At 75.8% G+C, this 55,767-nt stretch carries 49 protein-coding genes and 1 pseudogene (2 of these 50 only partly in view); 31 read left to right on the top strand and 19 right to left on the bottom strand.

What is annotated here, in order from left to right:
* Positions 1-40 carry the 3' portion of a glutamine--fructose-6-phosphate transaminase (isomerizing) gene (gene glmS / locus IPO09_12980; protein MBK9518236.1) on the top strand. 1,796 nt of this gene lie to the left of the window's left edge, so 40 of the gene's 1,836 nt are visible here — the last part of the coding sequence; its start codon lies off the left edge, out of view; it ends in the stop codon at positions 38-40.
* Between the two features lie 53 nt (positions 41-93).
* Here the strand turns inward: glmS and IPO09_12985 are convergent, their stop codons facing one another.
* Positions 94-1,281, bottom strand: coding sequence for a HAMP domain-containing protein (locus IPO09_12985; GenBank protein ID MBK9518237.1), 1,188 nt, complete (start codon positions 1,279-1,281; stop codon positions 94-96).
* A gap of 22 nt (positions 1,282-1,303) precedes the next feature.
* On the bottom strand, positions 1,304-1,846 hold the full coding sequence (locus tag IPO09_12990) for a hypothetical protein (GenBank protein ID MBK9518238.1): 543 nt from the start codon (positions 1,844-1,846) through the stop codon (positions 1,304-1,306).
* Positions 1,847-2,029: 183 nt separating this feature from the next.
* On the opposite strand from IPO09_12990, the gene IPO09_12995 reads away from it, so the two are divergent.
* The 6 genes from IPO09_12995 to IPO09_13020 all read left to right on the top strand — a co-directional run bounded on the left by IPO09_12995 (position 2,030) and on the right by IPO09_13020 (position 8,064).
* Positions 2,030-2,629, top strand: coding sequence for a YqgE/AlgH family protein (locus IPO09_12995; GenBank protein MBK9518239.1), 600 nt, complete (start codon positions 2,030-2,032; stop codon positions 2,627-2,629).
* 31 nt (positions 2,630-2,660) lie between these two features.
* Positions 2,661-4,337, top strand: coding sequence for a urocanate hydratase (hutU, locus tag IPO09_13000; GenBank protein ID MBK9518240.1), 1,677 nt, complete (start codon positions 2,661-2,663; stop codon positions 4,335-4,337).
* Between the two features lie 5 nt (positions 4,338-4,342).
* Positions 4,343-5,566 carry an imidazolonepropionase gene (locus IPO09_13005; protein ID MBK9518241.1) on the top strand — a complete coding sequence of 408 codons (1,224 nt, stop codon included), beginning with the start codon at positions 4,343-4,345 and terminating at the stop codon, positions 5,564-5,566.
* The gene (gene hutG, locus IPO09_13010; protein MBK9518242.1) at positions 5,550-6,476 is read left to right on the top strand and encodes a formimidoylglutamase; all 927 of its coding nucleotides are present in this window, start codon (positions 5,550-5,552) and stop codon (positions 6,474-6,476) included. Before IPO09_13005 ends, hutG begins: the two co-directional genes overlap by 17 nt.
* A gap of 15 nt (positions 6,477-6,491) precedes the next feature.
* Entirely contained in the window at positions 6,492-7,169 is a 678-nt protein-coding gene (locus tag IPO09_13015; GenBank protein ID MBK9518243.1) for a cysteine hydrolase, read from the top strand.
* A gap of 103 nt (positions 7,170-7,272) precedes the next feature.
* Positions 7,273-8,064 (top strand): hypothetical protein, encoded by a 792-nt coding sequence (locus IPO09_13020; GenBank protein ID MBK9518244.1) that lies wholly within the window; start codon positions 7,273-7,275, stop codon positions 8,062-8,064.
* A 13-nt stretch (positions 8,065-8,077) separates the two neighbouring features.
* On the opposite strand, the gene IPO09_13025 is transcribed toward IPO09_13020, so the two are convergent.
* Both IPO09_13025 and IPO09_13030 read right to left on the bottom strand, forming a co-directional pair.
* Positions 8,078-9,172, bottom strand: a complete 1,095-nt coding sequence (locus IPO09_13025; protein MBK9518245.1) for a hypothetical protein — start codon at positions 9,170-9,172, stop codon at positions 8,078-8,080.
* Between the two features lie 147 nt (positions 9,173-9,319).
* Positions 9,320-9,898, bottom strand: a complete 579-nt coding sequence (locus tag IPO09_13030) for a DUF2378 family protein (protein ID MBK9518246.1) — start codon at positions 9,896-9,898, stop codon at positions 9,320-9,322.
* A gap of 278 nt (positions 9,899-10,176) precedes the next feature.
* Here IPO09_13030 and recA point away from each other — a divergent pair, with 278 nt between their 5' ends.
* The 3 genes from recA to IPO09_13045 all read left to right on the top strand — a co-directional run bounded on the left by recA (position 10,177) and on the right by IPO09_13045 (position 13,554).
* Positions 10,177-11,250, top strand: a complete 1,074-nt coding sequence (gene recA, locus IPO09_13035; protein ID MBK9518247.1) for a recombinase RecA — start codon at positions 10,177-10,179, stop codon at positions 11,248-11,250.
* A 124-nt stretch (positions 11,251-11,374) separates the two neighbouring features.
* Positions 11,375-11,869 (top strand): ferritin, encoded by a 495-nt coding sequence (locus tag IPO09_13040; protein MBK9518248.1) that lies wholly within the window; start codon positions 11,375-11,377, stop codon positions 11,867-11,869.
* Positions 11,870-12,117: 248 nt separating this feature from the next.
* Positions 12,118-13,554, top strand: coding sequence for a hypothetical protein (locus IPO09_13045; protein MBK9518249.1), 1,437 nt, complete (start codon positions 12,118-12,120; stop codon positions 13,552-13,554).
* 75 nt (positions 13,555-13,629) lie between these two features.
* Here the strand turns inward: IPO09_13045 and IPO09_13050 are convergent, their stop codons facing one another.
* On the bottom strand, positions 13,630-15,219 hold the full coding sequence (locus IPO09_13050) for a HEAT repeat domain-containing protein (GenBank protein ID MBK9518250.1): 1,590 nt from the start codon (positions 15,217-15,219) through the stop codon (positions 13,630-13,632).
* 42 nt (positions 15,220-15,261) lie between these two features.
* The gene (locus tag IPO09_13055) at positions 15,262-15,885 is read right to left on the bottom strand and encodes a hypothetical protein (protein ID MBK9518251.1); all 624 of its coding nucleotides are present in this window, start codon (positions 15,883-15,885) and stop codon (positions 15,262-15,264) included.
* Between the two features lie 92 nt (positions 15,886-15,977).
* On the opposite strand from IPO09_13055, the gene IPO09_13060 reads away from it, so the two are divergent.
* The 3 genes and pseudogenes from IPO09_13060 (at position 15,978) to IPO09_13070 (ending at position 19,628) form a co-directional block, all read left to right on the top strand.
* Positions 15,978-17,297, top strand: a complete 1,320-nt coding sequence (locus IPO09_13060) for a DUF4147 domain-containing protein (protein ID MBK9518252.1) — start codon at positions 15,978-15,980, stop codon at positions 17,295-17,297.
* A 20-nt stretch (positions 17,298-17,317) separates the two neighbouring features.
* Positions 17,318-18,256, top strand: coding sequence for a methionyl-tRNA formyltransferase (locus tag IPO09_13065; protein ID MBK9518253.1), 939 nt, complete (start codon positions 17,318-17,320; stop codon positions 18,254-18,256).
* A pseudogene (locus IPO09_13070) lies at positions 18,253-19,628 on the top strand (methyltransferase domain-containing protein). Before IPO09_13065 ends, IPO09_13070 begins: the two are co-directional and overlap by 4 nt.
* Before the next feature lie 95 nt (positions 19,629-19,723).
* Here the strand turns inward: IPO09_13070 and IPO09_13075 are convergent.
* A complete protein-coding gene (locus IPO09_13075; protein ID MBK9518254.1) occupies positions 19,724-20,869 on the bottom strand; it encodes a DNA alkylation repair protein in 1,146 nt (381 codons plus the stop codon).
* Between the two features lie 109 nt (positions 20,870-20,978).
* On the opposite strand from IPO09_13075, the gene IPO09_13080 reads away from it, so the two are divergent.
* Both IPO09_13080 and IPO09_13085 read left to right on the top strand, forming a co-directional pair.
* Positions 20,979-21,659, top strand: a complete 681-nt coding sequence (locus IPO09_13080; protein MBK9518255.1) for a ribulose-phosphate 3-epimerase — start codon at positions 20,979-20,981, stop codon at positions 21,657-21,659.
* Between the two features lie 75 nt (positions 21,660-21,734).
* Positions 21,735-23,198 (top strand): hypothetical protein, encoded by a 1,464-nt coding sequence (locus IPO09_13085; protein MBK9518256.1) that lies wholly within the window; start codon positions 21,735-21,737, stop codon positions 23,196-23,198.
* Positions 23,199-23,211: 13 nt separating this feature from the next.
* Here the strand turns inward: IPO09_13085 and IPO09_13090 are convergent, their stop codons facing one another.
* Together IPO09_13090 and IPO09_13095 are read right to left on the bottom strand one after the other, a co-directional pair.
* Positions 23,212-23,850: a uracil-DNA glycosylase gene (locus IPO09_13090; GenBank protein MBK9518257.1), complete on the bottom strand. Its 639-nt coding sequence runs from the start codon at positions 23,848-23,850 to the stop codon at positions 23,212-23,214.
* On the bottom strand, positions 23,847-24,785 hold the full coding sequence (locus IPO09_13095) for a DUF429 domain-containing protein (protein MBK9518258.1): 939 nt from the start codon (positions 24,783-24,785) through the stop codon (positions 23,847-23,849). The genes IPO09_13090 and IPO09_13095 overlap by 4 nt, the downstream gene beginning before the upstream one ends.
* Before the next feature lie 200 nt (positions 24,786-24,985).
* On the opposite strand from IPO09_13095, the gene IPO09_13100 reads away from it, so the two are divergent.
* Complete coding sequence (locus IPO09_13100; GenBank protein ID MBK9518259.1) at positions 24,986-25,363, top strand: response regulator; 378 nt, start codon at positions 24,986-24,988, stop codon at positions 25,361-25,363.
* A 20-nt stretch (positions 25,364-25,383) separates the two neighbouring features.
* On the opposite strand, the gene IPO09_13105 is transcribed toward IPO09_13100, so the two are convergent.
* Positions 25,384-26,058 carry a ferric reductase-like transmembrane domain-containing protein gene (locus IPO09_13105; protein ID MBK9518260.1) on the bottom strand — a complete coding sequence of 225 codons (675 nt, stop codon included), beginning with the start codon at positions 26,056-26,058 and terminating at the stop codon, positions 25,384-25,386.
* Entirely contained in the window at positions 26,058-27,005 is a 948-nt protein-coding gene (gene msrP, locus IPO09_13110; GenBank protein ID MBK9518261.1) for a protein-methionine-sulfoxide reductase catalytic subunit MsrP, read from the bottom strand. Before msrP ends, IPO09_13105 begins: the two co-directional genes overlap by 1 nt.
* 120 nt (positions 27,006-27,125) lie before the next feature.
* Here msrP and IPO09_13115 point away from each other — a divergent pair, with 120 nt between their 5' ends.
* The 7 genes from IPO09_13115 to IPO09_13145 all read left to right on the top strand — a co-directional run bounded on the left by IPO09_13115 (position 27,126) and on the right by IPO09_13145 (position 32,495).
* On the top strand, positions 27,126-28,043 hold the full coding sequence (locus tag IPO09_13115; protein ID MBK9518262.1) for a hypothetical protein: 918 nt from the start codon (positions 27,126-27,128) through the stop codon (positions 28,041-28,043).
* A 242-nt stretch (positions 28,044-28,285) separates the two neighbouring features.
* Positions 28,286-28,843, top strand: a complete 558-nt coding sequence (locus IPO09_13120) for a nitrous oxide reductase accessory protein NosL (GenBank protein ID MBK9518263.1) — start codon at positions 28,286-28,288, stop codon at positions 28,841-28,843.
* Between the two features lie 5 nt (positions 28,844-28,848).
* Positions 28,849-29,403, top strand: a complete 555-nt coding sequence (locus tag IPO09_13125; GenBank protein MBK9518264.1) for a nitrous oxide reductase accessory protein NosL — start codon at positions 28,849-28,851, stop codon at positions 29,401-29,403.
* Positions 29,400-29,684 carry a hypothetical protein gene (locus IPO09_13130; protein ID MBK9518265.1) on the top strand — a complete coding sequence of 95 codons (285 nt, stop codon included), beginning with the start codon at positions 29,400-29,402 and terminating at the stop codon, positions 29,682-29,684. Before IPO09_13125 ends, IPO09_13130 begins: the two co-directional genes overlap by 4 nt.
* The gene (locus IPO09_13135) at positions 29,681-30,823 is read left to right on the top strand and encodes an FtsX-like permease family protein (protein MBK9518266.1); all 1,143 of its coding nucleotides are present in this window, start codon (positions 29,681-29,683) and stop codon (positions 30,821-30,823) included. The genes IPO09_13130 and IPO09_13135 overlap by 4 nt, the downstream gene beginning before the upstream one ends.
* Positions 30,824-30,825: 2 nt before the next feature.
* Entirely contained in the window at positions 30,826-31,506 is a 681-nt protein-coding gene (locus IPO09_13140) for an ABC transporter ATP-binding protein (protein MBK9518267.1), read from the top strand.
* On the top strand, positions 31,503-32,495 hold the full coding sequence (locus IPO09_13145) for a hypothetical protein (protein MBK9518268.1): 993 nt from the start codon (positions 31,503-31,505) through the stop codon (positions 32,493-32,495). Before IPO09_13140 ends, IPO09_13145 begins: the two co-directional genes overlap by 4 nt.
* 30 nt (positions 32,496-32,525) lie before the next feature.
* Here IPO09_13145 and dctP read toward each other — a convergent pair whose 3' ends face one another.
* Both dctP and IPO09_13155 read right to left on the bottom strand, forming a co-directional pair.
* Complete coding sequence (gene dctP / locus IPO09_13150) at positions 32,526-33,518, bottom strand: TRAP transporter substrate-binding protein DctP (protein MBK9518269.1); 993 nt, start codon at positions 33,516-33,518, stop codon at positions 32,526-32,528.
* 28 nt (positions 33,519-33,546) lie between these two features.
* The gene (locus tag IPO09_13155) at positions 33,547-34,470 is read right to left on the bottom strand and encodes a TRAP transporter TatT component family protein (protein ID MBK9518270.1); all 924 of its coding nucleotides are present in this window, start codon (positions 34,468-34,470) and stop codon (positions 33,547-33,549) included.
* Between the two features lie 185 nt (positions 34,471-34,655).
* Between IPO09_13155 and IPO09_13160 the strand changes: the two genes are divergently transcribed.
* The 3 genes from IPO09_13160 to IPO09_13170 all read left to right on the top strand — a co-directional run bounded on the left by IPO09_13160 (position 34,656) and on the right by IPO09_13170 (position 37,839).
* The gene (locus IPO09_13160; protein ID MBK9518271.1) at positions 34,656-36,413 is read left to right on the top strand and encodes a TRAP transporter large permease subunit; all 1,758 of its coding nucleotides are present in this window, start codon (positions 34,656-34,658) and stop codon (positions 36,411-36,413) included.
* 151 nt (positions 36,414-36,564) lie between these two features.
* Complete coding sequence (locus IPO09_13165; GenBank protein ID MBK9518272.1) at positions 36,565-37,410, top strand: hypothetical protein; 846 nt, start codon at positions 36,565-36,567, stop codon at positions 37,408-37,410.
* Between the two features lie 285 nt (positions 37,411-37,695).
* Positions 37,696-37,839 carry a hypothetical protein gene (locus tag IPO09_13170; GenBank protein ID MBK9518273.1) on the top strand — a complete coding sequence of 48 codons (144 nt, stop codon included), beginning with the start codon at positions 37,696-37,698 and terminating at the stop codon, positions 37,837-37,839.
* 21 nt (positions 37,840-37,860) lie between these two features.
* Here IPO09_13170 and IPO09_13175 read toward each other — a convergent pair whose 3' ends face one another.
* The 3 genes from IPO09_13175 to IPO09_13185 form a co-directional block, all read right to left on the bottom strand.
* The gene (locus IPO09_13175) at positions 37,861-38,439 is read right to left on the bottom strand and encodes a hypothetical protein (GenBank protein ID MBK9518274.1); all 579 of its coding nucleotides are present in this window, start codon (positions 38,437-38,439) and stop codon (positions 37,861-37,863) included.
* A gap of 106 nt (positions 38,440-38,545) precedes the next feature.
* Complete coding sequence (locus tag IPO09_13180; protein MBK9518275.1) at positions 38,546-40,504, bottom strand: hypothetical protein; 1,959 nt, start codon at positions 40,502-40,504, stop codon at positions 38,546-38,548.
* 234 nt (positions 40,505-40,738) lie between these two features.
* The gene (locus IPO09_13185; protein ID MBK9518276.1) at positions 40,739-41,149 is read right to left on the bottom strand and encodes a hypothetical protein; all 411 of its coding nucleotides are present in this window, start codon (positions 41,147-41,149) and stop codon (positions 40,739-40,741) included.
* Between the two features lie 295 nt (positions 41,150-41,444).
* Here IPO09_13185 and IPO09_13190 point away from each other — a divergent pair, with 295 nt between their 5' ends.
* Positions 41,445-42,323, top strand: coding sequence for a transposase (locus tag IPO09_13190; GenBank protein MBK9518277.1), 879 nt, complete (start codon positions 41,445-41,447; stop codon positions 42,321-42,323).
* Between the two features lie 220 nt (positions 42,324-42,543).
* Here the strand turns inward: IPO09_13190 and IPO09_13195 are convergent, their stop codons facing one another.
* The 3 genes from IPO09_13195 to IPO09_13205 all read right to left on the bottom strand — a co-directional run bounded on the left by IPO09_13195 (position 42,544) and on the right by IPO09_13205 (position 52,001).
* Entirely contained in the window at positions 42,544-43,383 is an 840-nt protein-coding gene (locus IPO09_13195) for an SAM-dependent methyltransferase (GenBank protein ID MBK9518278.1), read from the bottom strand.
* Between the two features lie 8 nt (positions 43,384-43,391).
* Positions 43,392-44,990 carry an ATP-binding cassette domain-containing protein gene (locus IPO09_13200; protein ID MBK9518279.1) on the bottom strand — a complete coding sequence of 533 codons (1,599 nt, stop codon included), beginning with the start codon at positions 44,988-44,990 and terminating at the stop codon, positions 43,392-43,394.
* Between the two features lie 123 nt (positions 44,991-45,113).
* Entirely contained in the window at positions 45,114-52,001 is a 6,888-nt protein-coding gene (locus IPO09_13205; GenBank protein ID MBK9518280.1) for an IPT/TIG domain-containing protein, read from the bottom strand.
* A gap of 566 nt (positions 52,002-52,567) precedes the next feature.
* Here IPO09_13205 and IPO09_13210 point away from each other — a divergent pair.
* The 4 genes in view from IPO09_13210 to IPO09_13225 are tightly spaced (each overlapping or abutting the next) and all read left to right on the top strand, a layout consistent with a single transcriptional unit that may run on beyond the window.
* Positions 52,568-53,848, top strand: coding sequence for an FAD-dependent oxidoreductase (locus IPO09_13210; GenBank protein ID MBK9518281.1), 1,281 nt, complete (start codon positions 52,568-52,570; stop codon positions 53,846-53,848).
* Positions 53,845-54,756 carry a DUF1365 domain-containing protein gene (locus tag IPO09_13215; protein MBK9518282.1) on the top strand — a complete coding sequence of 304 codons (912 nt, stop codon included), beginning with the start codon at positions 53,845-53,847 and terminating at the stop codon, positions 54,754-54,756. Before IPO09_13210 ends, IPO09_13215 begins: the two co-directional genes overlap by 4 nt.
* The gene (locus tag IPO09_13220) at positions 54,753-55,592 is read left to right on the top strand and encodes a class I SAM-dependent methyltransferase (GenBank protein ID MBK9518283.1); all 840 of its coding nucleotides are present in this window, start codon (positions 54,753-54,755) and stop codon (positions 55,590-55,592) included. The genes IPO09_13215 and IPO09_13220 overlap by 4 nt, the downstream gene beginning before the upstream one ends.
* Positions 55,529-55,767, top strand: partial view of a class I SAM-dependent methyltransferase gene (locus IPO09_13225; protein MBK9518284.1) — the start only. It continues 295 nt past the right edge of the window; only the first 239 of its 534 coding nucleotides appear in the window; its start codon is at positions 55,529-55,531; the stop codon falls past the right edge of the window. Before IPO09_13220 ends, IPO09_13225 begins: the two co-directional genes overlap by 64 nt.

Raw genomic sequence — 55,767 nt, forward strand, 5'->3', positions numbered from 1 at the left:
CCAGCCGCGCAACCTGGCCAAGAGCGTCACCGTCGAGTAGCGGGGGGCCGGTGGACCGCCGCCGCCTGGCGGCGGCCGCCGCGGCGCAGGCCGTCAGCGCCGGCCGGTCAGCTCGGTCAGCAGCCGGCCGATGCCGGTGAGGAAGCTGCCCACCAGCGCCTCGAAGCGGCCGATCTCGTCGCGCGGCCCGGTGGGCGCCAGCTGGCCCACGTCGTACTCGCCGCCGGCCAGCCGCCCGCCCAGGTCCTCGAGCGTGGCGCTCAGGGCGTCGAGCCGGCCGAAGACCAGCCGCTGCACGATGGCCAGCAGCACCAGGGTGAGGATGATGGCCACCGCCAGCAGCGTCACCAGGATGCCGGAGCGGGCCCGGTCCAGGCTGTCGTGCAGCGCGGTGATGTCGTGCTCCACCACCACCGCGCCCACCTGGCGTCCGGCGGCGTCGGCCACCGGGACCAGGCCGCGCGCCAGGCTGCGCCCGCCGCGGAGTTGCTCGGAGAGGACGCGCCCGCTCGGTCGCAGCCCCGCCAGGCTCTCCGGGCCGACGTCGGCGTAGGCGTCCGGGGCCCGCGCGGTGTCCTCCGCCACCACGAAGGCGGGGTGGAGGTCCCAGTCGTCCGCCAGCCCGCGCCCCGCCCGCATGGCGCGCCAGTCCTGGTGGGCGAGGACCTCCTGCCCCGCCGCGTCGCGCTTGGCGAAGAGCAGGGCGTAGTCGTCGCCGGTCTGGGTGCGCATGCGCCCCAGGAAGTGGGCGAACTCCTCGCCCAGCTCCAGGTAGCCGATGGTCTGGCCGTCCACCACCCAGGGCTCGACCACCCTGAGGGCGAAGGCCGTCTTCCCGAACTCCTTGCCGGCCCCCAGGCCGGCCCTGGAGGCGGCCTGCCCCAGCGTGACGCGGACCACCGTGTCGCCGAACTGGGCCGGGCGGTGGACCCGGAGGAAGCAGACGCGCTCCAGCGTGTGGAAGTAGAAGTGGGTCACGCCGTGGTGCGCCAGCAGCCCCTGGTAGATGGGCTCGGCCACGACCAGGAGGCGGGCCCGATCGCCGGCGCGGAAGGCCGCCACCAGCCCGGGGTGGGCGCTGAGCGCGCGCAGGGTGGCCCCCAGCTTCTCGGCGTCGGCGTGCTCGGTGGCCTCGAGGGCGCCGGCGGCGGACGCCAGGGCCTGGTCGGCGGCCAGCCGCACGCTGCGCGCCGAGGCCACGTCCACCAGCGTGGCGGTGACCGCCGCCAGCGCGAGCATGCAGGCGGCGATGCTGATGATGAGCTTCTGCTTGATGGACATGGGGGGCGCCCGGATAGCCTACTCAAATCTCCTGGCTGGAGCCTGCGTCATCCAGCCGCGCACGGAGCCAGCGCCCGGCCGCCCAGGCCGGCGCGGCCGCCTCGAGCGCCCAGCCCGCCGCGCCGATGGCGCCGCCGATCAGGGCGGCGTGGCGCCGGACTCCCAGCATCCCGAGCATGTTCCACCAGTCGTGCGAGTCGGCGTCCGGCGCCAGCAGCGGCAGGAGGCGCACCTGGCCGTCCGCGGCATAGCGCCCCACGTTCACCAGGTTCACGCCGAGCCAGACCAGCGCGGTGGCGAAGGACGCCGGCTGACGCCGCGCGGCGAAGATCGCGGCGGCGGCCACCGGGAAGGCGAGCTGCGCCAGGGTGCCGCCCAGGAACATGAGGAAGCGCGAGCCGAGCAGGCCGAGGAGCGGGTGACCCGCCTCGTGGACCACCAGGTCGAAGCCGTCCACCACCGCGGCCAGCAGGCCGCCGGTCAGCTGCGAGCGGGCCACCAGGGCGGTGCCCACCACCACGGCCAGCGCCGCCGGACCGGTGGGGGGCGGGAAGGGGTCGCGCACCGAGAGAGTCTACACGGGCCGTGCGAACGGCGCCGCCCCGCCGGCCGCCGCGCGGACCACCGGCCGAACGCCGGAACTCCCGGTCAGGAGGGCACGGTCAGGAGGGCACCCCGCATCGAGGCTTGCGCGCGGGGCCGCTCCGGTGAAGAACAGGTGAAGGGGCCTCCGGCCTCCCCTCACCCGATGACCGCTCCCGCCCACGCGCCCGCCGGCCTCGCCCCCGGCTTCCTGGTCGCCTCGCCGACCCTGGCCGACCCCAACTTCGACGGGTCGCTGGTGCTCATGGCCGAGCACCACGGCGAGGGGGCGCTCGGCTTCGTGGTGAACCGGCCTGGCCCCATCGCGGTGGCCGACGTCCTGCGCGGGCTCGACCCCGAGCTGGCCGCCCTGGCCCAGGCCTCCGGCCGGCTGGAGGGGCAGGTGCTGGTGGGCGGCCCGGTCTCGCCGGAGCGGCTCTGGATCCTGCACCGGCCCGGCGCGGTGGAGGCCGAGGAGGGGGCGCTGCGGGTGGGTGACGGCCTGGCGCTGGGCGGCTCCCGGGAGCTGCTCGAGGCGCTGGTGCGTGAGCCCGGGGCGGGGCCGTTCCTGCTGCTGCTGGGCTACGCCGGCTGGGCCCCGATGCAGGTGGAGCACGAGGTGGCGGCCGGCGCCTGGCTGCCGCTCGACCTGCACGAGGACCTGGTCTTCGAGGTGCCGCACCCGGAGCGCTGGGACGAGGCGGTGCGCCGGCTCGGCCTGGTGCCGGGCGGCTTCATGGTGGGCGGCGGCGGGGCGCAGGCGTAGCCTGTCCGCACCTGGCCCCCCGGTGCCCCCGATGGATCCCCGCCTCGACGAGACCCGCACCGTCCGCGCCCCGCGCGGCGCCACCCTCTCCTGCCGGAGCTGGCTCACCGAGGCCGCCTACCGGATGCTGCAGAACAACCTCGACCCCGAGGTGGCGGAGCACCCGCAGGCGCTGGTGGTCTACGGCGGCATCGGCCGGGCGGCGCGCGACTGGGCCGCCTTCGACACCATCCTGGCGGTGCTGCGCCGGCTCGGCGACGACGAGACGCTGCTGGTGCAGAGCGGCAAGCCGGTGGGCGTCTTCCGCACCCACGCCGACGCGCCGCGGGTGCTGCTCGCCAACTCGAACCTGGTGCCGCGCTGGGCCACCTGGGAGCACTTCCACGAGCTGGATGCCAAGGGGCTCATGATGTACGGCCAGATGACGGCCGGCTCCTGGATCTACATCGGCAGCCAGGGGATCGTGCAGGGCACCTACGAGACCTTCTGCGAGGCGGCGCGGCAGCACTTCGGCGGCGCGGCCGCCGGGCGCTGGATCCTGACCGGCGGCCTGGGCGGCATGGGCGGGGCCCAGCCGCTGGCCGCCACCATGGCCGGCTTCTCGATGGTCGCGGTGGAGTGCGACCCCACCCGCATCCAGAAGCGGCTCGAGACCCGCTACCTGGATCGCCGCGCCGCCACCCTCGACGAGGCGCTGGCCCTGCTGGCCGAGGCGCGGGCGGCCGGGCGCCCGGTCTCGGTGGGGCTGCTCGGCAACGCGGCCGACGTCTTCGAGGAGGTGGCGCGCCGCGGCCTCACGCCCGACCTCGTCACCGACCAGACCAGCGCCCACGACCCGGTGAACGGCTACCTGCCGCAGGGCTGGACGCTGGCGCGGTGGCGCGAGGCGCGGGCGCGGGAGCCGGCCTCGGTGGTCGGGCCGGCCAAGGCCTCGATGGCCGCGCAGGTGCGGGCCATGCTGGCGCTGCGCGCCCGCGGCGCCCACGCCTTCGACTACGGCAACAACCTGCGCCAGATGGCCCTGGAGGCCGGGGTGGAGGACGCCTTCGCCTTCCCCGGCTTCGTGCCGGCCTACGTGCGGCCCCTCTTCTGCCAGGGCAAGGGGCCGTTCCGCTGGGTGGCGCTCTCCGGCGACCCGGCCGACATCCACCGCACCGACGAGGAGGTGAAGCGGCTCCTGCCGGACGACGCCGCCCTGCACCGCTGGCTCGACCTGGCGCGGCAGCGGATCGCCTTCCAGGGGCTGCCGGCCCGCATCTGCTGGGTGGGGGTGGAGGACCGGCGGCGGCTCGGGCTGGCCTTCAACGCCCTGGTGGCGCGCGGCGAGGTGCGGGCGCCTCTCGTCATCGGCCGCGATCACCTCGACACCGGCTCGGTGGCCAGCCCCAACCGCGAGACCGAGGCCATGCGCGACGGCTCGGACGCGGTCTCCGACTGGCCGCTGCTCAACGCCCTGCTCAACACCGCCGGCGGCGCCACCTGGGTGTCCTTGCACCACGGCGGCGGGGTGGGCATGGGCTTCTCGCAGCACGCCGGCATGGTGGTGGTGGCCGACGGCACCGAGGCGGCGGCCCGGCGCCTCGACCGCGTCCTCTTCAACGACCCGGCCAGCGGGGTGATGCGCCACGCCGACGCCGGCTACCCCCTGGCGATGGAGACGGCGCGGCGCGCCGGCCTCGACCTGCCCTCGCTGCCGCCGGAGCGCTGACGGCCATGTGGGACCTGCTCGTCCGCCACGCCCGCCTCGCCACCCAGGTGACCGGTGGGCCCGGGGCCGCGGGCCTCGTCGAGGACGGGGCCATCGCGGTGGAGGGCGGGCGCATCCGGTGGGTGGGCCCGGACGCGGCGCTGCCGGCCGGCGCGGCGGCGCGGGCCGAGCTCGGCGCCGAGGGGCGGCTCCTCACGCCCGGCCTGGTCGACTGCCACACCCACCTGGTCCACGCCGGGAACCGGGCCGGCGAGTGGGCGGCGCGGCTGGGCGGCGCCAGCTACGAGGAGGTCGCCGCGGCCGGCGGGGGCATCCGCGCCACCGTGCGCGCCACCCGCGCCGCCGGGTTCGACCGGCTGCTGGCCGAGAGCCTGCCGCGGCTGGCCGCGCTGCTGTCCGACGGGGTCACCACCGTGGAGGTGAAGAGCGGCTACGGCCTCGACCTCGTCACCGAGCTCACCATGCTGCGGGTGGCGCGGCGGCTCGGCGAGCTGCTGCCGGTGACGGTGCGGACCACCTTCCTCGGGGCCCACGCCGTGCCGCCGGAGTTCGAGGGCCGGGCCGACCGGTACGTCGACCTGCTCGTCGAGCGGCTGCTGCCCGAGGTGGCGGGGGGGCTGGCCGACGCGGTGGACGCCTACTGCGAGGTGGGCGCCTTCTCCCCCGCCCAGGTCGGCCGGCTCTTCGACGCCGCCGCCCGCCACGGCCTGCCGGTCAAGCTGCACGCCGAGCAGCGCAGCGACTCGGGCGGCGCGGCCCTGGTGGCGGCGCACCGCGGGCTCTCGGCCGACCACCTGGAGCACCTCTCGCCGGCGGGCGTGGCGGCGCTGGCCGGGGCCGGCACGGTGGCGGTGCTCCTGCCCGGCGCCTTCCTGCACCTGCGCGAGACCAGGCCGCCCCCGGTGGCGGCGCTGCGGGCCGCCGGCGTGCCGCTGGCGGTGGCCACCGACTGGAACCCGGGCACCTCGCCCCTGGGCGCGCTCACCACCGCCATGAACCTGGCCTGCACGCTCCTGGGGCTCTCGCCCGAGGAGGCGCTGGCCGGCGCCACCCGGCACGGCGCCAGGGCGCTCGGCCTGACCGACCGCGGCGCGCTGGCGCCCGGGCTGCGCGGCGATCTCGCCATCTGGAACCTGGAGACGCCCGCCGAGCTGTGCGGACGCCTGGCCGTCCCCTCGCTCGCCACCCGCGTGGTGGCCGGAGGCGTGCACCATGCACCGTCCCGCTGAGCCGCACCGCTGGCAGGGCCGGGAGGACGCCGGCGAGGGGCCGCGCGCCGTGCGCTGGCACCGGCAGGTCACGCCGCTGGCCCCGGGCGCCGCGCCGGGGGTGGCGCTGCTGGGGTTCGCCTGCGACGAGGGCGTGCGGCGCAACGCGGGCCGGGTGGGGGCGGCCGAGGGGCCGGCGGCGCTGCGGCGCGCGCTGGCCGGGCTGGCCTGGCACGTGGGGCGGCCGGTCCACGACGCCGGCGACGTGGTGGTCGAGGAGGAGGCGCTGGAGGAGGCGCAGGCGGAGCTGGGGGCCCACGTGGCCCGGCTCCTCGGCGACGGCCACCTGCCCATCGTCATGGGCGGCGGCCACGAGGTGGCCTACGGCAGCTTCCTCGGGCTCCTCGCCGCGGACGCCGGCCGGCTCGGGGTGGTGAACCTCGACGCGCACCTCGACCTGCGGGCCGGGCGCGCCTCCTCGGGCACGCCGTTCCGCCAGATCGCCGAGGCCTGCGCCGCGCGCGGCCGGCCCTTCCGCTACCTCTGCCTGGGCGTGGACCAGGCGGCCAACACCGCGGCGCTGCTGGACACGGCCGCCGGCCTGGGCGCCACCTTCCGGCGCGATCGCGACTGCACGCCGGGCCGCCTGGAGGAGGTGCGCGCGGCGCTGGCCGCCTTCCTGGGCCCGGTGGAGCGGGTCCACCTCACCGTGGACCTCGACGCCCTGCCGGCCCACGTGGCCCCCGGCGTCTCGGCGCCGGCGGCGCGCGGCCTGGCGCTCGAGGTGGCCGAGGCGCTGGTGGACGACGTCCTGGCCAGCGGCAAGCTGGCGCTCTTCGAGGTGGCCGAGCTCAACCCCAGGCTCGACCTCGACGGCCGCACCGCCCGGGTGGCGGCGCGGCTGGTGGAGCAGGTGGCGCGCGGACCCTGACAGGAGACCTGGACCATGAACGTGCTCACGCTGGCAGTCGCCGCACTCCTGGGCGCCGGATCGACCTCGACCTCGACCTCGACCGCGACTGCGACCCCCCCGACCTCGACCGCGGCTCCGGCCCCCTTCGGCCCCGCCACCCTGCTCGTCATCGACGTGCAGAACTTCTACTTCCCCGGCGGCACGCTCCCGCTCACCGGACCGCTGGAGGCCAGCCTGAAGGCCAGGGCCCTGCTCGACGCCTTCCGCGCGCGCGGCTGGCCGGTGGTGCACGTGCTCCACCTCGGCAAGGGGCAGGCGGCGCCCAGCCCGGACTCCGGCGAGGAGGGCTACCGCGCCCACCCGAACGTGCGGCCGCTGCCGGGGGAGGTGGTCATCGGCAAGCGCGAGGCCAACGCCTTCCGCGACACCGAGCTGCTCGCCACGCTCCGGTCGCTCGGGACCACCCGGCTGGTCATCGCCGGGATGCAGACCCAGATGTGCGTGGAGGCCGCCACCCGGGCCGCCGCCGACCTCGGCTTCCAGGTCACGGTGGTGCACGACGCCTGCGCCAGCCGCCCCCTCACCTTCGGCGGCCTGGAGGTGCCGGCGCCCCAGGTCCACGCCGCGGCGCTGGCGGCCATGGCCAGCGCCTACGCCACCGTGACCTCCACCGAGGCCCTGCTGGCCAGGTTGCCACCTGCCACCCCCTGACCACCCTCCGCCGCCCGCGCCGCCCGGCCGGCCACCGTCCGCCGGCGGAACAGGCGCGGCCCCTTCGCGGTTCCACCGGGCACACCCCGAGGAGTCCCCCACCGTGCCCATCTCCACCGCCACGCTCCTGCTGGCCGCCCTCGCCGCCCAGCCCGGGACCGAGCCCGCCGCCGTGACCCCGCCCGCCACCCTGGCGCCGCCCCCGGCCGACCCGCTGGCCGACCTGATCGCCGCGCTCGGCCGGCTGGCCGGCTCGGCCGTGGTCCGGGCCCAGGTGTCCCACCGGCACTCCTTCTCCCAGGGCGACGACCCGCCGCGGCCGGAGGGGCTGGTGCGGGCCACCGCGGTGGCCGGGCCGGACGGGCTGCAGGTGACCTGGGACCGCGCGCTGCTCGCCGAGGCTGAGCGCGAGGAGCGGCGGCTGGTCACCGATCCGGAGGCCGCCTCGCCGGTGCGCGACGCCCTCCTCGATCTCCGGATCCTGGCCCTGGCCCACGTGCTCGACCCGGGCCCCGAGCTGCTGCGGATCCTGAGCGGGGCCAGGCTGGTGGAGGCGCGCGACGAGCCGAAGGACGGGGCGCCCGCCCGCCTGCTGGTGCTCACCGTGACCCCGGCGCTGAGCGCGCGGGACCGCCGCTACGTGAAGGAGCTGTCGGCCACCGCCCGCGTCTGGCTCGGCCCCGACGGCCTGCCGCTGGCCGCCGAGCAGCACGTCACGGCCAAGGGCCGGGCGTTCCTGGTCATCACCTTCGACCTCGAGCAGGTCGAGCGGCTCCGCTTCACGCGGCAGGGCGACCGGCTGGTGACCACCCACCGCGAGACCGAGCAGCGCTCGGCCGGCGCCGGCGAGAAGAGCTGGCGCCGCAGCGTGACCGACCTCACGCTGCTGCCCTGACCCGGCGCGGCGGCTACGCCACCAGGTCGACGTGCTGCACGGTGCCGGCCGAGCCGTCCTCCCGCAGGAAGAGGCCGGTGGCGGCCACCGCGCCCTGCGCCTGGCCGCCTGGCCCCTTCACCTCGAAGGGCGTGGCGGCGGCGCCGGTGTAGAGCGCCCCCACCCGGGCGGCCGCCAGCGGCGTGAGCGTGCCGGCGCTCGGGCTCCAGAGCCGCAAGGACGAGAAGGCGGCGTCGCCCTCGTCGACCCAGCCGTTGCCGTCCTGGTCGAGCGCCGCCAGCTCGCCGAAGCCGGAGCCGGTGGTGGGGCCGAAGAGCTCGGCGCCCGAGCCGATGGCGCCGTCGCCGTCCCGGTCCCGGGCCAGGTAGGCGGACCCGGGGCCGAGGGCCGCGATCGACTCCTCCCGCCCGTCGGCGTCGAGGTCGAAGCGGGTGGTCCCCGCGAAGGCGGCGGCGCCGCCGGCCAGGTTGAGCACCAGGGGATCGATCGTCCGCGCGTCGCCCGCCAGCAGGTGGACCTCGCGGGTGGACAGCTCGGACCGCTCCATCGAGAGCGCCGCGGCGAGCTGGATGGAGCGGCCGTCGGCGGTGGTGACCTGGGCGGCGGCGGCGAAGGTGGTCCGCTCGAAGGTGGCCGAGGTCTCGCTGAGGTCGTAGCGGAGCCCCCAGCCCTCCCGCGCCGGCTCCTCGGCGGCCTGCCCCTCGGCCCGGTGGGCCTGGCCGGTGCGCTGGCTGGCCTCGTCGGCCGCCCGGCGGCCGTCGGCGTAGGCGCTCCGGACCTCGTGCGCCCCCCTGGAGAGGCTGCGCCCGAGCCGGAAGGTCCTGCGGAGGATGGCGAGGTCGAGCTCGTCCCGGGGCGTGCCCCTGGCGCGCTCCGCGTCGCCTGGCTCGCCCCCGTCGGCGTCGCCCGGCGCCGCGGGCGGCGCCGCGGCGGCGCCCTGGGCGGCCGCCGCCAGCGCCGGCGGCGGGAGGCCCGGCCGGGCCGCCACCACCCGGCGGTCGGGCGGCTCCTCGTCGCCGATCCAGAGCTTCAGCGACTCCTGGCGGGTCGAGACGCGCTGCAGGACATGGGTCGAGGCCAGGACGACGGACGACGAGGTGATGCGCATGGCGTTGAACCTCTCGCCAGGTCCATCGGCGCGCCAGCGCCCGGCATGAAGGGCCGACCGGCAGAAATCGACCGACCCGATGGAGGGGGTCCGGTCGATGGGGTGGTGGAGACGCCGTCCTCCCCCGCCTGGGCGTGGCCGCCCCCCCTACCCCCACGTCACGTCGAACACCACCCGCATGAACCGGGCCTCCTGCGCCTCGATGACCGGGTTGGTGGCACCGGTCGCGTCCAGCCCGGCCCTGAGCGCTCCCCGAAGGTAGGGCACCGGCAGGAACTCGCGCTCGAACTCCACCGTGGCGTGGCGCTCGCCCTGCCAGGTCACGAAGCGCTGGCCGTAGCCGGCGATGGCCTTGAAGGCCGTGGGCACCTGCGTCATCACCGCCTTCGGCGTGCGCCCGAAGGTGAGGAGCGTGTGGCCCAGCATCGACCCCAGCACGCCGGCGGTGGCCCGATAGCCCACCTGGAAGGAGACCTCGTCCGGCCCGCCCACCTTCCGCTCCAGCCGGTCGGCCACGGCCCACAGGACGTTGAGGAAGTCGGCCACCGGGTAGGAGATGAAGTCCGAGCGCTTCCCCTTCCCGGTGGGATCGCACAGCAGGATGGTCGCCTCGTCGGCGTGCTCGCGCACGACGTCGAAGGCCGAGTTGAAGGCCAGGCCGCGGATGGTGTCTTCGCGGGTGGCGGCGGCGAGGCGGGCGGCGAGGTCGGTGCGGTCGGCGGGCATCGGGGCGCATCATGCTCCGGGACGGCCGGCCGGCAAGTGACGGAGCGCAAGCTTGACGTGGGTCCGTCCGTTCAGTATTCATCTGTTCAGTGGTCGGGGCGGCCACTGTCAGGGTCCCGCGGTAGAGGTCGTCACACCCGAAGCACGACGGGGGCGCGAGATAGCGCCCCTCCCAAGACGCGGCGCCCTACGGCGCCCAGGCAGCAGGCGTGGCGCCCCACGGCGCCCAGGCAGCACACCCGGCGCCGCCAGGCGCCCAGGCAGCAAGGAGCGGAGCGATGGCTGTTGGTCCGGAGAAGGAGAAGGCGATCGAGCTGGCCGTCTCGTCCATCGAGAAGGCGTTCGGCAAGGGCTCGATCATGCGGCTCGGCAACCAGGAGTCGCTGGTGAAGGACGTGGCGGCGGTCTCGACCGGGGCCACCTCGCTCGACATCGCGCTGGGCGTGGGCGGCTTCCCCCGCGGTCGCATCATCGAGATCTACGGCCCGGAGTCGTCCGGCAAGACCACCCTGGCGCTGCACGCCATCGCCGAGGCCCAGAAGGCCGGCGGCATCTGCGCCTTCGTGGACGCCGAGCACGCCCTGGACGTCGGCTACGCCCGCAAGCTGGGCGTCCGCACCGACGACCTGCTCATCTCGCAGCCCGACTCCGGCGAGCAGGCGCTGGAGATCGTGGAGACGCTGGTCCGCTCCGGCGCCATCGACGTGCTGGTCATCGACTCGGTGGCCGCGCTGGTGCCCAAGGCCGAGCTGGAGGGCGAGATGGGCGACGCCCACATGGGCGTGCAGGCCCGCCTCATGAGCCAGGCGCTCCGCAAGCTCACCGGCACCATCTCCAAGTCGCAGACCATCGTCATCTTCATCAACCAGATCCGCATGAAGATCGGCGTGATGTTCGGCAACCCGGAGACCACCACCGGCGGCAACGCGCTCAAGTTCTACGCCAGCCAGCGGCTCGACATCCGCCGCATCGGCGCCATCAAGGACGGGGACGCGGTCATCGGCAACCGCACCCGCGTCAAGGTGGTCAAGAACAAGATGGCCCCGCCGTTCAAGGAGGTCGAGTTCGACATCATGTACGGCCAGGGCATCAGCCGCGAGGGCGACCTGCTCGACCTGGCCGCCCAGGAGAACGTGGTGGAGAAGAGCGGCACCTGGTTCAGCTTCGACGGCGAGCGCATCGGCCAGGGCCGGGAGCAGGCCAAGACCTTCCTGAAGGAGCACCCGGCGGCGCTCCAGAAGATCGAGGCGCTGGTCCTCGAGAAGTTCGGCGTCAAGCGCGGCCCGGCGGCCCACCCGGAGGCCGAGGAGGCCCCCGAGGAGCGCAAGGGGCGCGTCAAGGCCGTGAAGTAGGCGAGCACACCCGTCCCCGCGCCCGCGTCCGCGAGCGCCTCGACGACAGGGGCTGGCTCCGAGAGGGGCCGGCCCCGACTTCTTGGGCCGGTTAAGCTGCCTGCTCACCCCCCAGGAGGCCATCGTGATCAGCACGTCCATGCAGGCAGCCCTCAACGCCCAGATCAACGTCGAGCAGTACTCCGCGCAGCTCTACCTGGCCATGGGCGCGCACTGCGAGACCCTCAGCTTCCGCGGCTACGCCCACTGGCTGCGCGTGCAGGCCGGCGAGGAGACCGCCCACGCCGTCAAGCTCATCGACTTCCTGGTGAACCGGGGCGGCCGGCTCGAGCTGCAGTCGGTGCAGGCGCCGCCGCGCGACTTCGGCGGCGTCGTCCAGGTCTTCGAGCAGGTGCTGGCCCACGAGCAGGCCATCACCACCAAGATCAGCGCGCTCTTCGAGCGGGCCCGCGCCGAGAAGGACCACGCCAGCGAGATCACGCTGCAGTGGTACGTGACCGAGCAGGTGGAGGAGGAGAGCACCGTGGGCCAGGTCGTGGCCCACCTGCACGCCGTCGGCGACAAGGGCGGCGGCATCTGGTACCTCGACTCCAAGATGGGGAAGCGCGGCGCGGCCTGACCGACCGCGAGGGCTCCCCTCCGGTGGCCGTGCGGCCGGAGGGCGCCCCTCGCCTGGCCGGTTCCCCCGTCGCCACCGCGCGGCCCGTGGGGCCCCCGGCGGCGCCCAGACCGTCACCACCCACCGGCCCGAGGCCGGCCTGCACACCTGCGCGCGGCAGGGGCTGGCCCCCTCCAGCGCCCGCCGTGCCGTCCAGGGGCTCGACGGGGCAGCGTCGGCACGGGGCGGCGCGCTAGACTGGCCGCCCCGTGCCCCTCGACCTCACCACCAGCGGCTGGCTGGCCGCCCTCGTCGACCAGGAGCTGGCGCGCTACGACGTGGCGGCGGCGCGCGCCCGCCTCCCCTCCGAGCTGACCCTGGCACCGGCCGGCAGCGACCTGGAGCCCGGCGCCCGCGTCCTGGTGGCCCGCTCGCTGCGCCACCGGCGGCTCGGCGCCGGGGCGGCGGACGGCGACGAGCACTTCCTGGAGACGGTGCGGGGGCACGTGGGGCTGGTGCTCGACCTGAGCCTGCTGGCCGGCGATCCCTTCCACCGCCAGCGCCGCCGCGCCATCGTGGCCGCCTGCCTGGCCGCCGCCACCGGCGAGCCGGACCTGGCGCTCGACGCCGACCCGGCCCACCCCGACCTGGCCTCGTCGCTGTCGGTGGAGCGGGCCTTCGAGGTGGCCGCCCGCGCCCTGCGGCTGCGCTTCCGGCCGCCAGGCGACCCGCTGCACGGCCTGCCGCTCTACCCGGGGACGCTGGCGGTGCTGCGCCGCCACCTGGCCCGCGTCGCCAGCGGCGCCCTGCGCACCGGCGACCTGGACGTCGAGGCCCTGGCCCGCCACCGCGCCTTCGCCCAGCGCGAGCTGGTGCTGCTGGTCGAGGCGGTGGCCGGCCAGCAGTGGGTGGCCGGCCTGCCGCCCGCGCCCGACGGCCCCGCCGTCCGGGCCCGCCAGCTCCTGCGGCTCGGCCTGCCGCGCGCCGAGGCCCGCGAGGCCCGGCGGGCCATGACCGCGCCGCGCCCGCCCGCCGCGCTGGGGGCTGGCGCGCCGGAGCGGGTGCGGCTCTTCCTGCTGGAGCAGCTGCTGCTGGCCCAGCTCCGCGCCGGGCTCGACCCCGCGGCGGCCGGGGCCTACGTCGGCGCCTTCGCCACCGGCGCCGGCCTGGACGCGCTGGCCGTGGCCACGGCGCGGGTGGAGGCCGCGGCGCAGCACGACGACCACCTGGCCTGGTTCGAGGCGGTGCAGGGCGACAGCGGCCAGGACTGGGAGGCCGTCGCCGCGGAGTGGGAGGCCACCGCGGACCTGGTGGTGGAGCGGGTCACCGGGGTGGTGACCGAGAACCTGGAGGCGCTGGTCACCGAGCTGCGCGAGACCGGCGAGCTCGGCCAGCTGCTGGCCCGGGCCGCCGGCGGCGCCAGGCTGAGCACCGAGGAGAAGCGCAAGGTGAAGGCGCAGCTCATCGACCTGGCCAAGGCGGTGCCGGCGCTGGCCATCTTCGCGGCGCCGGGCGGCATGCTGCTCCTGCCGCTCCTGGCCAAGCTGCTCCCCTTCAACATGTTGCCTTCGTCCTGGGACCGGTCGGCGCGGGCCCTGGCCGCCGCACCGTCGGCCCCCGTCGGCCCGCGGGTGCTGGAGCCCGGGCCGGAGGCGCCCGATCCGGCGGCGGCCCAGGAACCAGGTCAGGACGACGGCCCGCGCTGAGCGGCCGGGCCGGCGGGCCGCGGCCGTCTCGCGGACCACCGTCCGGGCGGCGGAACTCCCGGTGCGGGCGGGCGCCTACCTGGCGGCCCGGCGCAGCCGTCCGGCCAGGCGGAGCGCGTCCTCGTTCACCCCGGCGGTCAGCAGCCGGCCCTTGTCGGCGGCCACCGCGGCCTCGATGGCGGCCGCCGCCTCCAGGCCGGCCGACCCGGGCGGGTGCCGGCGGGTCACCTCGTCGAGCGCCAGCACGGCGTGGTACCGGGCGGCCAGCTCGGCGTCGGTGCCGACCGGCCGGACCAGCGCCATCCGCAGCGCCGCCACCTCGGCCGCGCCGCCGTCGCGCCCCACCACCAGCGCCGCCCGGTCGCGCACCTCGGCGCGCTGGTCTGCCAGCCTGCCGCTCCAGCAGGCCAGGCTGTCGCCGCAGGCGCGGGCGGCGTCCAGCCGGGCCGCCATGCCGTCCAGGGCGGCCAGCAGGCCGGGCTGGCACCCCACGGCGCAGGCGGCGCGGGCCGCCTCGAGGAGCGGCCGATCGACCTCGCCGCCCACCCTCGACAGGGCCTCGAGCATGGCCTCTCGCGCCGCCACCGGACCCGGCGCCCCCGCGGCGGCCCGCAGGGCCGGCAGCCCGGCCGGGTCGCCGATGCGGGCCAGCGCGTCGGCGTAGCGGTGGCGCGCGTCCGGGTCCTTCTCGGCCGCCAGCGCCGCGGCCAGCGGCCCCACCGCCGGGCGGGCGCGCAGCCGGCCCAGCGACTCGGCGGCGAAGACCCTCACGAAGAGGCGCGCCTCGGGCGTCTCGTCCTGGTACCCGAGCGCAGCCACCAGGGCCGGCACCGCCGCCTGGCCTCCCACGTCGCCCAGCAGCTGCGCGGCCTTGGCCCGCAGCGCGGCCGGGTGCACCCGCCGCTCCGCCGCCCAGGCCGCCAGCGGGGCGTCCCGGCCCTCCACCAGGGCGGTCAGCGGCCCGGCCGCCGCCTCGCCCAGCTGCGAGACCGCGAAGGCCGCCTCCGGGAAGTAGCTGACGCCCGGTCCCTCGGTGAAGAGCGAGCGCACCACCGCCGGCACGGCGCGCGGGTCGCCGATGCGCCCCAGCGCCAGCAGCGCCTTCTTCACGGCGAACGGCGCGGCCTGCCCGTCCTCCACCACCGTCAGCAGCGAGTCCACCGCCGCCGGCGCGCCGATGGCCCCCAGGGCGTCGATGGCGGCCACCTGCACGAAGGGGTCGCTGGCCCGGACCGCCAGCGGCGCCAGCACCGGCACCGCCTCCTGGGCCCGCAGCGCGCCGAGCGCCGCGGCGATGGCGGCGTTGGCCAGGTTGACGTCCCGGTCGGCCGTGCCGGAGCGGTCGAGCGCCGCCAGGAGCGGCCCCGCGGCCTCGGGCCGGCCCAGCTCGCCCAGGATGACGGCCGCCTGCTGGCGCGCCTTGGGGGCCTGCCCGAGCACCTCGACCAGCGGCGCCACGGCGGCGGCGCGGTCGCCGATGGTGGCCGGATCGCCGGCCGCGGCGCGGGCCGAGGCCAGGGCGGCCAGCTTCTCGTCGAGCCGGTTGCGCGAGGCGGCCCGCGCGGCCCAGCCGGCCAGGTCCCTCGGTTCGGAGCAGGCGGCCAGCGCCGCCAGGGCGGCCAGGGCGAGGGCGGTGCGGCGGAGGTGGCTTCGCGGCTGGCGCATGGCGGGCTCCCTTGCGGACGGGTGCGACGCGAGGTGAGGCGATCAGGTCGCTGGTGGCGCAGCGGGCGGCGGGGGCGGCGCGTCGGCCAGGGCCTCGTGGTGGGCCCGGGCGGCGGCTGCCAGCGCCTCGGCCACCTCGGCCAGCTCCGGGGCCCGGTCCACGGCGGCCCAGACCCGCCGGGCGCTCGAGTCGAGCAGGTCGGCGGTGGCGAGCTGGCGGACCCGCAGGGCCTCCACCCCCTGGCCGAAGACGCCCACCAGCCGCTGCAGCTCGTCGCCGCGGCGCAGCGGCCGCACCCGCGGATAACGCCCCTGGGCGAAGGCGGCCAGGTAGCGCCCCAGCACCAGCACCGGCCCGGCCACGCGGTGGGTCAGGATCACGCCCACCACGCCGAGCGCCAGCGCCATGAGCGCGGTGATGCCGAGCAGCGCGCCGATCAGCTCGCCGTCGCTGCGCTCGATGAGGGCGCGCGCCTCGGCGTCGAGCGGCAGGAGCTCGGTGGCCTGCAGGTGGGCCTGGTGGAGCCAGAGGCCGCACAGCAGGGCCAGGATGGCGCCCGCCCCGGCCAGCAGGAGGGCGTAGCGGAGCTGGAACCCTCGATCGACGAGGTAGGTCCGGCGGTGGTGCACCGGCACGCCAGCCGATGCCGTGGATGCGTCGGCCATGCGATGCTCCCCTTTCGCTGGCCGATTCTACCCCGCGGGGGCGGGGTGGCAACGACCCGTGAGACACACGACCCGCGACGGCACCGGTGACCATGACCTCCCCGACCTCCGCACCGCAAGACCCGCAGGCCCTCGCGGCGGCGTGCGCCGCCTCCTACCGGACCGCGGTGGCCCGCCTCGGCGCCGGTCGCCTGGTGGCGGAGGCGCTGGCGGCCAGGCCGCTCCCGGCCGGGCCGGTGCGGGTGGCCGCGCTCGGCAAGGCGGCCGGGGCCATGCTGGCGGCCGCGCTCGAGGCGCTGGGGCCGCGCGCCCGCGACCTGGTGTGCGTCCTGCCGGAGGGCGCCTGGGTCCCCCCCGGCGTGGCGGCCCTGCGCGGCGGCCACCCCCGCCCCACCACCGGCTCCCTGGCGGCCGGCCGGGCGCTGCTCGACTGGAGCGCCGGCCCGCCGGCCCCGGCCCTGGTGCTGCTCTCCGGCGGCGGCAGCGCGCTGGCGGCCGCGCCGCTCCTCGGGGTCACCTTCGAGGAGAAGGCCGAGGCGGTGGCGCGCCTCATGGCGGCCGGCCGACCCATCGGCGAGCTCAACGCGGTCCGCAAGCACCTGTCGGCGCTCAAGGGCGGGCGGCTCGGCCTCCGGCTGGCCGGCGCGCCGGTGCGGGTGCTGGTCCTCTCCGACGTGCCGGGCGACGACCTCTCCACCATCGCCTCCGGCCCCTTCACCGGCGACCCCACCAGCTGGGCCGACGTGGCCAGGGTCCTGGCCGCCAGCGGCGTGGCCGGGGCGCTGCCGGCGGCGGTGCGCCGGCTGGTGGAGGCGGGCGCCGACCGCGGGACCGCCGGGCCGGGCGGCCCCCCGGCGGAGACGCCCAAGCCCGGCGATCCCCGCCTGGACGGGGTCGAGCACCAGCTGCTGGCCGGCCCGGTGGGCTTCGCGCGCGCCGCGGCCGAGGCGGCCCGGGCCCTCGGGCTCGCGGCCGAGGCGGACCCGCTGCCGCTCTCCGGCGACGTGGCCGAGGTGGCGGCCCGGCTCGGCGCCTGGGCGCGGGCCCACGCCGGGCGCGGCCCGCGGCTGCTGGCGCTGGGCGGGGAGCCCACGGTGGTGGTGCCGCCCGGCGCCGCCCGGCCCGACGGCGGCCGGGCCCAGGCCCTGATGCTGCTGGCGGCGCGGGCCCTCGACGGGCTGCCGGCCGCGGCGCTGGCGGCCGGCTCGGACGGCCGCGACGGCCCCACCGAGCGGGCCGGGGCGGTGGTGGACGGGCGCTCGGCCGCGCTGGCGACCCGGCTCGGCCTCGACCTGGACGCCGCCCTCGCCGAGGCCAGGAGCGGGCCGGCCTGCGACGCCCTGGGCGCCACGCTGCCGCGCTTCGAGACCGGCACCCACCTGGGAGACCTGGTGCTGGTGGCGGTCCGCTGATCCGCGTATACCCGCGCCCTATGCGCGTCGTCTTCCTCGGCACGCCCGAGTTCGCCGTCCCGACCCTGGCGGCCCTCGAGCGGTCCGGCCACCAGGTGGTCGCCCTGGTGGCCCAGCCCGACCGGCCGGCCGGCCGCGGCGGGGCGCTGCGGGCGCCGGCCACCAAGGCCTGGGCCGAGGCCCACGGCGTGCCGGTGCTGCAGCCGCAGAAGGTGCGAGACGGAACGCTGGCCGCGGCGCTGCGGCCGCTCTCGCCCGACGTGCTGGTGGTCACCGCCTACGGCCGCATCCTGGGCCGGGACCTGCTCACGCTGGCCCCGCTCGGCGCCGTCAACGTGCACGCCTCGCTCCTGCCGCGCTGGCGCGGCGCCGCCCCCATCCAGTGGGCGGTGGCCAGCGGCGAGGCCGAGACCGGCGTGACCATCATGCAGATGGACGAGGGGCTCGACACCGGCGACGTCCTCATGGCCCGGGCGCTGGCCATCGGCCCGGAGGAGACCGCCGAGCAGCTGTCGCCGCGCCTGGCGGCGCTGGGCGGCGAGGCGCTGGTGGAGGCGCTGCCGCTGCTGGCGGCCGGGGCGCTGGTGCCGGTGCGGCAGGACGGCGCCCGCCACACGCTGGCCCCCATCCTGGAGAAGGAACACGGCCGGCTCGACTTCACCAGGCCAGCCCCCGAGCTGGCCGCCCGGCTGCGCGGCTTCACCCCCTGGCCCGGCGCCTTCACCACGCTGGACGGGAAGGTCCTCAAGATCCACGCCGCCCGCGCCCGGCCCCCCGGCGGCCCGGACGCCGGGGCCCCGCCCGGCGCCGCCCGCGCCACCTCCGAGGGGCTGCTCGTCGGCTGCGGCGCCGGCACCGCCCTCCTCGTCACCGAGGTGCAGCCCGAGGGCAAGCGGCGCATGCCCGCGGCCGACTTCCTCCACGGCCTCGGCGGCCGCCCCCTGGTGCTCGGATCATGAACGACACGCCCCACCGCCCGCCCCGCGCCACCCCGGGCGGCGCCGCCCCGGTCACCGCCCGCACCCTGGCCTTCGACGTCCTGCGGCGCGTCGAGGAGGACGGCTCCTTCGCCTCCCGCGCCCTCGACGTGGCGCTCTCGCAGGCCGGTGCCCTCGATCCGCGCGAGCTGGGGCTGGCCACCGAGCTGACCTACGGCACGCTGCGCCGCGCCCTGGCGCTCGACGCGGCCCTGGCCCCGCACGTGTCGCGCTCGCTCGAGAAGGTGGAGCCGGTGGCGCGGGTGCTGCTCCGGCTGGGCGCCTACCAGCTCCTCTACCTGTCGACGGCGCCGCACGCCGCGGTGGGCGAGACGGTGGAGCTGGCCCGGCAGCGCGGCTTCGACCGGCTGACCGGCTTCGTCAACGCCGTGCTGCGCTCCTTGCTCCGGGCCGGCCCGCCGCCCCCGCCCCCCTCGCTGGAGGAGGACCCGGCGGCCCACGTGGCCGCGGTCGAGGCGCTGCCGCGCTGGCTGGCCGACGAGTGGGTGGCCTGGCTCGGTCCGGCCGAGGCGCTGGCCCTGGCCGCCGCCATGAACGGCGCCGCGCCGCTCACGGTGCGCTCCCCCGCCGCGACGAGCTGCTGGCCGCCGCGCGCGCCGCCGGCCTGGAGGCCCGCCCCTGCGCCCGCTCGCCCGACGGCCTGGTGCTCTCGGGCACCCCGGTGTCGGCGCTGGCCCGCGCGGCCGGCGCGGTGCCCTTCCAGGTGCAGGACGAGGGGGCCCAGCTCGCCACCCTGATGGCGGCCGGCCACCTGCGCGGTCGGACCGCCCGCGTCCTCGACGCCTGCGCCGCGCCGGGCGGCAAGGCCTTCCACCTGGCCGAGCTGCTCGGCCCAGGCTCGGAGGTGGTGGCGGTGGAGCTGCACCCGCGCAAGGCCGACCTGCTGCGGCAGGAGGCCAGGCGGCGCGGCCTGAACGTCACGGTGCTGTGCGCCGACGCCTCGCGCCCCATCCCCGGCCTGGTCGAGGGGAGCTTCGACGCCGTGCTGGTGGACGCGCCCTGCGCCGGCCTGGGCACGCTGCGCCGCCACCCCGAGCTCAAGCAGCGCCGGCTGGCGCCGGACCTGGCCCGGCTGGCGCTGCTGCAGGAGGAGATCCTGCGCGCCTGCGCCCGCTACGCCAGGCCGGGCGCGCCGGTCACCTACGCCATCTGCTCGCTCTCCCGGGCCGAGGGTCCCGACCTGGTGGCCACCTTCCTGGCCGAGGGCTGGCGGCGCGACGCCGCGCCCGCGGCCGTGCCGCCCGACGCGCTCACCGCCGACGGCGACCTGCTCACCCTGCCGAGCCGGCACGGCGCCGACGGCTTCTACGCCGCCAGGCTCGTGAAGGGCTGAGCGGCCGCGAGGGACTCCCCCTCCGGACCGGTCCGGGGGGAGTCCCCTACCACCTCCGGGCTTGGCCCGCGTCGCAGCGGCGGGCGCCGCGCGGCTCAGCGCGCCCGCGTCGCCGCGCCGGCCGGGGCCGCCGCCACCTGGAACGCCGCCTCCCCCAGCACCTGCCCGTTCACCACCAGCTCCACCCGGTGGCGCCCGGGGCGCGGCGTGCGGGTGCTGTGCACCGCCAGCGACACCCGCTTCGAGAGGCTGGCGGTGCCCCGCGGCGCCAGCTCCAGGCTGGCCACGCGGAAGGCCTTCGGGGCGGTGCGCCCGCTGGCCTTGACGAAGTGGACGGCCAGGTCCACCCGCAGCGGCTGGACCCGGGCGGCGCGGCTGCGCAGCTCCACCCGCACCAGCGCCGTGCCGCCCACCGCCACCCGGCGCGGCGTGACGGCCAGGGTGACCGCCACCCGGGGCGGCGCGCCGTGGCCCGCCAGCGCCAGCGCCGCGGGGTGGCGCGTCCTGAGGAGCGTGCGCAGGGCGTGCTGCACCAGCGCCCGCCGCTCCGGCGAGGCGCCGCGCAGCCAGCGCCGGCAGGTGGCCAGGGCCAGGGCCGGGTCGTCCTTGGAGAGGTCGTTCAGGTGGTTGGCCACCGAGCGGCGCACCAGGGTGGTGGGGTCGTCGCGCAGCCGCTCCAGCAGCGCCAGGGCTGGCCGAGGGTCGGCGGCCTGGCCGGTGAAGCGGGTCGCCCAGGGCAGGCGGGGCCGGGTCCCCTCCGAGGCCAGCCGGCGCACGTGCGGGCTGGGGTCGGCGGTCCACTCGAGCAGGCGCGCCAGCGTCCGCTCCGGCTCGGCCTCGAGGGAGCTGCGGATGGAGAACTCGCAGCTGAAGCGGCGGGTCAGGGCGTGCTGCAGCCGCATGGCCGCCTCGAAGTGGCCGGTGCCGCGCTGGGCCACCCACAGGACGTGGGGCAGGTAGCGGAAGGGCGCCCGGCCCAGCCCGGTGAGCTCGTCCCCCTCGATCTCGGGCCCGAGCGAGCGCTCCACCACCCCGGCGGCGCGCTCGAAGTCGGCCGGCAGGTGGCGGCCCATCACCGCGGCGATCCAGGCGGCCCGGTCCTTCAGCTCCAGCGCCTCGAGCCCGGCGCTGGCCTCGGCCCGGAAGGCCTCGGAGGCGAAGGACGGGTCGGCGCCTCGCAGCATGGCGGCCAGGTCGGCCACCAGGGCCGCGTCGAAGATGGTCTTGAGCAGGTCGGCCATTGGGGGGTGAGTGTGCCCGGACCGGGTCCGGCGCGCCCGGCCCTGGGGGGGGCCAGGCGCCTGGACACGGTGGGGACGGGCGGCCCGCCCTCGGCTAGAGTGCCCCGGCATGACGCCTCCCCTGCGGATCGCCCCCTCCATCCTCTCCGCCGACTTCGGCCGCCTGGCCGAGGAGATCCGCGCCGTGGAGGCGGCCGGCGCCGACTGGGTCCACGTGGACGTGATGGACGGGCGCTTCGTGCCCAACCTCACCATCGGTCCGCTGGTGGTGGAGGCGGTCCGGAAGGCCACCCGGCTCCCCGTCGACGTCCACCTCATGATCGTCGAGCCGGAGCGCTACGTGGAGGCCTTCGCCAGGGCCGGCGCCGACGTCATCTCCGTGCACGCCGAGGCCTCGCCCCATCTGCACCGGACGCTGCAGGCCATCCGCGCCGCCGGCGCCCGGCCCGCCGTGGCGCTCAACCCGGCCACCGGGCTGGAGGTGCTGGAGTACGTGCTCGGCGACTGCGAGATGGTGCTCCTCATGTCGGTCAACCCTGGCTTCGGCGGGCAGCGCTACATCCCGGCCTGCACCGAGAAGGTGCGCCGCCTGCGGGCCATGGCCGACGCCCGCGGGCAGGCGCTGGAGATCCAGGTGGACGGCGGCCTCAAGGCCGACACCGTGGGCGCCGTGGCGGCCGCCGGCGCCAACGTGCTCGTGGCTGGCTCCGCCGTCTTCGGCGCGCCCGACTACCGCCAGGCCATCGCCGACCTCCGGGCCGGCGCCGCGGCCGCGCGGGCCTCACCGTGAGCCGCCTGGCTCGCCAGGCCGGACCCCGGGCCGCCCCGTGAGGCGCGGCGCGACCTCCAGGCAGGCGGGCCCCCGGTGATCTTCGCTCCGGCCCTCGCCTTCGCGGCTGGCGTCCTGGCCATCTACGTGGGGACGCTGGCGCGCCGCATGGGCCGCGCCCCCGGCTGGGGCGAGCAGCGCTGGTTCGGCCTGATCGCCTTCGGGGCCGCCACCTACGCCCTGGGCAACCTGGGGACCACGCTGCACCTCCCGGACGAGCAGGTGCTGTTCCTCTCGCGGGTGCAGCTGGCGGCCGTCCTCTTCCAGGTCTGGGCCTGGTTCGGCTACGTGGACGCCTACGCGGCGCGGCGCCCCGGCCGCGGCGAGCGCCTGGCGGTGAACGGCCTGCTGGGGCTGGCGGCGCTCTCGCTGGTGCCGCACGTGGCCTACGGCCACGAGGTGACGGCCCACGTGGTCCCCTGGCTGCACACCTTCTACAAGGACGCGGTCCCGACCTGGATCGGCGGGGGGATCTTCGTGGTCGGCCTGGCCGCCGCCGGGGTGGTCGCCCTCCGGCTGGTGGGCGCCTGGCGGCGCGGCCTGCCCCAGGCCGGCCTGCACGCCGTCTCCTACGCCACCATCCTGGTCTTCGGGACCAACGACGCGGTGGCCGCGGCCGGCCTCTACCCGCTCCCCTACCTGCTCGACATCGCCTTCGTGGTGCCGGTGGGCGCGGTGGCCTATGCCATGACCAAGCGCTTCGTGGCGGAGGCCGAGGCCCTGCACGCCCTGCGGGGCCGCCTGGAGACGCTGGTGGAGGACCGCACCCGCGACCTGGCCCTGGCCGAGGAGCGGCTGCACCAGGCCGAGAAGCTGGCCGCCCTGGGCCAGTTCGCCGCCGGGGTGGCCCACGAGGTGAACAACCCCTCCTCGGTGGTGACCGCCAACCTGCGCTTCCTGGAGGAGGAGGCCCGGGCCCAGGGCGCCACCGCCGAGTCGCAGGAGTCCATCGCCGAGTCGCTGGAGGCCATGCAGCGCATCAACGCGCTGGTGCGCCGGCTGGTGGACGCCGGCCGCCTGGCCGCCTCGCCCAAGGTGGGCGGCAACGCCCCGCTGCTCGGCGTGGCCGAGCAGGCGCTGGCCGAGGCGCGGGCCCGCTCCGGCGACCGGATCCAGCACTCGGCGCAGGTCCCCGCCGCGCTGGAGGTGGGGGTGCGCCCCGAGGTGCTGCACCAGATCCTGGCGGCGCTGCTGCAGAACGCCGCCGACGCCGTGCCGGAGGGGCGGCGCGGCCGCGTGGAGCTGACGGCCGAGCCCACCGAGGCCGGCCGGGTCCGCGTGGTGGTGAGCGACGACGGCAGCGGCATGGCGCCCGAGGTGGTGCGGCGCGCCTTCGAGCCGTTCTTCACCACCAAGGCCGAGGGCAAGGGGAGCGGCCTGGGCCTGCCGGTGGCGCGCGCCCTGGCCGAGAGCCACGGCGGCGAGCTGCGGCTGGAGAGCCGCCCCGGGCACGGGACGCGCGCGGTGGTGGAGCTGCCCGAGGCGCCTCAGCGCAGCTGAGGGGCCGGCCCGCTCACGGGCGCCCCGGGGCCGCCAGGCAGCGCCGCAGCTCCGGGTGGCGCCCCAGCAGCTCGAGGGCGCGCTCGGTGAGGGCGCGGCCGGGCTCGACCTTGTACCAGGTGGACGCGCCGGAGGGGTGCGGCAGCGGCACCACCTGGGTGGCGACGCCGTGCCAGGTCACCTCGAACGAGCGCCCGACCACCTCGGCCAGCGGGCGCTCGCCCAGCACCTCGCCGATGGCCAGCCGGCCGATGGGCACCACCAGCCGCGGGCGGAGCAGCGCCACCTCGCGCGCCACGAAGGGGCGCCACAGCGCGATCTCGTCGGGGGTGGGCACGCGATCGCCGCCGCCCCTGGCCTTGCCTGGGAAGCCGCGCGCCACCGCCGAGATGTAGACCCGCTCCCGCACCAGCGCCTCGCCGGCGCCGGTGGCCCGCTCCAGCCAGCGGAAGAGCGTCTTGCCGGCGGTCCAGGCGAACGGCCGGCCCAGCGCCGCCTCGTGCGGCCCGGGGGCCTGGCCGAGGAGGAAGACGCCGCTCACCACCGGCGGCCCGTGCACGGTGGGGCCGAACCCGGGCGGGTGGAACGCCGCCAGCTCGCGCTGCAGGCGTCGCAGCGCCGCCTCGGTGCGACCGGCCGCCGGCGACCTCACCGCTCGCGCCACGGCTCCTCTGGGACCGAGTGGATCCAGCCCTCGCAGCGGGGCACGTTGCTGGGCACGCCGTTGAAGCCCTGGGCCCAGGCCGCCGCCGCGCCGGTGGCCGCCAGGACCGCGTCGAGGTGGTCGCCGTCCTCGCCCTGGACGATGGGCGCGGCCAGCTCCATCTCGAACTCGAGGCGGCCGGCGGCGCGCAGCGTGCGCAGCACGGTGGCGCGGGTGGAGGCGCGCGAGGTGCCGTCGCGCGGGTCGTCGCGGTGGGGGCCCACCCCGCACAGGGTGCGGGCCACGTGGTGCGGCCGCACCTCCACCACCACCGGCGCGCCGCCGCGCGGCGGGTCCCAGGGCGGGAAGCTGGCGTTCAGGCCGGCCATCGCCACCAGCCCGAAGAAGGTGGCGCGGTGGGTGCGCGCCGACGAGGGCGGGTAGAGCTCGGCGCGGTAGTGGTCGGTGCCGCGGAAGCGGTCCTTGCCGAGCTCCTCCCGGAAGCGCGCCGCGCCCTCGGTGAAGTCGGCGGCCTCGGTGAGGAACCGCTCCTCCAGCGCCTTGCCCAGGGCCACCGGCCCCTTGAGCGCCTGGCGCAGCAGTCCGAGCTGCCGCAGGTGGGTCTCCGAGAGCGACAGGGCGAAGTCCACGCCCACCACCAGCCGGCCCTCGGCCCAGCGCAGCTCCTCGGCCAGCCAGGGCGCCAGCCGCTCGCGGATGTCGCGCCGGCCGGGCGCGTCGGAGAAGGGGCGCCAGACCCGCGTCAGCCGTGCCCGCTCCGGCTCGCACTCGACCTTGGCGGCCACGATCTGGTTGCCGGCCCCCTCGACGCCGCTCCAGCACAGGCCGAGCACCGTGCCGCGCGAGGGCAGCGCCACCCGCGGCGGTCCGCTCCGCCCGAAGACGGCGCTCGCCGCGCCGGTGATCTCCTGCTCGCCCGCCATGTGGTCGCGCTCCCCGCCACCGCCTTTACTGCCCGGTTCGAGAGGGTGTCAACGACGCGTCCCGGCTGGCCCCACAATCCCGTTGGCGCCCGACTCCCCACGGGAATTCGACCCCTCCGACCCGGACGGGCTCCGCTGTCCGCCAAAGTGGCCGGAGGGGGTTCCGCCTCCGCCGGCGCGTGCCTAGATCAGGTCAGCCCATGTCAGAGCCCATTCACATCCTGCTGGTCGAAGACGACCTCGCCATCCGCGAGACGGTGGCCGAGGTGCTGTCCTACGAGGGGTTCCAGGTGACCTGCGCCGCCAACGGCGCGGAGGCGTTGCGGCGGCTCGACGAGGCCACCGCCCAGCCCGGCCTGATCCTGCTCGACCTGATGATGCCGGTGATGGACGGCCCGGCGTTCCGCTCGGCCCAGCGGAGCGATCCGCGCATCGCCGCCATCCCGGTCATCGTGCTGTCGGCCAGCGCCGGCGCGGAGGCCACGGTGGACCGCATGGCCCCGGCCGCCTTCCTGCCCAAGCCGTTCGAGCTCGAGCGCCTGCTGCACGCGGTCGACCGCTACTGCGTCCGCCACTGAGAGGCCGTGAGGAAGCCCCCTCACGGCCTCTGACGGCGCGCCCAGGTCGCCAGCCGCGCCAGGAGCAGCGCCGCCAGCACCGCCGCGAAGACGGAGGGCACCAGCCGGTCCGCCTTGACCCGCCAGGCGAAGTGGACCACCCCGAGCAGCGCCGCCGCATAGGTGAGCCGGTGCAGCCGCTTCCAGGCGCGGAAGCCGAGCCGCCGCACCCAGCCGTCGGTGGAGGTGAGCGCCAGCGGCGCCAGCAGCAGCAGCGCCGCGAACCCCACCGTGATGAAGGGGCGCTTCACCACGTCGGTCGCCACCAGCCCCAGCTCCAGCCCCTGGTCGACGCCCAGGTACCAGAGGAAGTGGAGGGTGGCGTAGGCGAAGGTGGCGAGGCCGAGGAGGCGGCGCAGGCGCAGCGGCCAGGCCAGGCCGGCCAGCTGGTGCAGCGGCGTGGCCGCCAGGGTCAGGCACAGGAGCGTGAGGGTCCAGAAGCCCAGCCGGCTCAGGCCGGCCTCGATGGGGTTGGCGCCCAGGCCGCCGGTGGCGCCGTCGGCGGCCAGCTTCAGCAGCGGCGCGGCGCAGGCGGCCAGGGCCAGTGGCTGGAGCCAGCGGCGGCGCGGGGCCGGGGCCGGAGACCCCGGCGGACCGGCCCGCGGGGCGGCCGGCACGGCGGGTGCGGCCTTCGAGGGGACGGCGGCCAGCGCCATCAGAAGCTCCGGCGCAGGTCGAGGCCGGCGTAGAGCCCGGCCACCTCCGCGGCGTAGCCGTTGAACGGGAGCGTCTTGCGCCGCAGGAACTCGCCGATGCGCCGCTCGCGCGCCTGGCTCCAGCGCGGGTGGTCCACCTCGGGGTTCACGTTGGCGTAGAAGCCGTACTCCCGCGGCGCCATGCGGACCCAGGTGGTGGTCGGCTGCCGCTCCGTGAGGGTGATGCGCACGATCGACTTGGCCCCCTTGAAGCCGTACTTCCACGGCACCACCAGGCGCAGCGGCGCGCCGTTCTGGCCCGGCAGCACCCGCCCGTAGAGCCCCACCGCCAGCAGCGTGAGCGGGTGGAGCGCCTCGTCGAGCCGCAGCCCCTCCTGGTAGGGCCAGTCGAGCACGGCGCGCCGCTGCCCGGGGAGCTGCGCGGGGTCGAGGAGCGTGGTGAAGACCGCGAACCTGGCCCGCGAGGTCGGCTCGACGCGGCGCAGGAGATCGCCGAGCGGGAAGCCCACCCAGGGCACCACCATCGACCAGGCCTCCACGCAGCGGTGCCGGTAGAGCCGCTCCTCCAGCGGGAAGAGGCGCCACAGGGCGTCCACGTCCAGCGTCAGCGGCCTCTTCACCTCGCCGTCCACGGTGACCGTCCAGGGGCGGGGTCGCAGCGAGCCGGCCAGGCGAGCCGGATCGGCCTTGTCGGTGCCGAGCTCGTAGAAGTTGTTGTAGCTGGTGACGTCCTCCCACGGCGTGGGCGCCTCCCCGCCGGCCGAGTCCACCCGGCGCGCCACCGGCAGCGGCTGGCCGGTGGGCCCGGCGGCCGCGCGGGCCCGCGCCCCCACGGCCAGCCCGAGGGCCCCGGCCGCCCCCAGGGTGAGGAACTCGCGCCGCCGCAGCCACAGCCCCTCGGGCGTGGCCTCGGACTCCTTCACGTCGGGCCGAAAGCTTCCTGCCATGGCGCCTCCTCGGGTCCAGCTCCTCTACCGACTCCCGGGCAACCAGTTCGTTACGCCCCTGATCGCCTGGCCCCCGCCGGTGATGGCCGCGCGCGGAGGGGGTCTCATAATAGGGGTCCCATGCCGCTTCAGCGCCTCCACCGAGCCGTCGACGAGGTCGCCATGTGGGTGGAGGACCGGGTGGCGCGGCCGCCCCGCCCGTTCCGGCCCGCCCCGGCGGAGCCGCTGGCCTGCTTCGGGCCGCTGCCGTCGCCGCTGCCGGGGGTGGCGCCCGAGCGCGACGGCCCGTGGCAGGCCCCCTCGCCCTGGCCCGGCGCGCCGCCGCTCGAGGTGCAGGTGACGCGGGCCGGGCCGTCCTCGCGCGGCGTGGCGCTGCTGGTGCCTCCCTGGAAGATCTCCCGGCCCGGCCTGGTGGCCGGCTGGCGGGAGGTGCTGCTCCGGGCCGGGCTCGACTGCTGGCTGGTGGTGCCGCCCTTCCACATGCGGCGCGCCACGCCGGGGGCGCGCAGCGGCGAGGGCTTCGTCTCCCCCGACCTCGGGCGGCTGCGCGACGCGGTGGGCCAGCTGGTGCTCGAGCTCAGGGTGCTCTGCGCGGCGGCGGCGGCGCGCGGCGGGGTGGTGTCGCTGGTGGGGCTCTCGCTGGGCGCGCTCGGCGCCGCCCTGTGCGCCACCGCCCCCGAGGCGCCCGCCTCGGTGGCGCTGGTGGCGCCGCCGCTCGACCTCGCCGCGGTGCTCGAGCGCACCAGGCTGGGCCGGCGCTACCAGCGGCTGGCGGCGGCCGCCGGCGCGCCGCTCCCGGAGGCGCACCGGCTGGCCGCGCAGCTGGCCCCCTTCGACCCCGGCGCGCGGCCCCTGGTCTCCCGGCGCGTCTTCCTGGCCGCCGGCCGCCACGACGGAGTGGCCACGAGGCGCGGCCACCTGCCGGCCGTGCACGGGTGGGGCGTGCTGCCCCGCTGCTACGACCGCGGCCACCTCACCCTGCTCTTCGCCTGCCGGCCGGTGCGGGCGGACCTGGCGGTCTTCCTCGGCGAGGCCTGAGAGGCCCTGAAACCATCCCCTCCCGTCGCCGGCCCGCCCGGCGCCCCTGGCGCGCGGGACGGGGCGCCAGCGGCGGGCTGGCCGGCGCCAACCTGGGGTACACTGCGGCGCGTCCATTCGCCGCAACCGTGCTCTCCGTGCGCCTCTTCGCTACCAGCCTGGGAATCCTCCGCCCTACCGTCGGGTCTCATCAGACGTCCGGCCTGCGCCGGCGCCGCACCCCACACCCGGAAGGATCCCCCATGAAGCAGCTCGCCCTGGCCGCGCTCCTGTCGCTGGCCCTCACCCCGCTGGTCTCCCTCGCCGCGCCCACCGACGACGTCAAGGCCGCGCCGTCCTGCCCGCACTGCGGCATGGACCGCGCGAAGTTCGCCTCCAGCCGCATGGTCATCCAGTTCGACGACGGCACCTCGGCCGGCACCTGCTCGCTGCACTGCGCCGCGGTGGACCTGGCGGTCACCCTCGACAAGGCCCCGGTGGCCCTGCAGGTGGCCGACATGACCGGCACGCAGCTGATCGACGCCGAGAAGGCCTTCTGGGTCATGGGCGGCGGCAAGCCGGGCGTCATGACCAAGCGGGCCAAGTGGGCCTTCGCCGACAAGGCGGCCGCCGAGGCCTTCGCCAAGGAGCAGGGCGCCGCGCTGGTGACCTTCGAGGAGGCCCTGCGCGCCTCCTACGAGGACATGTACCAGGACACCAAGATGATCCGCGAGAAGCGGAAGATGATGCGCCAGAAGATGATGATGGAGAAGGCGGCCGGCCACGGCGGCGAGAAGCCGGCCGAGCCCGCCAAGCACTGACCGAGATGACCACCCTGCGCCACCCCGTGGCCCGGTCCGCCGGGCTCGCCCTGCTCCTCGGCCTGGCCGTCGCGGCCGCACCCGCGGCGGCCCAGCCGGCCGGGCCGGCCCGCCAGGCCGCGGCCGGCGCCCCCGCCGCCGCCCAGCCCCAGGCGCGCCCCGGCCCGGGCGACAAGTGCCCGGTGTGCGGCATGTTCGTGGCCAAGTACCCGGACTGGGTGGCCGGGGTGGTCTTCCGCGACGGCGCCGTCGCCTGGTTCGACGGCGCCAAGGACCTCTTCAAGTTCCTCCTCAAGCCGGAGCGCTACGGCCCGGCCCGGCGCGGCGCCGACGTGGTCCGGGTCTTCGTCACCGACTACTACGCGGTCACCCAGGTGGACGCCCGGGACGCCTGGTTCGTCATCGGCAGCGACGTCTTCGGCCCCATGGGCACCGAGCTGGTGCCCTTCGGCACCGAGGCCGACGCCCGCGAGTTCCTGACCGACCACCACGGCAGCGGCGTCCTGCGCTTCTCCGAGGTGGGCGCGGCCACCATCAAGCAGCTGCAGGACCCGGGATGAGGCGGTCGGACGGGCTGCTGCTGGTGGTGCTCCTGGCCCTGCTGCTGGGCGAGCTGTGCTGGCTCGACGCCGAGGGCCGGCGCCGCGACCTGGGCGGCCAGGCGGCGCGGGCCTCCATCGTGCGGCGCCTGGGCCTGACCGACCTGGTGCTCTCCACCGAGGCGCGCTACACGCGCCACCCGTCGCAGGCCGACCGCTTCGCCCCGTTCCAGGACCACCCGCACGCGCTCGACCACTTCCCGTCGGGCTCGGTGGTGGCGCCGCCCCCCGCCCTCCGATGACCTTCCGCGCCTGGCTGGAGCGGCAGCGCTCCCTCGTCGACTTCACGCTGGCCTCGCTGGCGCGCCGCAAGGGCAAGAACCTCTCCCTGCTGCTGGTCTACGCCCTGATCGTCTTCGCGGTGGCCTCGACCCTGTTCTTCACGCAGGCGCTGCGCGCCGAGGCCAGGCTGGTGCTGGCCGACGCCCCCGACGTGGTGGTGCAGCGCATGGTGGCCGGGCGCCACGACCCCATCCCGGCCGCCCACCTGGCCGAGCTGGGCAAGCTGCGCGGCGTGCGCGCCGCCGAGGGGCGGCGCTGGGGCTACTACTTCGACCGCGGCAGCAAGGCCAACCTCACCGTGCAGGCCCCCGCCGCGTTCTGGGGCGCGCCGGGCGAGGTGGTCATCGGCGAGGGGGTGGCGCGGGCCCGCGAGGTGGCGGCCGGCTCCGAGTTCCCCATGCGCGGCGCCGCCGGGGGCTTCGTCTTCTTCCGCGTCCGCGAGGTCATCCCGGCCGCCTCGGCGCTGGTCTCGTCCGACCTGGTGCTGATGAGCGGCGACGACTTCCAGCGGCTCTTCGGGCCCGACCCGGACCGCTTCACCGACATCGCCCTCACCGTGCCCAACGCCAAGGAGGTGGTCACGGTGGCCGAGAAGGTGATCAAGCTGCTGCCCGACGCCCGCGCCATCACCAAGCTGGAGATGGCCCGCACCTACGAGTCGGTCTTCGACTGGCGCTCCGGCCTGGTGGTCATCGTGCTGGCCACCTCGGTGCTGGCCTTCGCGGTGGTGGCCTGGGACAAGGCGGCCGGCCTGTCGGCCGAGGAGCGGCGAGAGATCGGCATCTTGAAGGCGCTCGGCTGGGAGACCTCCGACGTCCTGCTGGTGAAGCTCTGGGAGGGGGCGGTGGTCTCGCTGCTGGCCTTCGCTGCCGGGGTGCTGGGCGCCTACGCCCACGTCTTCCTGGGCTCGGCCTCGCTCTTCGCCCCGGTGCTGAAGGGCTGGTCCACCCTCTCGCCCGAGTTCCGCCTCACCCCGGACGTGAGCGCCCTGCAGGTGGCCACCCTCTTCTTCCTGACGGTGGTGCCCTACACCGTGGCCACCGTGGCGCCGGCCTGGCGCGCCGCCACCACCGACCCCGACGCGGTGATGCGCTCATGAGCCTGATCGAGCTCAAGGACGTCCGGCGCGTCTTCCACCAGGGCCGCCCCGACGAGCTGACGGCGGTGGCGGGGGTGACGCTGGCCATCGACGCCGGCGCGGTCACGGTGCTGCGCGGGCCGAGCGGCTCGGGCAAGACCAGCCTGCTGGCGCTGGTGGGTGGCATGGCCCGGCCCACCTCGGGGCGCATCCTGCTGGGCGACCGTGAGCTCACCAGCCTGCCGGAGCGCTTCCTCACCGAGATCCGCCGCCGCACCTTCGGCTTCATCTTCCAGCAGTTCCACCTGGTGCGCGGCCTGACCGCCCTCGAGAACGTCATGCTGCCGGCCACGCCGCTCGGCCTCCCCCGCGCCGAGCTGACCGGCCGGGCGCTGGCGCTGCTGGAGCGGCTCTCGGTGGGCCACCGGGCCAGGGCCCGGGCCGACTGGCTCTCAGGCGGCGAGGCGCAGCGGGTGGCCATCGCGCGCGCGCTCATCAACCAGCCAAGCGTCATCGTGGCCGACGAGCCCACCGCCCACCTCGACAGCAAGCTCTCCGCCGAGTTCCTGGAGATCGTGGCCGGCCTGAAGCGGGACGGGAAGACGGTGGTCATCGCCAGCCACGACCCGCTGGTCTTCGACGCCGGCGTGGTGGACCGCACCGTCTCCATGCGCGACGGGCGGGTCGAGGACGACGGCCGGTGATCGTCAACCCGGCCGTCATCGCGCTGGTGGGCGGCGCCGCCATGGGCGCGGTGCTGGTGGGCGCCGCCGCCTGGCAGGGCGCGGCGGTGCTGCGCCACTGGGACCTGCACAGCGGCAGCGAGCGGCAGCTGGAGCTGGAGCGGCGCACCTACCTGGTCTCCACCCTGCTGGGCTACGCGCTGGCCTTCGAGATCCTCTCACTCTTCCTCTTCGTCTTCACCGCCGACGCGCTGGCGCCGCAGTTCACCGGCGCCATGTGCGCCGCCGGATCGCTCAAGGTCAGCCCCTGGGGCTACCCGGTGCTGCTGCTCAAGCTGGGCAACGCCGTGCTGGCCGGGCTGTGGCTGCTCCTCGACCACGCCGACTCCAAGGGCTACGACTACCCGCTCATCCGGGTGAAGTACGCGCTCCTGCTGGTGCTGGCCGCACCGGTGCTGCTGGAGGCGGGGCTGCAGGCGGCCTACTTCGCCGACCTCAGGCCGGAGGTCATCACCTCCTGCTGCGGCAGCCTCTTCGGCGAGGGCGGCACGGGGGTCGGAGCCGACCTGGCCTCGCTGCCGCCGGCCGCCTCCGGGGTGGCGCTCTTCGCCTCGCTGGGCGCCGCCATCGGGGCGGCCCTGCTCTTCCGGCTGAGCGGGCGCGGCGCGGCGGTGACCGGCCTGCTCTCGGCGGCGGCGCTGCCGGTGGCCCTGGCGGCGGTGGTCAGCTTCGTGTCGCCCTACGTCTACGAGCTGCCCACCCACCACTGCCCGTTCTGCCTGCTGCAGCGCGAGTACCACCACCTGGGCTACCCGCTCTACGCCGCCCTGCTGGCCGGCGTGGTGGCCGGCGCCGGGGTGGGGCTGCTGGCGCCCTTCCGCCGCATCCCCAGCCTGGCCGAGGCCATCCCGGCGCTGCAGCGCCGCCTGGCCGGGGCGGCCGTGGTGCTGCTCGGCATCTTCACCCTGCTGGTGACCTGGAAGGTGCTGGGGTCGGGCCTGCGGATGTGAGGCGGCGCCCGGCCCCGTCGGCCGGCGCCCCTACCGCTTCCCCGCCGCGGCCCGGCAGGCGTCGCGCGCCGCCTTCACCTCGTCGAAGAAGGGCGCCGGCACCACCCCGCCGCGCACCACCGGCCAGCTCTTCTCCATGGCGGCGCGCCAGGGGGCCGGGTCCACCGTCACCACGTTCAGCCCCTGCTTCTTCATGGCGGTGACGGCGTCGGCGCCCAGCCGCTTCACCTCGGCGTCCACCTTGACGCCCAGCTCCACGGCGATGGCGGCCAGCTTGACCCGCACCTCGGGGGCGATCTTCTCCCAGGTCTCCTTGCGCACGATGGTGGCGCCGAAGATGTAGCCCCAGGGGAGGTCGGTCATGTAGCTGGCCTTCTCGAAGAGCCGGGTGGTCAGCACGTAGAGGGGAACGTTGGTGACGCAGTCGATCATGCCGGTCTGCAGCGAGGGCACCATGTCGGTGGAGGAGAGCACCACCGGCCGGAAGCCCACCGCGCGGAAGGCCTCCACGCTCTTGGGGTCGCCCTCCCAGGCGAAGATCTTGGCGGCGGCCATCTCGGTCGGCGTCCGGTAGGGCGCCCGGCAGAAGAGCGACATGGCGCCGATGCGGCTCCACTGCAGCACCACGAACCCCTTCTGGTCGAAGCCGGCCTCCAGCTTGGCGCGCACCTTCTGGAAGGCGCACTCCACCTCGGCCTCGTCGCCGAAGAAGGTGGGCAGGGAGAGCATCTGCGGCTCGGGCAGCACGTCGTGCATGCCCACGTTGGTGATGGCGGCGGCCTGCAGCTGGTTGATCCCCATCTTGCGGACCATGTCGCCCTCGCTGCCCTGGGCGCCGCCGGCGTAGACCTTGAGCTTGACGGTGCCGCCGGAGGCGGCGTCCCAGCGCTGCGTCATCTCCTTGAGGATCTCGTGCCAGGAGGAGCCGGCCGGGGCCAGCGTGGCCAGCTTGACGGTGGTGACCTGGGCCGGGGCGGCCGGGGCCAGGGCCGCCAGCAGGGCGGCGAGGACGAGCTTCTTCACGGGGTCACCTTCTCGGGCGTGGGGCGGTTCAGAGGAACAGGTCGTCGACGTGGTCGAGCAGCTGGCGGGCGCGGCGCTGCGACAGGACGTTCACCAGCCGGTGGCGCGGTGAGGCGTTCGGGTCCACCGAGAGGACCTCCTCCAGCGTGGCCGTGAAGGCGGCCCGGTCCTGCGCCTGGACCAGGTACCCCTCCGCATAGGCGACGCGCGGGCCCACCTTCTTGTTCATCGAGAGCGCCAGCGCCCGGTCCAGGTGGGCCTTGACGCGCTCCGGCCCGCCGCCCTCGGCGGCGCTGCGGGTGGCCAGGTAGGAGACGAAGAACTCGTGCAGCGCCCCCTCGCCCCAGGCCTCGTCGAGCGCCAGGGCCCGCTCCATCATGGCCACCGGCACCGGCAGCTCGGCCACCAGCCCCATGTCGCCCTTGCCGTTCACGATGGCCAGCACCCAGGCCGAGGCGGTCCAGTAGAGGGCGCCGACGTCCTCCTTCCGGGCCCGGTCCAGCAGGGCGGCCGGGTGGCGCGCCTCGCGCAGCGCCTGGCCCAGGCCGTCCCGCCGCTCGTCGAGGGCCCTGAGGCCGTAGTCGCGAGCGCGCAGGAAGAGCCGCCGGGCGCGGTCGCGCAGCGCCCGGACCTCGCCGAGCCGGCCGGCCAGGTCGGCCTCGTCGGCGTCGCTGGCCACGAAGGCGTAGCCGTACTGGGTGAAGCCGGCCGCCAGGGTCTCCAGCAGCCGCTCGTCCTCGGGCTGGGACTCCAGCACCCCCTCCATGGTCTTCAGCCCGAAGGGGACGGCGGCGCGCACCAGCTCGGGGTCCTCGTCGGTGGCGTAGGCGTCGCCGCCGGAGGTGAGGGCGCGGGCGGCGATCTTGCTCGCCAGTCCACCACAGCCGAGGAGCGGCAGGAGCGCCGCCGCGAGGAGCGCCGCGCGGCGCAGGGAGGGGGAGGGGCTGGTCATGGGAGGGTCCCCGGAGGGCGTTTCGCGTGGTAGCTATAGGAGCCCTCGTTCCACGGGTCAACGCCCCAGGGGTCGCCAGAGCCACCGTGTCCGCACCGCCCGCCCCGCACGCCGATCCCGCCGACGACCAGTCCATCATCGGGACGCGCCTGGAGCGCGGCCTGGTCACGTTCTTCCTGCTGGCCATGATCGCCCTGCCGGCGGCCTCCACGCTGGCGCGCCGCTTCCTGGGGCGCGAGCTGCCGGGCAGCTCGGTGCTGGCCCAGCACATCACCCTGTGGGTGGGCTTCCTGGGCGCCCTGCTGGCCACCTCGTCCGGCCGCCACCTGGCGCTCTCCACCCTGGCCATGGTGCCCGAGGGGCGCTGGCGCCGCGCCGCCCACGCCTTCGGCCACGCCGCCAGCGCGGCCGCCTGCGCCCTGATGGCCTGGGCCTCGGTGCTGCTGGTGCGCGCCGAGTGGGACAGCCAGGGGCAGGTGGCCTTCGGCATCCGGGTGGCCTGGAGCCAGCTGGTCATGCCGGCCGGCTTCGTGGTCATGGCCTGGCGCTTCGCCTGGCTGGCCGGCCAGGGCGAGCGGGCCGAGCGGTGGACGGGGCGGCTGCTGGCCCTGGTGGCCGCGGCCGCCGCCTTCGGGCTCGGCTGGCTGCCGGCCACCGGCACGCTGGTGGGCGCGCTGCTCTTGCTCACGCTGGCCGCCTTCCTGCTGGGCGCGCCGGTCTTCGTGGCCATGAGCGGCGTGGCCATGGCGCTCTTCTTCCGCGAGGGGGGGGCCGAGACCATCGCGGCGGTGCCCACCGCCACCTTCAACCTGGTCTCCTCCGCCACCCTGCCCGCCATCCCGCTCCTCACGGTGGCCGGCTACGTGCTGGCCGAGGGCGGCGCGGCCCGCCGGCTGGTGCGCGCCTACAAGGGGTTCTTCGGCTGGATGCCGGGCGGCCTGGCGGTGATGGCCACCGTGGTCTGCGCCCTCTTCACCACCTTCACCGGCGCCTCGGGCGTGACCATCCTGGCGCTGGGCGGCCTCATCCTGCCGGCCATGCTGGAGGAGAAGTACCCGGAGGGCTTCAGCCTCGGCCTGGTCACCGCCGCCGGCTCGCTCGGCCTGCTCTTCCCGCCGTCCCTGCCGGTCATCCTCTACGCGGTGGTGGCCGGCGCCCCCATCGACCACCTCTTCATCGGCGGGCTCGTGCCGGGCCTGCTCATGGTGCTGCTGGTGGCCGCCTACGGCGTGGTGGTGGGGGTGCGGGTCAAGGCGCCGCGCCAGGCCTTCAACCCCCGCGAGGCCTTCCGCGCCCTGTGGGGCGCCAAGTGGGACCTGGGGCTGCCCACCCTGGTGGTGCTCTCGGTGGCCTCCGGCTACGCCACCATCGTGGAGTCGGCCGCGCTGGCGGCGGCCTACTCCATCCTGGTGGAGGTGCTGGTCTACAAGGAGCTGAAGCCCGTCAAGGACCTGCCGCGGGTCCTCTCCCACGCCGCCACCCTGGTGGGCTCGGTGGTGCTGCTGCTCGGCACCGCCCTGGGGGTCACCAGCTGGTTCGTGGACGCCGAGATCCCCACCCTGCTGGTGGAGTGGATGACCACCCACGTGCAGAGCCCGGCGCTCTTCCTGCTGATGCTCAACGTGGTGCTGCTGGTGCTGGGCAGCGTGCTCGAGATCTACTCGGCCATCGTGGTGCTGGCGCCGCTGGTGGCGCCGCTGGGCGTGGCCTACGGCATCGAGCCCATCCACCTGGGGGTGGTCTTCCTGGCCAACCTGGAGCTGGGCTTCCTCTTCCCGCCCATGGGGCTCAACCTCTTCCTGGCGGCGCAGCGCTTCCAGAAGCCGCTGCCGGCGCTCTACCGGCACGCCTTCCCGTTCCTGCTCATCATGTCGGCGGGCGTGCTGGCCATCACCTACCTGCCGGCCATCACCACCGGGGTGGTGCAGCTCTTCACGCGGTAGGGCGGGACCGGCCCGGACCGGGCCTGGAGTCCCCACCACCGTGTGACACCGGGCCACACCCGCCCCGGCCCGAACGGCCGATACCAGCGGGATTGCTGGGGCCCACCCGCTGGCGCACCCCGTGCAGTCACGCCTGGCAGGAGGTCACACCATGCGCTCCACGCTCGTCGCGCTCACCCTGCTGCTCACCCCGCTCGCCTCCGCCCAGGCCAGCCCCCACGTCGGCGTGTCGGTCGGCGTCGCCATCCCAGGCCTGTCCATCGGCCTGAACGTCCCGTCCTACCCGGAGCTGGTCCAGGTGCCGGGCCACCCCGTCTACTACGACCCGCGCGGCGACTCGAACTACTTCTTCTCCGATGGCCTGTACTGGGTGCTCTCCGACGACCGCTGGTACTCCTCCGAGTGGTACGACGGCCCGTGGCAGCTGGTGACGCCCGAGTACGTCCCCTCGGTGGTGCTGCGGGTGCCGGTCCGCTACTACCACCGGCCGCCGGCCTACTTCGCCGGCTGGCACCGCGACCGGTCGCCTCGCTGGGGCTCGCACTGGGGCACTGGCTGGGAGCGCCACCGCTCCGGCTGGGACCGGTGGGACCGCCACTCCGCCCCGCGCCCCGCGCCGCTGCCCGTCTACCAGCGCCAGTACGCCGGCGACCGCTACCCGCGCGCCTGGGAGCAGCAGCGCGCCATCCACGCCGACCACTCGCGCGGCCGGGGGCATGACGACTTCCGCTCGAACGGGCGCTCCAGCGACGACCGCGGGCGTGACCGCGGGGTCGACCGCGGCGGCGGGCGCGTCGATCGTGGGCGCGATGACCGCGGGGGCGATGACCGTGGGCGCGATGACCGCAGGGGCGACCGTGGGCGCGATGACCGCGGGGGCGACCGCGGGCGCGATGACCGCGGGGGCGATCGTGGGCGCGATGACCGCGGCGGCGACGACCGCGGGAACGGCCGCGGCCGTGACCACGACGACGGTCACCGCGGCGGGCGCCGGTAGCGCACACGACCATGCCCCTGGAGGCCCCGCCCGGGGCTTCCAGCCCATGCGACCTGCGGTTCCGCATCGATTCGGCCCGCGAGCCCGGTCCCCGCGGGGTCACCCGGCCGTTCGAACGAGGCGGCCGATCACACGCCGTCCGGATGGGGACCCGGCGCTCCGCGCCAGCACCCGGCCGCCACGGCGGCGAGCCGCGCCACCTGGCGACCAGGCGCCGACCAGGCAGGGGGCACCGTGGGACGTGAGGCGCAGGTGCCGTGCACCGTGGACGGGACGTCCGAGCCCGTGAACGCCCTGCTGGAGTCCACCGCCCTCATCCTGCGCGGTATGGGCATCCAGCGGCGCTTCGACGCGACCGCGCCGGCTGCGGCGCTGGAGGGCGCCATCACCAGCGGCCACGCGGACGCCGCCCGATACACGCGGCGTTGAACCGGATCCGGCGGCGGCCGGTCAGAGCGTGACCACCTTCGCCCGGATGATCCAGTCGCCAGTGAGACCCAGGCTGGCGGAGTCCAGCCACTCGCCGGCGGTGAAGATCCAGTTCCGACCACCCGTGATGCTGCCGTCGCCATCGCGCGCCACCGACGGGAGCGCGGCGTCCTGGAAGCGAAGGGCGACCCGAACGCGCCCGGCGGGCAGGGTGACGGCCGCGCCCGTGAGGTCGATCTCCTGGAAGGCGTCGTCGCTGGCGGTGACCTGGTAGTCGGCCGAGTGGACGAGGGTGCCGGGCGCGGCCGCGCCGGTGTCGGCGAAGACTCGCAGGGTCACCGTGCGCACCCCGGGGGCGCCGCCGAAGAGAAACTGCACCGAGTTCACTCGGAAGGCGCGGTCCACCGGCCCGAGCGTCACCGCGGCCTCCTCACCGGCCACGAAGCCGGCCTGGAACGTGGCCCCCGACCCGTTGAAGCCGTCGATGAGCAGCGTGGAGGCCACGCCCCCGCCAGGGTCGGAGGACCCGCCGCCGCAGCCGGCGAGGAGGAGGAGGAGACCGGCCAGGGGGGCGCTCACGGCGAGGTGGAGTCTGGTCATGTGACCATGCTGGCAGGGCCGTGCGTCGTCGTCGAGGGGCCGCCGAGGCCCCCCTGGCGTCGTGGCCAGCGGCGGCTGGCCGGACCCGGGCACCGCCCCGGCCGATCTACGGCTCCGCCATGATGGTCACCGGCCCTGCCGCGCCGTCGGGGCCGCGCTGGCCGTCGAAGCCGCTGGTCCCATCCATCCCATCCTGGCCGTCCAGCCCGCCCCGCAGGAAGCTCGTCCCGCCGCGGTGATCGCTGCAGGCGGTGCTCGAGCCACCCCGGCCGCCCTTCCCGCCGTCGCCGCCCCTGCCTCCCTCGCCGCCGCGGCCTCCCGACCCTCCCTGGCTCCGCACCGTGGTGCGCAGGACCTCGATGAGCCCCGGCAGCAGCGCGCCGCAAGCGCTCACCGTCACCTGCACCGCCCCGCCCGGACCTCCCGGACCACCGGCGCCCCCGTCGCCGCCGCGGTGGCCGTGCCCGCCCGGTGAACCGCTCCGCCCGTGGCTCGACGGGCAGGAGGCGTCCTGGCCATCCAGCCCCGGCTGGCCATCCATGCCCTCCGGCCCGGCGTGCCCTGGCCTCCCCGATCCACCGCGGCTGGTCACACGAAAGGCGGCGACGTCGGGCTGCTCCACCACCGCCAGGCGGCGGGTCGGCCCCGACCTGACGGCGTAGGTGAGGCGCCCCGCCGCCCCCGCCTCCACCCGCACCACCAGGTCCGGCCCCGCGCCACCGGCGGCCTCGCCCTCCAGCGCCAGCTCGGCCGGAGGCAGGAAGGCCAGCGGCCACCTCAGCACCGCCACCTCCCGCCCGGCGACGCGGAGCGGCAACACCAGATCGTCTGTGCCGGCCAGCGGCACCACCTCGGCGGCGCCCAGGGAGTCGCCCAGGTGCAGCGCCCCCGCCTCGTCGAGGCGGGCCAGCGGACCCTGGACCGTGAGCTCGGCCGGCGCCAGGCAGGGCGACGGGTCGAGCTCCCGGGGGTCGGCGCACAGGGTCACCGGCCGCGAGAGCCCGGCCAGCTGCAGCCACAGCGCTCCGCGCAGCGTCACCTCCGGCAGCACGGCCAGCGGCTGCGGCCCTGCGGATCTCGCCAGCAGGCGAGCCGTCTGCGCCGCCACCCGCTGCTCCACCACCACGCTGCGCGCCGGCACCCTGCCCGGCTCGAGCCAGGCGCGCACCAGGGCGTGCCGCGCCAGCGCCACCGGGTTCGCGCCCCCGAGCGCCAGCAGCGCCTCCACCTCGGCGGGGCGCTGGCGCACCTCTCCGAAGGGCGAGGCCTGGACGTGCAGGCGGATGACCCGGCGCCGCGCCTCCTCGCGCAGGGTGGCCCCCGGCAGCCGGTCGGCGCAGCCGCGCAGGGCCGCCTCGTCGCCCGCTGCCGCGAGGCGGTCGAGCAGGGCCTGATCGACCGGCTGCCCTCCCCAGTCGCCTCGCTCCAGGCCGAGCACCAGCTGGAGCGCCTCGGCCTGGCGCCGACCGGTCGGGCCCAGCCGCTCCCTGGTGAGGTCCTGCTCGAGCTGCTGCTCCAGGGCGCGCAGGTCGGCCGCGCCGGCGGCCAGGCCGGGCGGGCGCTCGGCGTATGCCCGCACGACGGCCTCCAGGCGAGCCTGGGCCAGCGGGTCCGACTCGAGGCGGGTGTCGCGCAGCAGGTCCCGCGCTGCCCGCAGGACGTCGGAGAGGAGCGGGGCGGCCGCGGCCTGGCCGGAGGTGCGGAGCAGCAGGCCCACGCAGGTCCGCCAGCGTCCGGGCCGGAGCCCCCCGTCCCGGAGCCCGCGGTCCAGCGCCTTGCGTACGGCGCCGTCGGCCAGCCGGAGGTGCGGCCCGTCACCGTCGAGGTCGCAGACCGCAGGTGAGGCGTCGACCTGCCCGAGGTAGGCGGTCAGCGCGGCCCCGTCCCCGTGGCCGGCCAGCTCGGCCGCCGTCATCGGCACCGGGTACTGCCGCGCGGCGCACCCCGCCGCCAGCGCCAGCAGGAGCCAGGCGCCCGAGCAGGCGACCGGGCCGCCACGCCGCGCCGCGCCCCACCACGTGCCACCGCCCATGTGGCCTCCCGGCTCCGCGAGGTCCTGGCTCACTCGCCAGGCGACCTTCCGGGGCATCGTACCCTCGGTCTGGCCTGGCGTGGTGAAGGGCCGGTTGCGCGGCGGTGAAGGAGCGTGACGGCCGGGGGCGGGGCGCCGGGGGCGGTCAGGGCGGCGGGCGATCGGGGCTGCGGCGGCATGCACGCGAGAAGGGCCGGCCGCCTCGCCGGCGCCGGCCCTCCCTCGCTGCTCCGCGCGGTCTGCCCGGACCCGCGCCGCGCTGGCTCGCTACTCGCCGCGCTTCGCCTTGATCTCCCCCTCCAGCTTCTCGATCTCGGGCGTCACCGGCGCGTCCTTCTTCTCCTCGTCCTTGTGGCCGGCCAGGTAGGCCGCGCCGGGAGCCAGGTCGGGCGCCACCGAGGCGGCCAGCGACGAGGCGCCCTCGGCCACGTGCCCGGTCACCTTCATGACCAGGGCCTGGGCGAAGAGCGCGAACCCGATGGCCGGCAGGAACATGAGGAACGCCAGCCCGACCACCGGCACCACCAGGAAGAGCGCCGGGAAGGGCACCGAGACGTACTTCGCCGTGGCGGCGCCGGACAGCGTGCCGCCGCCCTCGGGGACCACCTCGATGGCGAAGCTGCGGGTGTTCAGGTAGTAGCCGCTCGGGACGCTGCTGGTGCCGTTGAAGGTCGTCATGGGTTCGTTCCTTTCTGAGAGGACTATCCGCCTTTCGCGCGCGCTCCGATATTGGGCCAAGGCCCGGCTTCCGCTCCTTTGAGTCCGGTGCCGCGCCACGGCGGGCGACGGAGCCGCCCGACCCGGAGTCCGGAGCACGGCCTCGGGTGATCACCCGAGGCCCGCTTGACCCCCCGCCCCCGCACCCAGAGTTCCGCGCGGAAGACCCTCGTTCGCGGCGCGGACCCTGGTGCAGCCGATTCCCTGGTGATTCCGAGGGCCGCTCACGGCACGCGTCCTGCCTTGGCCCCAGGGCATGACCGCGCCAAGGCAGATCCTCCCGGGACGCTCCTACCTCATCACCCGTCGCTGCCTGCTCCGGCACTTCTTCCTCCGCCCCTGCGCCGCGGTCAACGAGGTCGTCGCCTACGTCCTGGCCCTCGCGGCCCAGCGCTACGGCGTCCAGGTCCATGCCTACTGCGTCCTCTCCAACCACCTCCACCTGGTCGTCACCGACCCCCAGGCCCGCCTCCCGGCCTTCCAGCAGTACCTCGCGTCCTTCGTCGCTCGCGCCCTCAACGCCCACCTCGGCCGCTGGGAGTTCTTCTGGGCGCCCGGCAGCTACAGCGCCGTGGCCCTTGGTTCGCCCGGGGACGTCGTCGCCAAGGCCGCCTACACCCTCGCCAACCCCGTCGCGGCTGGCCTGGTCAAGGAGGGGCGCCTCTGGCCGGGGCTCTGGTCGAGTCCCGACTCCATCGGCACCACCATCCGGGTGCAGCGCCCGGCCGGCTTCTTCGACGAGGAGGGGCTGCTCCCAGAGTCCGTCGATCTCGAGTTGACCGTCCCGGCTGGCTTCAGTTCCACCCAGGACTTTCGCGACCAGCTTCAGGCCGAGCTCCGCCGGCAGGAGCAGGCGGCCCGCGACCGGCACCCCACCTTCCTCGGCGTGGTCCGAGTGCGGGCGCAGAGCCCGTTCGGCCGGCCGGAGCCCGACGAGCCACGCCGTCAGCTCGTGCCCAGGGTGGCGGCGCTGGACAAGTGGAAGCGGATCGAGCTCCTCCAGCGCCTGAAGAGCTTCCTCACCGGATACGCCGAAGCGCTCGACGTCTGGCGCGCCGGCCCAGTGGACCCGATCTTCCCGGCCGGGACCTACCTGATGCGCGTGGCGCACGGCGTGGCCTGCGCGCCTGCCTAGGCACCCGCTCCGAGCCGGTTCCCCGTCGCCAGCCGCGAGCCTCCACCGATGGAGACCCGTGAAGAGGGTCGCGGTGTGCCCCGCGCGAGGCCCGACGGCCGAACCGGCGCTGCTTCGGCGGCCGCGACGCACCCTCCCTGCTCCCCTCAACCCTCGGATCCGCCCTGCACGCCCCATTGGGGCACCGCGGGGACCCCGGGGAGCGGGGGCCGTCCGCGGATTACTCTGGGCCTGGAAAGAGCGTCCGCACCAGCTTGGGTCGCACAGCGGCAGCGGCGCACAGCTCGAGCAGCCGGGCCTTGGCGGCAGCGTCCCCAGAGCGCACCTTCTTGCCGAGGATCAGCTCGTTCTTGAGGCTGTGCTCCCACCCGGCCAGCTCGGTGACGGTCACCGAGTAGCCGCAGGCCTCCAGCGCCAGCGCCCGCACCACGTTGGTGAGGTGCGAGCCGAACTCGCGCCGGTGCCACGGGTGACGGAAGAGTGGGGCCAGGAGCGACGCCGGGCGCTCGGCCTCGCCGAGCTGGCGCGCCACCTCGGCCTGGCAGCAGGGCACCACCGCCACGTGATCGGCGCCGTGGCGCACCGCCAGCGCCAGCGCGTCGTCGGTGGCGGTGTCGCAGGCGTGCAGCGCCGTGACCAGGTGCACCCGCGCCGGCGGGGCCGCCGCCTCGATGGCGGCCTGCTCGAAGGTCATGCGCCCGAAGCCCAGCCGGGCGGCCAGCTGGCGGGCCTTCTCCACCAGCTCGGGGCGCGCCTCCACCGCGTGCAGGGTGCCCTTGCCGGCGGCCTGCAGGAAGAGCTGGTACAGCACGAAGCCCAGGTAGCTCTTGCCGGCGCCGCAGTCCACCACCACCGGCTCGCCGAAGCGGGAGAGCACGTCCTCCACCGCCGGGGCCAGCAGGCGGGCCAGGTGGTTCACCTGCTTCAGCTTGCGCAGCGAGTCGGCGTTGAGGTTCCCCTCGCGGGTGAGGATGTGCAGCGCCTTCAGGAGCTCGGGCGACTGCCCGGGCGCGAGCTCGCGCGCCACCTCCTCGCCCCTGGCCTGCCGCCGCCCGTCCATGGCCGCCCCTACTGGTGCTGCCCGGCCAGGTCCGGGTGCTTCACCAGGAAGTCGTCGAAGGTGCCGGGGAAGTCGAGCACCGGCTCGCCCTTGTGCAGCGACCAGATGCGGGTGCCCACCTCGCGGATCAGCTCCTGGTCGTGGGTCACCACGATGAGGGTGCCCTCGTACTTCTGCAGCCCGTCGGAGAGGGCGGCGATCGACTGGAGGTCGAGGTGGTTGGTGGGCTCGTCGAGGACCAGCACGTTGTCCTTGAAGAGCATGAGCTTCGACATGAGGAGCCGCACCGTCTCGCCGCCGGAGAGGGTGGTGGTGGGCTTCATGCGCTCCTCGCCGGAGAAGAGCATGCGGCCGAGCAGGCCGGAGATCTCCTCGTTGGTGAGCTTGTCCTCCAGCTCGCGCAGCCAGCCGAAGGCGGTGGTGCCGGGGCGGATGACGCCGGTCTGATCCTGCGGCAGGTAGCCGACCTGGGCCTGGTGGCCCCACTTGACGTGGCCGTGGTCGGGCTTGAGGTCGCCGGCGATCATCTTCACCAGCGTCGACTTGCCCACGCCGTTCTTGCCGATGACGCAGATCTTCTCGCCGCGGGTGACCAGCGCGTCGAAGGGGCGGACGATCTGCTCCTCGCCGTACCGCTTGGAGATGGCCTCGATGGTGCAGGTCTGCTTCCCGCTGGGGGCCTTCTGCTCGAACTTGATGAAGGGGGCCTGGATGTTGGACCGCTTCATGTCCTCCAGCTTGAGCTTCTGCATGGCGCGGATGCGGCTCTGCACCTGGCTGGCGCGCGTGCCGGCGTGGAAGCGGGCCACGAAGTCCTGCAGCTGGGCGATCTTCTTCTTCTTCTCGTCGTTCTCCGACTCGACGCGGCTGCGGACCTGCCCCTTCTGCCGGACCATGTCGTCGTAGCCGCCCGGGTAGTTGATGATGGCCTGGTAGTCGATGTCGGCGATGTGGGTGCAGATGGCGTTGAGGAAGTGCCGGTCGTGGCTGATGGTGATGAGCACGCCCTCGTAGGCGTGCAGGAACCGCTCCAGCCAGCGGATCGAGTCGATGTCCAGGTGGTTGGTCGGCTCGTCGAGGAGCAGCCCCTGCGGGTTGCCGAAGAGGGCCTGCGCCAGCAGCACGCGCACCTTGTAGCCGCCGGCCACGGCGCGCATGGGCTGGTCGTGCAGCTCCACGTCGATGCCCAGGCCGTTCAGGAGCTCGCCGGCCGAGGCCTCGGCCGAGTAGCCGTCCTCCTCGCCGATGACCGTCTCGAGGTCGGCCAGCCGCATGCCGTCGGCGTCGGTCATCTCCGGCTTGGCGAGGAGCGCCTCCTTCTCGCTCATGGCCGTCCAGAGCAGCTGGTTGCCCATGAGCACCACGTCCACCACCCGCGAGTCCTCGAAGCGGTAGTGGTCCTGGCGCAGGATGCCGAGCCGCCTGGGGCGCAGGATCTGCCCGGAGTCCGGCTCCTCGTCGCCGGCCAGGATCTTCATGAAGGTGGTCTTGCCGGCGCCGTTGGGTCCGGTCAGGCCGTAGCGGTTGCCGGGGGCGAACGAGACGCTCACGTCCTCGAAGAGCTTCTTGGGGCCGTAGGCCTTGCTGACGTCCTGGACCGAGATCATGGGTGGCGGGTTGTAGCGGAAACCACCCGGGATCGGAAGGGTGCCCGCCGCCCCGCGCCCCCCTGGACGGCGACGGGCGCCCGGGGCCGCCCGCCGGCTGCCCGGCCGCCGCGCGGGCCGCGGCTAGGGGCCGTCCTCGGTGCCGAAGAGCTCGAGCCAGGTCCCGATGGCCGGGAAGGCCACGTCGGAGCCGAGCCTCACCACCAGGGGCTGGATGGACCTGCCGACGGTCCGGGTGAGCGGGCCGAACTGCACGGCGGCCCCCTGGTCGTAGCCGTAGACGGAGAGGGCCAGGCAGAGCCGCCCCTCGCCGCAGCCGGCCGCCGCGACCGGCGTGGGGATGGAGAAGTTGGTCCCGTTCCCGCTCGCCCAGGCACCCTGCCCGCTCCCGTCCGACGCCGACAGCCGGGCGGCAAAGGTGTCGCCGTTCGGGCTACCGGTGACGGTCTGGCCCGAGAAGGCCAGCGTCCCCTCGAAGGGGCCGCCCAGGAGCAGGCTCCCGTCGGACTGGCGGGCCAGTCCGGCCACTTGTCCCTCGGCGTTGCCGCGCACGGCCCAGGCCCGCACGCCCGCCGCGCTCCAGCGCGAAACGTGCGGCGTGTAGCTCACCCCGAAGGCGGTCACGCCTCGCCCGACCTTCCCGCCTAGGTAGACCCCGCCCTCCCCGTCCGGCAGGAGCGCGCCGGCGGTGCCTCCAGGCCAGGAGCCCTCCACGGTGCGCGCCCAGTCGAAGGCCCCGCCCGCGCCGAGCCGGGCCAGGTAGAGTTGCGAGTTTCCGTTGGCGACGACGGGCGCGGCGGCCCCCTCGAAGGAGAGCGCGCCCATGAAGGAACCGGCCACCCAGGTGGAGGCCCCGTCGCACGCCACCTCGGTGATGGCGTAGTCGTCGCTCGTCACGTCGCCGGCCCGGGTCACCCAGCTGAAGGCGCCGTCGGCGGCCAGCCTGGCGACCCAGGCGTCGGACCCGCCCGCGCTGGTGATCCGTGGCGTGGTGGTCCCCGCGCTCGCCGTGTAGAGGAACCTGCCCCCGGCCACCACGCCGCCGGTGGGGTCGATCGCCAGCGCCACGGTCGCCTCCGGCGCGTAGCCGTTGTGGGCGTCGTCCAGGGGGCTGAGCCCCGCGCCGCCGAGCCGGGTCAGCCAGGCCCATTGGCCGGCGCCGTCCAGCTTGGCCACGAAGGCGTCGGCGGCTCCCTCGGCGGCCATGAGGAGGGCCGAGCCCTGGAGGAAGCTGCCCACCAGCACCTGGCCGCTGAAGGCGCCGCCCAAGTAGACGTCGCCGGCGGCGTCCACCGCCACCGAGGTGGCCTCGTCGAAGCCGGTGCCGCCGAGGCGGCGCGCCCACAGCCACTGGCCGGAGGCCGTCCGCCGGGCCACGAAGGCGTCGCGCTGGCCCCAGGCCACCAGCGTGGTGGCGCCGAAGCGGGCGGCGCCGCTGAACCAGCCGGCCACCACCACGTCGTCCCCGGCGGCCCCCGCCAGCGCGGTGAAGCCGAGGTCGGCGCCGTTCTGCACCGCCCGGCCGTAGAAGTCGGCCGCGCCGAGCCCGCCGAGGTTGCGCAGCGGCGCCGCGCCGGCGACGTAGGTGATGGCCGCCACCTCGCCGAACACCACCCCCTCAGCGAGCGTCAGCACCACCTGGCTCCGCCCGGGCGACCCGGGCACCCCGGCCACCGCCACCTGCAGGACGGTGCGGGCCACCGGCGTGCCGGCCGCATCGAGCACCTCGAAGATGAAGTCGCCCGGCGCCGGCGTCGAGGCGGGATCCATCGGATCCTGGAAGCCGAGCGTGACCACGTCGCCGTCCACCCTGGCCGAGACGAGCCCCGGCGGCGAGGTGTCCTCCTGGCTGGTCACCGTGAGCGAGGGGCCATCGGTGGTGCAGATCTCGGTGCCGCGGTGGCAGGCCTGCACCGTGAAGGTGTAGGTGGTGAGCGGCCGCACCCCGTCGAGGCTGAAGGAGTCGGTGAAGTCGTTCACGCTGACCCAGCGGGGCGTGGCCTCCCCGGCCACGTAGAAGCGGTACTCCACCCCCGGCTCGGTGGCGCTGGTCCAGTGGACCGTCACGCCGTACGGGTTGTCGTACATGTCGCCGGGCGACCAGGCCGTGCCGTGCTCCAGCACCGGCGGCACCACGCTCCAGGTGGGCGGCGCCATCGGCGCGGTGGTGGTGACGTCCACCGTCGGGCCGGCCAGCGTGCAGTTCCCCGCGGCGTCGCAGGCCAGGATGGTGAAGGTGTAGCTCGTCTCGGGGGTGAGGCCGGTGAGCGAGGTGCCGGTGCCGGAGACCTGGTCCTGCACCAGCGTGGTCCCGCTCCAGACCTGGTAGTGGTGCACGCCCGCGTCGTCGGCGGCCAGGCTCCAGGAGAGGTCCACGCTGGACGACGCCGGGTTGACCGCCGAGGCGGCCGCGCCGGGCGCCCAGGTCGGCCGGGTGCCGAGGTGCAGCGGCGCGGCGCCGCCCGACCAGGTGCCCGAGATCGAGTAGGCGACCACGCCGTCCGGGCTCAGGGAGGTGAGGGTCGGGAAGTTCTCGGTGAGGAGGCGCCGCGCCACCAGCACGGCCCGCCCGTCGGGGTGCCAGGCCGGCTCGGTGTCGTCCTCCAGGAAGGGGTTGGTGAGCACCACCTCGTCGCCCAGCGCGGCGTCGGCCCGCATGACCACCACCTGCCGCGGGGCCTCGGCGTGGCGGATGAAGGCGATGCGCGTCCCGTCCGGCGACCAGGTCGGGGTGGTGGCCTGGCCGTCGTCGGTGAGCCGGTGGAGGGTGCCGAGCACCACGTCGTAGACGTAGAGGTCGCCGGTGCCGAGGCCGCCGGTGATCCAGGTGGCCGGATCGGCGGCCACGATGAGGGCCAGCCGGGAGCCGTCGGGCGACCAGGCGGGGTAGGCCGGGTCACCGGGGAAGCCAGCCGGGTCCACGGTGGAGAGGTCAGAGGCGATGCCGGTGCCCGGCTCGAAGGTCTGCAGCGAGCCGAAGCCGGCCAGCGCCAGCCGCCCGTCCGGCGACCAGGGCTGCAGGCCCGGGTGGCCCAGCGCGTTCACCGCCAGGTTGAGGTTGGTGCCGGAGAGGGCGAAGCCGGAGCCGTCGGGGCGGACCCAGCCGGACCGCTGCGGCACGGTGGGCGACGCCACCGCCAGGTACCCGGCGGTCGCCGACCAGCTCATGGCGCCGGCCCAGGCGAAGTCCGCGGTGGAGGTGATCTGGAGCGGGTGAGCGCCGTCGGCCTCGGCCACGAAGGTCCGATCGACCGAGGGGAGCCAGGCCACGTAGCGGCCATTCGGATGGACGCCGGCCGCGGTGCCGGCGCCGTTGGTGCGGGTGATCCGCTGCGGCCAGCGGCCGTCGGGCGCCGAGACCCAGAGCGCCCCCTCGCTGTGGTGGTAGAGGAGGTCGGCCGAGAGCTCGCCCGCCGGCGCCGGCGGCTGCGCGGCCGGCCCGAAGCCCTCCCCGTCGGTGGTGCGGAGCGCCACGGCGGAGCCGCCGAAGTCGTCCTGGTGGACCGCGGCGAGGAGCGCCCGGCCGCCGCCGGCCATGGAGAGGTGGCCCAGGCGGTCACCGGTGGTGAGGCGCGCCAGCGTGGTGCGCCGCTCGTTGAAGGTGGCGCCGTCGTCGAAGGAGCGGGCGAAGAGGAGCGTGGCCGGGGCGACCGGGAGCGGCAGCCCCTGCGAGGCCTCCATGAGCTGCGCCTTCGAGTGACCCAGCTCCAGCCAGGCGATGGCCGGGATGCAGTCGTCGTCCACCACCAGCTGCGGCGACTGGGAGTGGACCGGGGACTGGCTGACGTTCTGCACGACCGTGCCCGCGTTGACCGCGTCGACGCGGACGAACTGGACCTCCTCGGCCGCCTCGGCGGCGCTCGACTGCTCCCAGGCCAGGTAGACGGAGGCCAGGCTGTCCACCACGCAGGAGGGGCCGAGCGCCACGCTGGGGTGGCGGCCGTAGCCGACGGTCCCGGCCGCCGCGCGGAACGTCACCACCTGGGCGAAGTTGGCGCCGAAGTCCTCCGAGCGGGTCACCGAGACGGCGCGGCCGGCGCCGTCCACCCGGCTCCAGGCCACCGCCACCGCGTTGGCCTTGACGGCCACGGCTGGATCGCTGGTGTCGCCGGACGGCGCCGCGCTGGCGTAGGGGGCGAAGTGGGCTCCGGCGTCCAGCGAGCGGCTGAGCCGCAGCACGCCGACCTCGCCCTGGGCCCCCTCGTCGATCCAGGTCGCCATGACGAGGTCGCCGTCGGCGCCGAGCGCGGGCTGGCGCGCCTGGGCCAGGCCGGTGGAGAGCGTCAGCGGGGCCGACCAGGCCAGGCCGTCCTGCGAGCGGGAGAGGACCACCCGGTCCCTCAGGTCCACGCCGGGGACGCGCTCCACCCAGGCCACGTAGAGCCAGCCGTTGGAGGCCGCCACGGCGGGGCGGGGCGGGGCGGCCGGGTGGCCGCCGAGCTGGGCCGGCAGCACCACCGGCGTGCCGGCGGTCGAGGCGCCCGGCGCGTTGAGCGAGGCCACCAGCTGCGCCGTGCCGTGCTCCACGGCGTCGTTGCGCTCCACCCAGGCCACCAGCCGGCGGCCGGTCTGGCGGTCGAAGGCCACCGCAGGCCGGAGGCCGAGCCGCCCGCCGCCGGAGAGGAGCGCCGGCTCGGACCACCTGCGGACGGTCACGTCGTCCTGGTTGCTGACGAGCTGGCCGAGCGTCACCACCTGGAACGGGCCGCTCTGGGCGCCGTCGGGGATGGCGAACTGGAGCTCGGTGTGGCTGCCGTGCTCGGCCGGGGCCTGGAAGCCGGCCCAGTCGCCGGCGTTGTGGTTCGGGACCTTGCTGAAGCCGCGCCCCGTGAAGGTCTGGTACTCACCGACGATGGCGCTGGGCGGGACCGGGCCCAGCACCGGGTCGAGCACGGTGAAGTCGAGGGCGTTCGAGGGGCTGCCGTCGATGACCACCGAGACCGGACCCGGCAGGGCGTCGATCACCTCCACCTCGAGGCTGCCGAAGCCGTAGTTCCGCTGGTGGATCGACCAGGCCAGGCCGGTGCCCTCGAAGCCGGGGGCCGGGGTGAACTGGATGTCCTGGTGGGCCAGCTGGGGGTTGGCGGAGAAGCCCTCGCCGGTGAAGAGCGCGGTGTCCCCCAGGTAGCCAGTGGCGGGCGGCTGCCCCGCCACCTGGATGCCGTCGAGCCGGGGGCCCTGGGTGTAGGGACCGGCCACCTGCGTGCCGGAGATGGCCCGGAGGCGGCGCGACACCAGCACGTCCTGCTCCTCGATGCAGGTGCCGATGATCACGCCGAGCAGGTCCCGCTCGCAGACCGGCTTCACCTGGTCCATGTCGGCGATCAGCTGCACCACCCCGAGGCCGGGCTTCAGCGCGTTCACCCAGAGGAGCGGGTCGGCCCAGTCGCCCCGGAAGAGGTCGGGGCGGGCGGTGGCGAGCCGCAGCCGGGTCTCGCAGTCGGTGACCTCCAGCGCGCCGATGTTGAAGCCGCCCAGCTCGGCGATGGCCTCGGCCAGGGGGGCCAGGGTGGGGAGGAGGTCCCCGCCCGTGGCGCGCAGGGAGGCGCCGCCGTCGTTCTTGAAGGTGAGGAAGCCCTTCACGCCGTAGGGCTCGGTGACCAGGACGGCGCCCACGTTGTCCGACGGGATGGGGGCCTCCATCGAGCCGAAGGTCTGGTCGAGCCAGAGGTTGTGCTCCACCACCTCGATCCGCAGCGTCCCGCCGGCGATCCGGGTGGGGATCGTCTCCAGGAGCGGGATGATGGCCTCCAGGATCTTGAGGAGCGGCTTGACGATCTCCTCCCGGACCAGCTCCAGCGTGGGGATGAGCGAGGCCGCCCCGGGGAAGACGGCGCTGGCGGCGCCGCAGGCGACGATGGCGGTGAGGAGCGCCGAGTCGAGCTTGTCGAGGATGTGGTAGGCGCGGTTCAGGAAGGCCTTGGCGTCCTCGATGCTCTCCACCGTGCCGGCGTCGAAGCCGCCGAGCAGGCTGGCCTGGACGGCCGCACCCGCCGGTGCGCCCGGTGAGCCCACCCGGGCGCCCGCCGGCGCGGGAGGGAGCGCGGCCACCAGGGCCTGCAGCTCGGCGCGGACGGCGGCGCCGGCCGGGGAGCCCAGGAAGGCATTGAAGGCGGCCAGCCGCTCGGCGTTGGCCGCCCCCAGCGTGTTGGCGGCGGCCTGGGCGTAGAGGGCCCGCAGCCGCGCCAGGCCGGCGCGGACCCGGGCCGCGTCCAGCCCCTGCCCCGTCTGCTCCAGCAGCGGCACGATGCCGGCGTCGACCTGCCGGAGCAGGCGCCCGAGCACCGCGTCCACGTCGGAGAAGAAGGCCTGGGCGGCCCCGGCCCTGGCGGCGTCGGCCAGGGCGTCGACGGTGAAGGGCACCGGCTCGGAGGTCGCCCCGGCCACGGTCACCGTGATGGTCGCCTGCTCGGCCACCGCACCCGGGACCACCACGGTCAGCGTGCCGCCAGCGAGGGCCAGCGGCGCCACGGTCATCGTCCCCTGGGCCGGGGCCCGGAAGGTGACCTGGACGGCGGCGGGGTCGGTGCCGAGATCGGGCGAGGTGATGGTGACCACCGTTCCCAGGGTGCCGTGGCTGGGGGTCAGGCCGGTCAGCGTCGGGCCGGGAGGCGGCGGGGCCAGGTAGGTGAAGGCCGCTGCGAGCCTGCTCGCCTGGCCGTCCGGGTTGGTCACCGTGACCTCCACGGCGCCTGCGGCGTGGGCCGGCGCCGTGGCGGTGAGGCTGCTGGTCGAGGCCACCCCCACGGTGGCCGCCGCGCCGCCGAAGGTCACCGTGGCGCCCGCCTGGAAGCCGGTCCCGGTGAGCGTCACCGGCGTCCCGCCGGTGGTCGGCCCGGACGAGGGCTGCGCCGAGGTCAGCGTCGGCGCCTCAGGGCGCGGCTCGGTCGTGCCCCCACCACAGCCGGCCTGGAGCGCGGCCAGGGCGAGCACGGCCAGCGCGGCGCGGCGGCGGCGCGGGCCGGCAGGGAGGCGGCGCCCGTGGGCGGCGATCGCGAGGGCGGTCGGCATGGTGGTCCTGTCGCGGAGCCGGAAGGCTCCTTGGTTGGGGGAGGTCAGGGGAGGTCACCAGCCGCAGCAGGCCCGGTCCCAATGGCTTCTCACATTGACCGAACGTCCGTCGTCCCGGGTTCGTTCGACACCCGAAGGCGTCAAGGAAGGCCCACCTGCCTACCTGCCTACCTGCCGAGGCCACCCAGGTGGCGCGCGGCCCGCCCCGCAGGCGCTCGAAGGGGCGCGGGCGGGCGCTGGCCTGGGCGCAGGCCCGGAGCGAGCGCTTGCCTGGGACCTGGGGTCAGGTGGCGGGCATTGGCGTTGGAGGGGACGTGTTCAACTGGTAGGGGTCCGGACCGGGGAAGAGCCCCGATCGAGGTCGGTTCGGGGGCCTGTCGCTCACGCCCAGGGGCTCGAGGAGCCATCCAGCGCTACCGTCTCCAGCATGAGCCCCGAAGGGAGCCTGCTGTCCATAATCCATCTAGGTCCTGTCCAGCTCTTGTCATGGCACTTATCTCGCTAGGGTCGCATCATTCAGCCCTGTAGGCTTCCTCCAGCCCACTCCCGGAGCTTCGCCCCACCCCATGCGGATCGCCATCGTCGGCAGCGGCATCAGCGGGCTCGTCTGCGCCCACCTGCTCCACCGCGAGCACGAGGTGACCCTGTACGAGGGGGGCGACCACCTCGGCGGCCACACCCACACCCATGACCTCGAGCTGCGCGGCCGCCCCTTCCGCGTGGACACCGGCTTCATCGTCTTCAACGAGGAGACCTACCCGGGCTTCGTGGCGCTGCTGGCCCGGCTCGGCGTGGCGTCGCAGCCCTCCGACATGAGCTTCAGCGTGAAGGACGCGGCCACCAACCTGGAGTGGAAGGGGACCAGCCTCGACTCGCTCTTCGCGCAGCGCGCCAACCTCTTCAACCTCTCCTTCCACCGCATGGTGGCCGACATCCTGCGCTTCAACGGGCTGGCCCGCGCCCTGGCCACCTCGCCGGTGGCCGACGACGAGCCCATCGGCGCCTTCGTGGAGCGCCACGGGTTCTCCCGCCAGTTCGTCGAGCACTACCTCGTGCCCATCGGCACCGCCGTCTGGAGCGCCGACCCGTCGCGCTTCGCCGAGTTCCCGGCCCAGACCTTCTGCCGCTTCTTCGAGAACCACCGCTTCCTGCAGTCCAGCGGCCAGCCCACCTGGCGCACCGTGGCCGGCGGCTCCGACACCTACGCCCGGGCCATCCTCCGGCCCATCGAGGACCGGGTGCGGCGCGCCGCGGTCACCTCCATCCGGCGCGGCCTGTCGGGCGGGGCCGCCGCCGCGGGGGCGCCGCCGGCCGGCGCCGTCGAGGTCACCGCCGCCGGCCTCGCCCCGGAGCGGTTCGACCGCGTCATCCTGGCCTGCCACTCCGACCAGGCGCTGCGGCTGCTGGCCGACGCCACGCCGCTGGAGCGCTCGGTGCTGGGCGACATCCCGTACCAGGAGAACCTGGCCACCCTGCACACCGACGCCCGCGTCCTGCCGGTCTCGCGGCGCGCCTGGGCCAGCTGGAACGCCTGGATCCCGCCCACCCCGCGCGGCGCCGCCACGCTCACCTACGACATGAGCCGCCTCCAGTCGCTGGCCACGCCGGAGCCGCTGCTGGTCTCGCTCAACATGGACGACCAGATCGCGCCCGACAAGGTGGTGCGGCGCATGACCTACCACCACCCGGTCTACACGCCGGCCAGCGTGCGGGCGCAGCGGCGCCACGGCGAGATCGACGGCGTGGGCGGCACCCACTTCTGCGGCGCCTACTGGGCCTACGGATTCCACGAGGACGGCGTGCAGAGCGCCCTGCGCGTCTGCCGGAAGTTCGGCCAGGACCTGTGACCGCCGCCGCGCTCCAGAGCTGCCTCTACCTGGGGTGGGTGGCCCACCGCCGGCTGGCGCCCGCGGCGCACGCCTTCCGCTGGCCGGTCTTCTTCACCTGGCTGGACCTCGGCGAGCTCGACCGGGTCTTCGCCGGGCGCTGGCTCTGGTCGGCGCGCCGGCCGGCGGTGGCCTGGCTGGACCGGCGGCGCCACCTGGGCGACCCGGCGGTGCCCCTCGAGGAGGCGGTGCGGCGCGCCGTGGAGGTCACCCTGGGCCGCCGGCCCGTGGGTCCCATCCGGCTCCTCACCCACCTCACCTACTTCGGCCACGGCTTCGACCCGGTCAGCTTCTACTACTGCTACGAGGCCGACGGCGCGACGCTCGACGCGGTGGTGGCCGAGGTGAACAACACCCCGTGGAAGGAGCAGCACCCCTACGTGCTCGACGCGCGCCACCCGGCGGCGGCGCCCGAGGCCGCGCCGGCGCAGTCCAGCACCGCGCCCAGCCCGGTGCGCGGGGGCGGACGGGTCGGCCGCACCCACCGCTGGCGCTTCCAGAAGCGCTTCCACGTCTCGCCCTTCATGGCGCTGGCCCAGCAGTACGACTGGCGCCTCGCCGAGCCGGGGAGGCGCCTGGTCGTGCACATGGAGAACCGCGAGGGCGGCCGGCTCCTCTTCGACGCCACGCTGGTCCTGGCCCGCCGCGAGATCACCGGCCGGAGCCTGGCCGGGGTGCTGCTGCGCTACCCGCTCATGACGCTGCAGGTGGTGGCCGCCATCCACTGGCACGCCCTCCGGCTCTGGCTGAAGCGGGTCCCCTTCGTGCCGCACCCTGGCACCTCGCCGCCGGCGTCCCGGCCCGGCGTGGCCCCGCCGCGACCGCCCCTCGACGCCGCCTCACCCCCACCACACAGGAGCACCTCATGAGCGCCCCGTCCAAGGTCCTCGCGCTGGCCGAGCGCCGCGACGAACCCCGGCTGGCCGCCCTGCCGACCGAGCCCCAGCAGGCCCGGGGCCTGGCCGGGCTGGCCCGCGCCGCCGTGCTGGCCAAGCTCGGCGGCCTGCCGCGCGGCCAGCTCACCCTTCACGAGGGTGGCCGCCGCCACCTCTTCGGCCGCCCGGGGGACGGGCCGCACGCCGCGGTGACCATCCGCGACCCGCGGGCCTTCTCGGCCATCGCCTTCGGCGGCACCATCGGGGCCGCCGAGTCCTTCGCCGAGGGCTGGTGGGACGCCGACGACCTGGCCGCCACGGTGCGCCTGGCCCTCTCGATGGGCGACGGGGCCGAGGGGCTGGAGGGCGGCCTGGCGCGGCTGGGCGGCCTGATCCACCGGCTGCGCCACCGGGCCCGGCTCAACACCCGCGAGGGTGCCCGGCGGAACGTGGCGGCCCACTACGACCTGGGCAACGAGTTCTTCGAGCTCTTCCTCGACCCAACCCTCACCTACAGCTGCGCCCTGTTCGAGCGCGAGGAGGCGACGCTGGAGGAGGCGCAGCTCGCCAAGCTGGACCGCATCTGCCACAAGCTCGACCTGCGGCCCGGCGAGCGCCTGCTGGAGATCGGCACCGGCTGGGGGCCCTGGCGCTGCACGCCGCCCGGCGCTTCGGGGTGCGGGTCACCACCACCACGCTGTCCCGGCAGCAGCACCAGGTGGCCACGGCGCGGGTGCGGGAGGCCGGCCTGTCGGACCGGGTCACCGTGCTCCTGTCCGACTACCGCGATCTCACCGGCAGCTACGACAAGCTGGTCTCGGTGGAGATGATCGAGGCGGTGGGCTGGGAGTTCTACCCGGCCTTCATGCGGACGCTCTGCCAGCGCCTGACGCCGCAGGGGCTGGCCCTGGTGCAGGCCATCACCATCCCGGACCACCGCTTCGAGCGCATGAAGCGCGAGCCGAACCACATCAACCGCATCGTCTTCCCGGGCACCTGCATCCC

Source organism: Anaeromyxobacter sp. (genome assembly GCA_016718565.1).
Taxonomy (GTDB): domain Bacteria; phylum Myxococcota; class Myxococcia; order Myxococcales; family Anaeromyxobacteraceae; genus JADKCZ01.

Excerpts from the sequence above, each read along its gene's own strand:
- IPO09_13065 (MBK9518253.1), top strand. The coding sequence starts at position 17,318 with ATGCGCGTCGTCTTCCTCGGCACGCCCGAGTTCGCCGTCCCGACCCTG.
- IPO09_13155 (MBK9518270.1), bottom strand. The coding sequence starts at position 34,470 with ATGACCAGCCCCTCCCCCTCCCTGCGCCGCGCGGCGCTCCTCGCGGCG.
- IPO09_13025 (MBK9518245.1), bottom strand. The coding sequence starts at position 9,172 with ATGCGCATCACCTCGTCGTCCGTCGTCCTGGCCTCGACCCATGTCCTG.
- IPO09_13050 (MBK9518250.1), bottom strand. The coding sequence starts at position 15,219 with ATGCGCCAGCCGCGAAGCCACCTCCGCCGCACCGCCCTCGCCCTGGCC.
- IPO09_13005 (MBK9518241.1), top strand. The coding sequence starts at position 4,343 with ATGTGGGACCTGCTCGTCCGCCACGCCCGCCTCGCCACCCAGGTGACC.
- IPO09_13220 (MBK9518283.1), top strand. The coding sequence starts at position 54,753 with ATGAGCGCCCCGTCCAAGGTCCTCGCGCTGGCCGAGCGCCGCGACGAA.
- IPO09_12985 (MBK9518237.1), bottom strand. The coding sequence starts at position 1,281 with ATGTCCATCAAGCAGAAGCTCATCATCAGCATCGCCGCCTGCATGCTC.
- IPO09_13130 (MBK9518265.1), top strand. The coding sequence starts at position 29,400 with ATGAGGCGGTCGGACGGGCTGCTGCTGGTGGTGCTCCTGGCCCTGCTG.
- IPO09_13075 (MBK9518254.1), bottom strand. The coding sequence starts at position 20,869 with ATGGCCGACCTGCTCAAGACCATCTTCGACGCGGCCCTGGTGGCCGAC.
- IPO09_13095 (MBK9518258.1), bottom strand. The coding sequence starts at position 24,785 with ATGGCGGGCGAGCAGGAGATCACCGGCGCGGCGAGCGCCGTCTTCGGG.
- IPO09_13120 (MBK9518263.1), top strand. The coding sequence starts at position 28,286 with ATGAAGCAGCTCGCCCTGGCCGCGCTCCTGTCGCTGGCCCTCACCCCG.
- IPO09_13080 (MBK9518255.1), top strand. The coding sequence starts at position 20,979 with ATGACGCCTCCCCTGCGGATCGCCCCCTCCATCCTCTCCGCCGACTTC.
- IPO09_13105 (MBK9518260.1), bottom strand. The coding sequence starts at position 26,058 with ATGGCGCTGGCCGCCGTCCCCTCGAAGGCCGCACCCGCCGTGCCGGCC.
- msrP (MBK9518261.1), bottom strand. The coding sequence starts at position 27,005 with ATGGCAGGAAGCTTTCGGCCCGACGTGAAGGAGTCCGAGGCCACGCCC.
- IPO09_12995 (MBK9518239.1), top strand. The coding sequence starts at position 2,030 with ATGACCGCTCCCGCCCACGCGCCCGCCGGCCTCGCCCCCGGCTTCCTG.
- IPO09_13210 (MBK9518281.1), top strand. The coding sequence starts at position 52,568 with ATGCGGATCGCCATCGTCGGCAGCGGCATCAGCGGGCTCGTCTGCGCC.
- IPO09_13185 (MBK9518276.1), bottom strand. The coding sequence starts at position 41,149 with ATGACGACCTTCAACGGCACCAGCAGCGTCCCGAGCGGCTACTACCTG.
- IPO09_13200 (MBK9518279.1), bottom strand. The coding sequence starts at position 44,990 with ATGATCTCGGTCCAGGACGTCAGCAAGGCCTACGGCCCCAAGAAGCTC.
- hutG (MBK9518242.1), top strand. The coding sequence starts at position 5,550 with ATGCACCGTCCCGCTGAGCCGCACCGCTGGCAGGGCCGGGAGGACGCC.
- IPO09_13030 (MBK9518246.1), bottom strand. The coding sequence starts at position 9,898 with ATGCCCGCCGACCGCACCGACCTCGCCGCCCGCCTCGCCGCCGCCACC.
- IPO09_13195 (MBK9518278.1), bottom strand. The coding sequence starts at position 43,383 with ATGGACGGGCGGCGGCAGGCCAGGGGCGAGGAGGTGGCGCGCGAGCTC.
- IPO09_13115 (MBK9518262.1), top strand. The coding sequence starts at position 27,126 with ATGCCGCTTCAGCGCCTCCACCGAGCCGTCGACGAGGTCGCCATGTGG.
- IPO09_13135 (MBK9518266.1), top strand. The coding sequence starts at position 29,681 with ATGACCTTCCGCGCCTGGCTGGAGCGGCAGCGCTCCCTCGTCGACTTC.
- IPO09_13055 (MBK9518251.1), bottom strand. The coding sequence starts at position 15,885 with ATGGCCGACGCATCCACGGCATCGGCTGGCGTGCCGGTGCACCACCGC.
- IPO09_13205 (MBK9518280.1), bottom strand. The coding sequence starts at position 52,001 with ATGCCGACCGCCCTCGCGATCGCCGCCCACGGGCGCCGCCTCCCTGCC.
- IPO09_13160 (MBK9518271.1), top strand. The coding sequence starts at position 34,656 with ATGATCGCCCTGCCGGCGGCCTCCACGCTGGCGCGCCGCTTCCTGGGG.
- IPO09_13175 (MBK9518274.1), bottom strand. The coding sequence starts at position 38,439 with ATGACCAGACTCCACCTCGCCGTGAGCGCCCCCCTGGCCGGTCTCCTC.
- IPO09_13165 (MBK9518272.1), top strand. The coding sequence starts at position 36,565 with ATGCGCTCCACGCTCGTCGCGCTCACCCTGCTGCTCACCCCGCTCGCC.
- IPO09_13190 (MBK9518277.1), top strand. The coding sequence starts at position 41,445 with ATGACCGCGCCAAGGCAGATCCTCCCGGGACGCTCCTACCTCATCACC.
- IPO09_13100 (MBK9518259.1), top strand. The coding sequence starts at position 24,986 with ATGTCAGAGCCCATTCACATCCTGCTGGTCGAAGACGACCTCGCCATC.
- recA (MBK9518247.1), top strand. The coding sequence starts at position 10,177 with ATGGCTGTTGGTCCGGAGAAGGAGAAGGCGATCGAGCTGGCCGTCTCG.
- IPO09_13125 (MBK9518264.1), top strand. The coding sequence starts at position 28,849 with ATGACCACCCTGCGCCACCCCGTGGCCCGGTCCGCCGGGCTCGCCCTG.
- IPO09_13060 (MBK9518252.1), top strand. The coding sequence starts at position 15,978 with ATGACCTCCCCGACCTCCGCACCGCAAGACCCGCAGGCCCTCGCGGCG.
- hutU (MBK9518240.1), top strand. The coding sequence starts at position 2,661 with ATGGATCCCCGCCTCGACGAGACCCGCACCGTCCGCGCCCCGCGCGGC.
- IPO09_13015 (MBK9518243.1), top strand. The coding sequence starts at position 6,492 with ATGAACGTGCTCACGCTGGCAGTCGCCGCACTCCTGGGCGCCGGATCG.